Raw genomic sequence first — 57,671 nt, 5'->3', positions numbered from 1 at the left:
GGGATCACCATGGACGTGCTTTTTGTGGGCCTGGGCTCCATCGGTACCCGGCATCTGAACAATCTGCATGAGATCGGCCGGCGGCGGGGCATTCCGGTGCACGCCGACGCGCTGCGCAGCGGCACCCGTCCGCTGCGGGAGGGCGCGGCCCAGCTGCTGCGGAATCAGTACACCAGCGTGGAACAGCTGCCCCCCCGGTACGACGCCATCTTCATCACCAACCCCACCAGCATGCACCGGGATACCCTGGCCGCGCTGCGGGGCCGGGCGGAGACGCTGTTTATCGAAAAGCCCATCTTTGACGACCCGGACGCGGATCTGGCCGCTCTGGGCCTGGCCGACGACCAGGGCCAGAAAGCCTACGTGGCCGCTCCCATGCGCTGGTGCGGCACCATGCTGGCGTTAAAGGAAAAGCTGCCCGGCCTGCGGCCCTACTCCGCCCGGGTGATCTGCTCTTCCTACCTGCCGGACTGGCGGCCCGGGGTGGATTACCGCACCGTTTACTCCGCCCACCGGGACCTGGGCGGCGGGGTGACCATCGATCTGATCCACGAGTGGGATTATCTGGTGGAATTGTTCGGCATGCCGCTGGAAAGCTATAACCTGCGGGGCACCTACTCGGATCTGGAGATTGATTCGGACGATCTGTCGGTCTACATCGCCCGGTACCCCAGCCTGCTGGCGGAGGTGCATCTGGACTACTTCGGCCGCACCTATCGCCGGACCATCGAGCTGTTTTGCCAGGACGGCACCGTCACCGCGGATTTCGGCGCGGGCACCCTGACCCTGGCCGACGGCACGGTGGAGCGGTACGAGGAACCGGTCAATGAGCGGTATCTGCGGGAGATGGACTATTTTGTTACCTATGCCCTCACCGGCACGGGGCCCAGCGTCAACACCCCGGCCACCGCGCTGCAGGTGCTGCGGCTCACATTAGGCAAGGCGTAAGGCCTTTCAGGAGGAATCGTTATGGAAAAGCTTCTCATCACCATCTGCGGCCGGGCGGGCAGCAAGGGGTTCAGGAATAAAAACCTGAAAACCTTCTGCGGCCTGCCGCTGGTGTACTACACCCTCAGCGCGGCCCAGATGTTCCTGGCCGCGAACCCGCAGGTCAAGGCGGACATCTGCCTGAACACCGACAGCGAGGATCTGGCCCGTCTGGTGGCGGACAAGTATCCGGAGGTGGTCTACCTGCCCCGGGGCGAGGCCCTGGGCGGGGACACAGTGCCCAAGATGGCCGTTTTCCAGGACAGCCTGGCCCGGATGGAGCAGGCCCGGGGCGAAGCCTACGACTTCGTGATGGATCTGGATATCACCAGCCCCCTGCGCACCGCGAAGGACGTGGAGAGTGCCTACCGGCTGAAAGCCAGCCGGGCGGATCTGGATCTGGTGTTCAGCGTGACCGACAGCCGCCGCAACCCCTGCTTCAACATGGTGCGGGACTGCGGCGACCATGTGGAAAAGGGCATCGACAACGCCACCTACACCGCCCGCCAGCAGGCCCCGGTGTTCTATGACGTGAACGCCAGCATCTATGTGTTCAGCCGGGATTTCCTGGCCGGCAACACCACCGGCATCCTGTGGGACGGCAAGATCGGCGCTTCCCTCATGAAGGATACCGGCGTGCTGGATATCGACAGCGAGGAGGATTTTGTGCTGATGGAGGTCATTGCCCGCCATCTGTACGACACCCTGCCGGAATTTGCCGCCGTGCGGGAGAACATCCGCCGGTGAGCGCCGCGCCGATGAACCCCCGGCAGCTGGAAACCCCGCCCCCCGCCGCCGGCGAGGAACTGATGAACCTGGTGATGCGGGCGGGTAAGCTGCTGCTGGAAAACGGGGCCGAGGTGTTCCGGGTGCAGCAGACCATGGACATCATCGCCCGCAGCTACGGCGGGCAGGATGTAAATATCTACGTGCTCACCAACGGGCTGTACTGCTCGATGGAGGGCCAGCGCACCCGGGTGGCCTATGTGCCCGAAGCCACCACCCACCTGGGCCGTGTGGCCGAGATCAACGATTTGTCCCGCCGGATCGCCGCCGGCAAGGTGCCGCTGGCCGAGGCCAGCACCCGCCTGGAGGAGATTGCCGCCCTGCCGCCCACCCCCGCTTGGGGCCAGGTGGCCGCCTGCGCGGGTGGTTCGGCCTGCTTTGCCATCCTGTTCGGCGGTGTGTGGGCCGACGTGGGCTGGATGCTGCTGATCGGGGTGGTGCTGCAGCTGTTCCTGTTCGGGGCGGCCCGGCTGCGCCTCAACAAGATCTTTACCAAGCTCGTGGGGGCCGGGCTGGTAGCCGCTTTGGCGGTGGCCCTGCCCTGCCGGGGGATGGATCAGGTCATCATCGGCTGCCTGATGCCCCTGACCCCCGGTATCGCCCTGACCATGTCCATCCGGGACTTTATCAACGGGGATTATCTCTCCGGCACCATCCGCCTGATCGACGCGCTGCTCATCGCGGGCTCCATTGCCTGCGGCGTGGGTCTTGTGCTGGTGGGGGCCGGCAGTCTGCTGGGGGTGGTGTTTCCGTGAGCGTGCCTGAACTGCTGCGCCAGCTGCTCATCTCCGCGGGCGGCACCTGGGCCTTTGCCATCCTGTTCCACGTGCCCCGCCGTTCCTGGTGGGCCTGCGCGGTCACCGGCGGGGTGGGCTGGCTGGTCTACTGCCTGTGCGTGGCCGCCGGGGCCAGCACCGTCACCGCCAGCCTGATCGCGGTGCTGCCGCTGGCCGCCCTTTGCCGGGTGTTTGCCATCGGGCTGCGGATGCCCATTACGGTGTTCCTGTTCAGCGGCATTTTCCCGCTGGTGCCCGGCGCGGCCATCTACTATACCGCCTATTACTTCATCCGGGGCAACAACGACCTGTTTGTACAAAAAGGCGCCGAGGCCATCAAGATCGCGGTGGCCATGGCGCTGGGCATCGCCTTTGTGCTCAGCATCCCGCTGCCCCGCCGCCACCGCAAATCCGAATAACAAGGAGGAATCTCCCATGCCCGATACCGTTCTTGTAGGAAGCACCGGCTTTGTGGGGGGGAACCTGCTGGCCGCCTATCCCTTTGATGCGGCCTACCATTCCACCGACGTGCAGAACGGCTTCGGCCGCGACAACGGCCTGGTGGTCTACGCCGGGGTGCCCGCCGCCATGTACCTGGCCAACGCCGACCCTGCCGCCGACCTGGCGGTGATGGCCGCCGCCCGGGAAAACCTGCGCCGTCTGGCCCCGAAAAAGGTGGTGCTGATCTCCTCCATCTGCGTGTTTGCGGACAGCCGGGGCAAAACCGAGGCCGACGAGCCCACCCCCGAGGGGCTGGCCCCCTACGGCGCCAACCGCCTGCAGCTGGAACGCTGGGTGCGCGAGGACTGGCCGGACGCCCTGATCGTCCGCCTGCCCGCCCTCTACGGCAAGGGGCTGAAGAAGAATTTCCTCTATGACCTGCACACCATCACCCCCGCCCTGCTGCGCCCGGACAAGTACCAGCAGCTGGCCGCGGAGAGCGAGCTGGTGCGCATCGGCTACGAGGACGCGGGCAACGGCTTTTACAAGCTGAGCGGCAAGGCCGACCCGGCCGCGCTGCGGGCCTGGTTTGCCGCCGCGCCCTTCAACGCCCTGGCCTTTACCGACAGCCGCTCGGTCTACCAGTTCTACGACCTGGCCCGGCTGTGGCGCGATATCCGGACAGCCCTGGACGCGGATCTGCGGGTGCTGCATCTGGCCACCCCGCCCTTGAGTGCCGCCCGGGTCTATGAGGCCTTTACCGGCAAAACCTTTACAAACCACCTGCCGGGCGCCCCCTTTGATTACGACCTGCGCACCCGCCACGCCGCGCTGCTGGGCGGGGCCGGGGAGTATTTGTGCACTGAGCCGGAGTGCCTGACTGCTGTCTGTGATTTCTTAAAAAACTGGAACTGAACAAAAAGCCGCCGCCCGTACCGGGACGGCGGCTTTTTATAGGTAAAAATTCTCAGGGCCGGAGAATTCCGGCCCTGATTTCCGGGGTCTGGGGGGACGTTGTCCCCCCCAGATTGGCAAATCCTGCTTTGGCCGGGCAAATTGCTTTTTTATTTCACGCCGTGTATAATGTATTCTGTATCACTATGTGCCCGGCGCGCCCGGGCGGAAGGAGCGTTTGCGCATGGGCTTCAAACTGGCGGCTTCCAACATCGGCTGGACGGCGGCGCAGGACGAAACGGTCTGGCAGTGGATGAAAGATCTGGGCTACTCCGGGCTGGAGATCGCCCCTACCCGCCTTTTCCCCGACGCACCCTATGAATGCTGCAACGGCGCGGCCCTGTTTGCCGGGGTCATGTACCAGCGGTACGGGTTTTCTGTGGTCAGTATGCAGAGCATCTGGTACGGCCGGACCGGCAACATCTTTGTGCCCGAAGAAGCGGCCGAACTGGAAGAATACACCCTGGCCGCGCTGGAGTTTGCCCGCAGCTGCCGCTGCGAAAATCTGGTGTTCGGCTGTCCCCGCAACCGCAACCGTCCCGAGGGGGCGAGTGAGCAGGCAGCGGAAGAATTTTTCCGCCGCCTGGGCCCCGAAGCGGCCCGCCGGGGCGCGGTGATCGCCCTGGAACCCAACCCTCCTATTTATAATACCAACTACCTGAACACCACCCGGCAGGCGCTGGATCTGGTCAAAAAGCTGGCAACGCCGGGCCTTGCGGTCAACCTGGATGTGGGCGCCATGATCGCCAACGGCGAGCGCCCCTCCGACTATGCCAACGAGATGAAATACGTGAGCCACGTGCACATCAGCGAACCGGGCCTGGCCCCCATTGAGCGCCGCAGTCTGCACAAGGAACTGGCCCTGACCCTGGGCGCAGTGGGCTGGAAAGGCTGGGTGTCCCTGGAGATGAAAGCGTGCGACCCGGACGCACTGCGCCGCAGCCTGGAATACGTGGCGGAGGTGTTCGCATGACCGAAACCATCACCGGCCTGACCGGTGTGCCGGATTATACCCGCACCCGGTTTGCCGAAAAACACAGCGACTACTGTCTGCTGATTCCGATTATTAACGAGGGCGGCCGCATCCTGGCCGAACTGGACCGTGCCGCCAAGGCCGGTATCCCGGAAGTATGCGACATCATCCTGTGCGACGGCGGCTCCACCGACGGCAGCATGGACCCGGCGGGGCTGATCGCCCGGCGGGTGAATACTCTGCTGGTCAAGACCGGCCCGGGCCGCCAGGGCGCCCAGCTGCGCATGGGCCTGTGGGAGGCGCTGCAGCGGGGCTACAAGGGTATCCTGACCATCGACGGCAACAATAAAGACAGCATCGAAAGCGTGCCCCTGTTTATTCAGAAGCTGGAACAGGGCTACGACCTGGTGCAGGGCAGCCGGTTCGTCAAGGGCGGCCGGGCGGTCAACACCCCGCTCTCCCGCTGGCTGGCGGTGCGGTTCATTCACGCGCCCCTCATCAGCCTGGGGGCGCGCCACTGGTTCACCGATACCACCAACGCCTACCGGGCCTACAGCTGCGCCTACCTGACCCATCCGGCGGTGCAGCCCTTCCGGGACGTGTTTGCCGGGTACGAGCTGCTGGCCTACCTGAGCATCCGGGCCACCCGCCTGGGGCTCAAAGCCTGCGAGGTACCGGTGGAGCGCGCCTACCCCAAAGCCGAGCCCACCCCCACCAAGATCAAGGGGATGCGGGGCAACGCCAACCTGCTGCAGATCCTGTTCGCCGCCCTGGCGGGCCGGTACGATCCCTGACGGGGTATCCTAATTACAAACGGGAGGTCTTGTATGACCTGGGATAAAATCATTGTGGGCGCGGGGCTGTACGGGCTCTACGCCGCCGAGCAATGCGGCGCCCGCGGCCAGCGGGTGCTGGTGCTGGAAAAGGACCCCGGCCCCTTCATGCGGGCCACCTATATCAACCAGGCCCGGGTGCATATGGGCTATCACTACCCCCGCAGTTACTCCACCGCTATCAAGAGCGCCGGGTATTTCGAGCGGTTCTGTCGTGACTACGGCTTCTGTCTGCTTACCGAGTTTGACCAGGTCTACGCCACCAGTGCCCACTTCTCCTGGACCAACGCCGAGCAGTTCCGCAAATTCTGCGCCGCCGCCCATATCCGCTGCGACGACGTGTCCCCGGAAAAATACTTCAACCCCGGCCAGTGCGACGGGGCGTTCCTGACCACCGAATACACCTACGACGCCCAGATCCTGAAGAAGCATTTCCTCGAAAAGCTGGCTGCCCTGCCTAACGTGACCATCGCCTACTCCCACAAACCGGAATCGGTGCAGCGGACGGGCAGCGTCTGGCAGGTCAGGGCGGGGGACATCACCGCCGAAGCGCCGTTTTTGCTCAACGCCACCTACGCGGGTGTCAACGAGCTGCACGCCATGCTGGGCCTTGAGCCCTTTGCCATCAAATACGAGCTGTGCGAGATCATCCTCTGCACCGTGGACGAGCGGCTGAAAAACACCGGCGTCACCGTGATGGACGGGCCCTTCTTCTCCCTGATGCCCTTTGGCCGTACCGGACTGCACAGTTTGACCAGCGTCACCTTTACCCCCCACGTGACCAGCTACGATTCGCTGCCCACCTTCGCCTGTCAGGCGCGCAGCGGCGGATGCTGCCGCCCGGGGGACCTGGCCAACTGCGACAGCTGCCCCGCCCGGCCGGAAAGCGCCTGGCCCATGATGAGCCAGCTGGCCCGCAAGTACCTGCGCGAGGAATACGGCTTTGCCTATTCCCACAGCCTGTTCAGCATGAAGCCGATCTTAAAGGCCAGCGAGATCGACGACTCCCGCCCCACGGTCATCCGGCAGTATACCGGCGACCCGGCGTTTGTGAGCGTGCTCAGCGGCAAGATCAATACCGTATACGATTTGGACGAGGTGCTGCGCTATGGCGAAGAATAAAGAGAGCAATTTTCTCAGCGCGGTGGTCTACCTGCCCGAGGGCAGCGCCGACCGGGCCGTGCCGTTTCTCCGGATGCTGCACGGCCAGCTGGAGGAGCATTTCAAACAGTACGAGATCATCTGCGTGGACGACCGCTGCACCGACGGCACCGCCGAAACGGTGCGCCGCTGGGCGGCGGAAAACCTGGACAAGCCCCTGACCGTCCTGCACATGAGTCTGCGCCAGGGCCGGGAGCTGTGCATGAACGCCGGCCTGGACGCGGCCATCGGGGATTTCGTCTACGAGTTCGACACCCTGCAGACCCCCTACGCCCCGGAGATGATCTGGCAGGCCTACGAGAAAGCGCTGGAGGGCAACGACATCGTCACCGTGGGCCCGGAAAAGACCCGGGCGTTCAGTCACCTGTTCTACCGCATCTTCAACCGGTTCAGCCGTTCGGCCTATCCTTTGACCACCGACGCTTTCCGGCTGGTCAGCCGCCGGGCCATCAACCGGGTGCACGCGGTCAGCGAACACCTGCCCTACCGCAAGGCGGCCTACGCCGCCAGCGGGCTGCGGGTGGCGGCGCTCACCTTCTCCGGGCGGCTGGCCGCCGAGGACGGCGAGCGTCTGGACCTGGCCGCCGACAGCCTGGCCCTCTACACCGCCGCGGGCTACAAGCTGAGCCTGACAGTCACGGTGGGTATGCTGCTGCTCACCCTGGCCGAACTGGTCTACACCCTGGCGGTGGCCCTTACCGGCCGCCCCATCGAGGGCTGGACCACCACCATGTTTGTGCTTACGGTGGGATTCTCCGGGGTGTTCCTGGTGCTCACCCTGGTCATCAAGTATCTGAGCCTGCTGGTGGATCTGGTGTTCCGGCGGCAGAAATACCTGGTGGAATCCATCGAAAAACTGCAAAAGTGAGGAAACAGAATGGTTGCGCAGCAGATCCTATCGCCGGAACAAGCCCTGGCTGACCTGAAAAGGCGGATTAAGGTACAGTGGACCTGGGCATTCGGGGGAACGGCGATCACGGGCTTGCTGGTTCATCTGTATCGCATGGTGAACTTCCTGCAGGTAGACGACACCCCTTATTATGTTTACAGCGCCCAAGACAGTACATTCCTGGGCCGTTGGCTGCTTCAGTGGGCGGGCGCCATCAGTTCTTACATGGAACTGCCCGCCCTGAACGCCTTGCTGGCAATCGGCTATCTGGGGCTGTTTGCTGTGGTTCTGGTGGAATTGCTGCAGATTGAAACGCCGTTTCTGTGCGGGCTGATCGGCGGCTGCCTGGCTGTGCTGCCGGCATTTTCCACCACACTGCTCTTTGCTTATGCGGCGGATCCGTATATGCTGGCGTTGCTGCTGGCCGGTGCGGCGGTACTTGCTGCGCGGCGCTGGGAATCCTGGCGGGGAATTGCGGCCGGCGCAGTGATGCTCTGCCTGTCTATGGCGATTTATCAGGCCTATCTCGATGTGGCCGTGCTGCTTTGCCTGCTGGTCTGCTTTAAGGCGGTTTTGCAGGATGGCCCCCGCAAGATGCTGCCGGTCGCGGGCCGGATGGCGGGCATGGGGGTTATTGGGGTGGCCGGCTACATGCTCAGCGCAAAGCTGGCGCTTGCCTTGCAGGGAATTGAGGCAAGCGACTACGGCGGATTTGCAAGCATGGGAAGCCTCGACCCGGTGGGAAGCCTGCAGGTAGTAAAAGAGATCTATCTTGGGTTCGCGGCACATTTTTCTGGATAAGCTGTTCTATGCCACAAACCTGTTCTGGCAGCTGCTGGGATGGGCGATTCTGGGCCTGATGGGCCTGATGGCGGTTGCTCTGCTGGCAGCAGGGATCCGCGAACAGGGGATGCGTGCGGCAGAGAGAAAAGCAGTTCCCTATTGGCTGCTGGGCGGCGTCATTCTGCTCCTGCTGCCCGCCGGCGCTACAACACTGGCTATACCTCAGCCCAATACATTCCCCTACAATTCCCTGAATGGTTTTGCCAATGGATTGTTTGTGATAATTCCGCTTGTGTTTGCTGATTGGCTGCGTTCTTCCCTGCGTACCTGGGTGCAGGGGGTCAGATGGGCAACTTTGGCGGCAGTGCTTCTTATGAGCTGGCAATTTGTACTGGTGGCAAATCAGGCTGCCCGGTTGCTGGAGATGATTGAGCAGCGGGATCTGGCAAACACCAACCGGATTCTTTCCCGTTTGGAAATGCAGGAAGGATATTCCATCAACAGCACGGTTTTCTTTGCGGGCAAGTCGGTGCCTGTCGCCAGTGAAAGCCCGCTGATGCAGTACGGGGACAGGCTGCGTCTCAATATACGCGGCCTGCATACGGATTCTCTCCTGTATGGAGATTTTGCCTACAGAGTGTTCATGAACGACAATTTCGGTACGAATTTCTCCGCGGCCAGTACCGATACCCAAAACAGCATATTGGCCAGTGCAGAATACGCGGCCATGAAACCCTGGCCGGATGAAAGCCGTATACGATGGATAGGGGACGTACTGGCGGTACGCCTGGCCGAATAAATCAGATAATAAGGAAAACACCATGAAATTTCGCAAGTCTTTCGGGGCAAAACAAGGGGATATGGGGCCGGTGCTGTTCTGGGTGCTGGTTGTGGTGCTCATCGCCGGGCGTCTGGTGCTGGCCTCCTGCCAGGACGTGTACGTCTGGATCGACGGCGCGCCGCTGGACGACGAGCTGATGTTCCGGGCCGCCCAGAGCATTACCGCCGGCAACTGGCTGGGGGCCTACGATTACCTGACCCTGTCCAAACAGATGTTCTTCGCGGTGTGGCTGGCCTTTCTCCACCTGCTGGGGGTGCCCTACCTGATGGGCGGGCAGCTGCTTATGTGCGGCGCGGCGCTGGCGGCGGCCTTTGCCCTGGCCCCGGTGCTGCCCCGCCGCTGGATGCGGCTGGCGGTGTTCGGCCTGCTGGCCTACAGCCCCGCCGCCGCGGCCAGTTTTACCCTGCGGGTATACCGGGACAACATCTTCCCGGCCCTGTGCCTGTACGCCTTTGCCGGGTTCATCGGGGTGGCGCTGCGCTGCGCCGGGCCGGTGCGCCGCCAGCTGGGCTGGCTGGCGATGGCGGGCCTTGGCATGGGTCTTGCCTGGATCACCCGGGAGGATGGCATGTGGCTGCTGCCCTTTGCGGTGGTGGCCGTCATTGCCACCGCCGTGGCGGTGCTGCGGCTGCCCGGCCTTGCCCGCCGCGGCGGGCGGGTGGCGGTGCTGGCTGTGCCCTTTGCCCTCACCGCGGTGTGCGTCAACCTGATCTGCCTGCTGAACTGGCAGCACTATGGGCTCTGGGCCACCAGCGACTTTTCCACCGGAGCCTTTGCCGAAGCTTTCGGCGCCATGACCCGGGTCACCCACGAGGACTGGGACCCGCTGGTGGCGGTGCCCGCCGACGTGCGGGAAAAGCTCTATGACCAGGTGCCCGAACTGGCCCAGCTGGAATACTGGCTGGAAGAGGACGAGAAGTTCCGGGATGCCTGGATCGGCCGCCCGGACGGGGATTACCAGACCGGCGGCTTCTACTGGGCGCTGCGCCGCGCCGCCCAGTACGAGGGCTGGTACGAAACGCCCCAGACTGCCGCCGAGCACTGGCAGGCGGTAGCCGACCAGATCAACGAACTGTGCGACAGCGGCCAGCTGCCCTGTGACCTGCCCCGCCGGTCCTCCACCACCGCCCCCATCCGGGCGGAGTATGTGGCCCCGGTGCTGGCGGAGGGCCTGCACAGCTTCTGGTACGCGGCCACCTTCCAGGACTGCGCCCCCTACTACGCCGACCAGCGCAGCCTGGGCCAGCCGGAAGACCTGGCGGTGTATCACGAATATCTGGGCTGCACCACCAACGACGCGGCCCAGGCGGGCACCGACCTGCCCTACTACCACCCGCTGCGGATGCTGGTCTACAAGGCCTTTGAGGCGTTGCGGCTGCTCTACGCCGTGGCCCTGCCGCTGGCGCTGGCGGCGGCCCTGGCCCGGCAGCTGTACCTGGGCTGGGGGATGCTGCGCCGCCGCTCGGCGGACGGGCTGCTGCTCTGGCTGGCGCTGGCCGGGGTGCTGGCCATGGCGCTGCTGCGCTGCTTTATGATCGCCTTTGTGGAGGTATCCAGCTTCAACATCGGCACCTATGTGATGTATCTGTCCACCGTGCACCCGCTGCTGCTGCTCTACGCGGCGGGCGGGCTGCTCACCCGAAAGGAGGCCGCCGCATGCAGGTCGTGATCGTGGGGGCCGGCGCCGCCGGTCTCATGGCCGCCGGGGCTGCCGTGCGGGCCGGGTGCCGGGTCACCGTGCTGGAACATATGCCCGAACCCGCCAAAAAGATTCTGGTCACCGGCAAGGGCCGGTGCAACCTGACCAACAACTGCGACAACGAGGAATTTCTGCGCAACGTGCGCACCAATCCCCGGTTTTTGTATTCCTGCCTGCGGGCTTTCGGCACCGCCGATGCCATGGCCTTTTTTGAGGATCTGGGCGTGCCGCTGAAAACCGAGCGGGGCCGCCGGGTCTTCCCGGAAAGCGACAAGGCCTCCGAGGTGCGCTACGCTCTGCTGCGCTGGGCCGAGGGCGCAAAGCTCGTCCGGGCCGAGGCCCGGGAACTGCTGCTGGAGGACGGCCGCTGCACCGGCGTGCGGGCGGATACCGGCGATTTTGCCGCCGACGCGGTGCTCATCGCCACCGGCGGGGTGTCCTACCCGGCCACCGGCTCCACCGGGGACGGCTACAAGCTGGCCGCCCAGGCGGGCCACACCATCGTGGACCCGGTGCCCAGCCTGGTAAGCCTGGTGGAGGCGGGCGGCCTCTGCCGCCAGATGACCGGCCTGTCCCTGCGCAACGTGGAGCTGAGCCTGCTGGAGGACGGCAAGGAGATTTTCCGGGAGCGGGGCGAGATGCTCTTTACCCACTTCGGTATCTCGGGGCCGCTGACCCTGAGCGCCTCGGCCCATATCCGGGATATGCGCGCCCACAAATACGAGGCGTCCATCGATCTGAAACCCGCGCTGGACGAGGCCGCTCTCTACAAACGGATCACCGGCGATTTTGCCAAACTGGCCAACAAGGACGCGGTAAACGCCCTGGATCTGCTGCTGCCCGCCAAGATGCGACCGGTGGCCTGCGAGCGGTGGGGTGTGCCCGCCGACCGGAAAGCCAACCAGATCACCCGGGAAGAAAAACAGGCCTTGGTGAAGCTGCTCAAGGACTGGCGGGTGCCCATCCGCAGCCGGGGCGACCTGGAACACGCCGTCATCACCAGCGGCGGGGTGGACGTGCGGCAGGTGAACCCCCGCACCATGGAATCCCGGCTGTGCCCGGGGCTGTATTTCGCCGGGGAGGTGCTGGACGTGGACGCCTACACCGGCGGCTACAACCTGCAGATCGCCTGGAGCACCGCCCAGGCGGCCGCCCGGGCCCTGGCCGAACAGGCCGGCGCGTGAATTGGAATTGCAAACCAAAGAAAAGAGGATGTACAAGATGATCAGTGTTGCCATCGACGGCCCGTCCGGGGCCGGCAAGTCCACGCTGGCCCGGCGGCTGGCCGCCGAGCTGGGCTATGTGTATGTGGATACCGGGGCCATGTACCGGGCCATCGGGCTGTACGGCCTGCGGGCCGGGGCCGACCTGAAGGATGAGGCCCAGATGACCGCCCTGCTGCCCGCCATCAAGCTGGAACTGCGCTACGCGGACGGCGCGCAGCATATCCTGCTGAATGGGGAGGATGTGTCTGAGGCCATCCGGGCCGAGCAGGTGGGCATGGCCGCCAGCAGCGTGTCGGCCCATCCGGCGGTGCGGGCGTTCCTGCTGGAGACCCAGCGGGGCCTGGCCCGGCAGAGCAACGTGCTCATGGACGGGCGGGACATCGGCACCGTGGTGCTGCCCGACGCCACCCTGAAAATCTTCCTGACCGCCAGCCCGGAAGCCCGGGCCCGCCGCCGCCAGGCCGAACTGGCCGCCAAGGGTGTGGACGCGGACTACGACACCGTGCTGCGGGATATCCGCACCCGGGATGATCAGGATACCCACCGGGCCGCCGCCCCGCTGCGGCAGGCCGAGGACGCGGTGCTGGTGGATACCAGCGAGCTGGATTTTGAGCAGAGCTTTGCCGCTTTGCGCAAGCTGGTGGAGCAAGCCGCCGCAAAGGAGGGCTGAAAAGGTGCTGTACGCGGTAATCGTGGCGGCCGCCTGGGTGATCTGGCACCTGGGGTTCCGCATCCGGGTCTACGGGCGGGAATACCTGCCCAAGGACAAGGGGTTCGTACTGGCCCCGAACCATATCTCTGCCATCGACCCGGTGTTCGTGGTGCTGGCCCGGTTCTGGGGCCGGCGGATGCTGGTGCTGGGCAAGGAAGAGATCTTCCAGGTCAACGGCTTTTTCACCTGGTTTTTGAAGTATGTAGGGGTCGTGGCCGTGCATCGGGGCAAGGGGGACACCCAGGTCATTGACGAGGCCATCCAGGAGGTCAAGAACGGCCGGGGCATGCTGATCTTCCCGGAGGGCACCCGCAGCCATACCGGCGAGCCCGGCAAGGTCAAGAGCGGGGCTTTCGTGGTGGCCAGCGCCGCCAATGCGGACATGATCCCCTGCCGCATCATCTATTCCACCGGGCACATGCGGCTGTTCTGCCGGGTGCGGGTCTGTTTCGGGCCGCCCATCCCTGCCGAGCAGCTCTACCTGGGGGAGCATCGCTCCGCCGCCCGCCTACGGGAGTGCAAGCAGATGCTGCTGGACGCCTGGCAGCAGCTGTATGACCAGCATCATTTTTAAAGGAGACGCGGTATGGAGATCCTGAAAGCCAAAACCGCCGGGTTCTGCTTTGGGGTGGACCGGGCGGTGCGCATGACCTACGACCTGGCCGACGGGGGCCATAAGGTGGCCACCCTGGGCCCGCTGATCCACAACCCCCAGTGCGTGGCCGACCTGGCCGGACGCGGGGTGATCACGGTGGACACCCCGGACCAGGTGCCGGAGGGCTACGAGGTGGTGATCCGCAGCCACGGGGTGCCCCGGGATGTGTACGACCAGCTGGCGCAGCGAAACCTGGTGGTGCACGACGCCACCTGCCCCTTTGTGGCCAAGATCCACCGCATTGCCCGCCGCGCCGAAGAGGAGGGCAAATGCCTGCTGGTGGCCGGCGACAAGAACCATCCCGAGGTGCAGGGCATCGTGGGCCACACCCGCGGCGAGGTGTTCGTATTTGCGGATCTTGCCGAATTGCAGGCCTGGGATGGGCCAAAAATGACGAAAAATGGGCTGTTTGTTGTTGCACAAACCACATTTCAAGTTACAAAATGGTTAGAATGTGCGGAGTTTCTAAAAAAAGTCTATACAAACGCCGAGCTTTTTGATACAATATGTAGTGCGACGTGGACGAGGCAACAGGAGGCGGAAGGCCTCAGCCAACGATGCGACCTGATGGTTGTCATCGGGGGTCATCATTCTTCCAACACCCAGAAGCTGGTGAAAGTAGCCGCCAGGCACACGCGGGCCGTCTCGGTAGAAACCGCGGACGAGCTTCGGCCGGAGTGGTTTTCCGGCGTGCGCCGGGTGGGGGTCACCGCCGGGGCTTCCACGCCATCGTCTATAATTGAGGAGGTACTTAACCGTATGAGCGAAGAAATCCGTGACGAGATGAGTTTTGCCGAGATGCTGGAAGCGTCCGAGGCAAAACCGGTGTTTGCCGGCAAAGTTGTCAAGGGCATCGTGACCAGCGTCAAGCCCAATGAGATCGAGGTGGACATCGGCACTAAGCACACCGGCTATGTGAAGCTGAGCGAGATGACCGACGATCCCTCTGCCCGTGCTGAGGATCTGGTCAAGGTCGGCGACGAGCTGGACCTGGTGGTGGAGAAGACCAACGACCAGGAAGGTTCTGTCTATCTCTCCAAGAAGAAGCTGGAGAGCCGCAAGGGCCTGGAAGAGATTGCCAAGGCCGCTGAGGAAGGCACCGTCATGGAAGGCGTCGTTACCGAAGCCAACAAGGGCGGCGTCGTTGTTCTGGTCAAGGGCGTGAAGGTCTTCGTGCCCCGCAGCCAGGCTACCATGCGCCGTGATGAGGATTACACCCAGCTGGTGAAGCAGAACGTCAAGCTGGTGATCACCGAGTGTGCCGGCCGCAAGATCGTGGGCAGCATCAACAAGGTCACCGCCGAGGCCAATGCCGCCAAGCGTGAGGCCTTCTGGGCCAACGTGGAAGTGGGCCAGACCTACACCGGCGTGGTCAAGAGCCTGACCAGCTACGGCGCCTTCGTGGACGTGGGCGGCGTGGACGGCCTGTGCCACATCAGCGAGCTGAGCTGGAACCGCATCAAGCACCCCAGCGAAGTGGTCAGCGTGGGCGACACCATCGAGGTGTACGTGAAGGATCTGGACCGCGAGAACAAGAAGGTTTCCCTGGGCTACAAGAAGGCCGAGGACAACCCCTGGGAGAAGCTGCGCAACGAGTATCCCATCGGCAGCGTCTTCACCGCTCCCGTGGTCAGCATCACCAAGTTCGGCGCTTTCGTCCGCATCCTGCCCGGTGTGGATGGCCTGGTGCACATCAGCGAGATCTCCAACGAGCGTGTTGAGAAGGTCGGCGACGTGCTGAAGGTTGGCGACGAGGTCAACGTGAAGCTGCTGGATGTGGACTTCGACAAGAAGCGCATCAGCCTGTCCATGAAGGCTCTGCTGAACAACGACGAGGAGTAATCCTGCGCCGCAGCAAGCAGACACAGCAAGGCAATCAAAGCGCCCGGCCAAACGGCCGGGCGCTTTTCTTTTGTCGCTTCCGGCAATCCCTGCCACTTGTCACCCCTTTTCGGGCGTGGTATACTGGTATCCAGACAAATCCAGTATGGAGGTGCTGCCATGCAGAAACTCTGGGCCCTGGGCTGCCGGCTTTTCCGGCAGTATGAAGAGGCCATCGTCTATCTGATCTTCGGGGTGCTGGCCACCGCGGTCAACATCCTGGTCTACGGCATCTGTGCCGGCCCGCTTGCCATGAACACCTTCTGGTCCACCTCGGTGGCCTGGGTCATCTCGGTGCTGTTCGCCTACGGCACCAACCGCACCTGGGTGTTCAAAAGCAAAAGCCGGGGCGCTGCCGCCTGGAAGGAGTTCGGCCTGTTTGTGGGCTGCCGCATCTTTACCTACTTCACCGATGTGGCCTTCATGTGGGTGGCCGTGGACCTGTACGGCGCGCGTTTCGTGCCGGTCAAGTATATGCTTCTGTGGGAACTGGCCGCCAAGTTCGCCAGCAACGTGATCGTGGTGGTCCTGAATTATATCTTCTCCAAACTCATCATCTTCAAGAAGAAAAAGTCCTGAAACGGAGGTACAGCTATGCAGAAGAAGAACAAAGGATTTGCGTTTCGTCTGGTGGGCCTGATCCTGGGGATCGTGGGCATCAGCGTGTCGGCGGTGGCGGTGGTCTTTTCCGCCATCGGGCTGTACCAGGCCCGCCGCTGCAAAAAGTGCAGGATCGACACCGGCGTATAAACCAACATCCGGCGAGGGGGCGCGTTTGAGGCCGCAGGCTTTGAACGCGCCCCCGTTTTGTTCCGGCATACCCCGGCCCGGCTTTCCATATGCTGGAACAGGGCCGCGTTTCCCGATACCGGCGGCCCCGGGGAGGAATACTGGAATGTGGACGCCGCTTGCCATGACGATTCTGGCCGGGCTTTCCACCGGCGTGGGCGGGCTGATCCCGCTGCTTGTGCCCCCCTCCGACCGGCTTATGGCCGGCTCCATGGGCTTTGCGGGCGGGGTGATGCTCACGGTATCCCTGGCGGATCTGCTGCCCGGGGCGCTGGCCGTTTACCGGCAAAGCCTGCCGCCCCTGCCCGCCGCCCTGGCCCTGGTCAGCCTGCTCTGCATGGGGATGGGGCTGGCCGCCCTGATGGGCCGCCTGCTGCCGGACGCCCCTGCCCGCACCGGTCAGCCGGACAGCCGGGCCGCCGCGCTGCGGGGCGCCATGGCTGCCGGGCTGGCCCTGGTGCTGCATAACCTTCCGGAGGGCCTGCTCACCCTCTTTGCCGGGGTGGCCGACCCCAAACTGGGGGCCCGCATGGCGCTGGCCATCGCCCTGCACAACCTGCCCGAGGGGGTGGCAGTGGCGGCCCCGCTCTACTGCGCCACCGGCAAACGCTGCCGCTCCGCTTTGGCCGCCCTGGCCAGCGGCCTGGCCGAACCGGTGGGCGCCCTGCTGGCTTTCGGGGTGCTGTACGGGCGGCTCAGCCCGGGCTTTCTCAACGGGATGCTGGTGCTGGTGGCGGGGGTCATGTGCTGGGTCAGCACCGCCGAACTGATCCCCGGCGGCCTGGGCGTACACCGGGGCGCGGCGGTGGGCGGTATGGCCGGCGGCGTCTGCCTGATGCTGGCGGGAATTGCTTGTTTAGGCTGAAGGTGGTATAATAATCCCTGTGTAACCTGCTTCGCGGCCGCCTGTGCGCAGCCGCGGAACACGCGAAAGGGGGCGGCGGCTTATGCGGCGCGGACTATGGAAAATCTGCCTGGCGGCTTTGGCCTGCCTGCTGACGGGCTGCAGCCTGACCAGCACCCCCTCGGTGGAAGAGCTGCTGCGTGCGCCGCAGCTCTCCGGCCAGCACAGCCAGGTGCAGAAAGCGCTGGACAGCTACCTGGGCGAGAGCGCCCAACTGAAATACCCCACCAGCGGCCAGGGGCTTTCCCCCTTTGTGTTCGGCGATCTGGACGGGGACGGCGTGGAGGACGCGGCGGTGCTCTATACCAGCACCGCCAAGGGCCAGAACGTCCATGTGGCGATTCTGGAACAGACCGACTCCGGCTGGACGGTCACCCAGGAACAGGAGGGCCTGTCCACCGAGGTGGACAGCGTAAGCCTGGCCAGCCTGCAGGAGGGCAGCAGCGCCCAGCAGCTGGTGGTGGGCTACGCCAGCCCCCAGGGCGACCAGTACCTGGCAGTGTATGCGTATCAGGACAGTACCCTCAGCTGTGTGCTGCAGGAGGCCTACTCCCGGTATCTGGTAGCGGACATCACCGGCCGCGGGGTGGAGGATCTGGTGGTGGTGGCCCCGGTGGCCGAGGGCGGCCTGCGGCTCAAGCTGCTTACCGCCGGGCCGAACGGCTTCACCATCGGGCAGGAGCTGCTCACCGATTCCCGCTTTGTGGACTGTGCGTCCCTGCAGATCAGCCGCGGGTCGGACGGCGGGCATTACCTGGTGATGGACGGGCTGATCGGCTCCTCCGGGTCCTATATGGCCAGCTGCCTGTTCCGGTGCGACGCGGCAGGCCGCCAGCTGGAACCGGTGCCCGAACCGGGCGGGGTGGATCTGTACACCGCCAGCCTGCGCTACTACGGCAGCCTGTACAGCATGGATATCAACAACGACGGTATGGTGGAGATCCCCACCCAGGTGCAGGACGATTCGCTGGGCATCACCAGCCTGGTGCAGGAGCACCGGCTCAGTTTTGTGGCCTGGAACAGCTATACCAGCCAGCGCAGCCGGCAGGTGAGTTTCGGCGTGCTGGATGAGGAATACGGCTATTATCTGCCGGTGCCTTTCAGTCTGCGGGGGCAGATTTCCCTGTGTGACAGCGGCACCGACGGCTGGGAGATCCGGGATCTCACCGGCGATACCCTGTATCTGCGGGTGCGGGTGGCGCCCCTGACCACCAGCCTGGTGGGCTATACCCGCATCGCCACCGTGGGCTCCCAGCAGGTGGGGGCACGTCTGGGGCCGGACAGCCAGGTGTTCAGCCTGGAAAGCCTGGCCAAACGCACCCTGGTGCTGTAAGCACCGGTTTTCTGGTAAATCGCGCCGCCTGCGGGCGGCGAAGGAGGTCCAAACCCTATGAAACGTGTACTGGTAGTGGAAGACGAAACCAGCATCCGGGAGCTGATCGCCCTCAACCTGCGCATGGCGGGGTACGAGGTGCTGGAAGCCCCCACCGCCGAGCGCGGGCTGGAACTGCTCAGCGCCCAGCGCTGCGACGCGGCGGTGCTGGACGTGATGCTGCCCGGCATGAACGGGTTTTCCCTGTGTGAGACCATCCGCCGGGACGACTCCGCCATCGGCATCATCATCCTGAGCGCCAAGGGCCTGGAATCGGACAAGATCCGGGGCCTGTCCATCGGCGCCGACGACTACATGACCAAACCGTTCAGCGTGTCCGAACTGCTGGCCCGCATTGAGGCGCTCTGCCGCCGGGTGGCCCGCACCGGGGGCGACGCCGCGGCGGCCCCGCCGGATACCCGGCTGGTCAGCGGCAGCTTTGTGCTGGACGAAAAAGCCCGCATCCTGTACAAGGACGGCGAACCCATCGACCTGACCCAGGTGGAGTTCCAGATCATGGAACTGTTTTTCCAGAACCCCGGCACCGCCCTGGTGCGGGAAAAGATTCTGGAAGGGGTCTGGGGCGAAAATTACTACGGCGACGTGAAAATCGTGGACGTGAACATCCGCCGCCTGCGCATGAAGATCGAGGACGAGCCCTCCCAGCCCAAGCACATCCTTACTGTCTGGGGCTACGGCTACCGCTGGAACGGCTGACCGCGTCCCGCTGAACCTTTGCCGGAAAGGAGGCTGCCATGAACAGTATCACAAAACGCTGGCTCACCGGCAGCCTTCTGATCACCCTGATCGCGCTGATCCTGGCCGAGGCGGTTTTCCTGGTGGCCAACCGCCAGAGCTACTACAGCGGGGTGGAACAGGCGATTCTCAGCCGGTTTTCCAGCATTTCCGGCCAGCTGAAGATGAACGTGGGCCCCACCGCCGCCGCCACCGCCCAGGCCCGCAGCCTGGCGCTGCGCCGGATGGTGGAGCAGTTCGACGCCAAGGACAAATTTGAATTCATGCTGCTGGACGCGGACGGCGGGCTGATCGCCACCTCCAGCGGCTACCTGCCCGCCGACGGGGAAGGGGATTGGAGCGCAGAACTGGACGCCGCCGTGGAGGCGGGCGGTACCGCCCGGCGCATCTATACCTCCGCCGCCGGGGAACGGGTGCTGGCCATCACCATGCTCACCCCCTACGCCGCCGAGGACGTGGCCGCGCTGCGCATGTCCACCAGTCTGGAACTGGTAGACGATGCTCTGTCCCAGAACGCGGTGATCAGCCTGGCGCTGATCGCCGTGATCCTGGGCTTCAGCCTCTGGTCGGGGCTGTTCTTTGTGCGCTCCATCGTCAACCCGCTGGGCCAGGTGGAGAACATCGCCGCCCGCATAGCCCGGGGCGATCTGAGCGCCCGCCTGCCCGAAACGGACAATAAAAACGACGAGATCGGCCGCCTGTGCACCACCATCAACCAGATGGCGGAGGATCTGAGCAAGACCGAAAAGCTGAAAAACGACTTTATCTCTTCGGTAAGCCATGAACTGCGCACCCCGCTTACCAGCATCCGGGGCTGGGTGGAGACCATCGCCCAGATCCGGGACCCGGAGGACGAAAACTACCGCAAGGGCATCGCCATCATCGGCCGGGAGACCGACCGCCTCTACGACATGGTGGAGGAACTGCTGGACTTTTCCCGGATGCAGAACGGCATCAAGATGGAACTGACCCCCCTGGACCTGGTGGCGGAACTGACCGACGCGGCCCTCTTTGTGGAGGCCCGCATCAAGCAGGAAGGGCTGCGGCTGGTCTATGAGGAACCCGACCTGCCCCTGCCCATCCTGGGCGACGCGGGGCGGCTGCGTCAGGTGTTCATCAACGTGCTGGACAACGCCATCAAGTATTCCTCGCCGGGCGGGGCCATCACCCTGGACCTGCTGGACGACGGGGAAAACGCCTATGTGATCATCCGGGACGAGGGCCGGGGCATCGCGCCGGACGATCTGGAAAACGTCAAACTGAAATTCTTCAAGGGCAAGGGCGCGGTGCGCGGCAGCGGCATCGGCCTGGCGGTGGTGGATGAGATCATCACCGCCATGGACGGCGCGGTGGACATTACCTCCGAGCTGGGCAAAGGCACCGCCGTCAAGATCCGCCTGCCCCTGTACATCCCCGGCCGGGCCCGTCCCGACCCCTGAACCCTGCCTTATCGCGGCCTGCGCCGGGCCGATAATTCTGCGGCGCACCGGCGGCCTTTCCGGCCGCCCCGAAAGGAGAACCCATGCCAACCCAACATACCCCCAAAGAACGCTTTAAAACCAGCGTGGGCGGCCAGGCCCTCATGGAGGGCATCATGATGCGCGGCCCCGAAAAAATCTGTGTGGCCGTGCGCAAGCCCGACGGCGAGATCGACCTGAGCTACGACACCGTGCGCCATCACGCCTGGGCCCGCATCCCCTTTGTACGCGGGGTGCTGGCCATGGTGGAGAACATGGTGCTGGGCTACCGGTACCTAATGCATTCCGCCGAACTGAGCATGACCGAGGAGGAACAGGAAGCGGAAAAATCCCGCTTTGACGCCTGGCTGGAAGCCCACGCCGGGGAAAAGCTCCAGTCGGTGATCATGGCGCTGGCGGCGCTGGCCGGCGGCGGCCTGGCCATTCTGCTGTTTCTGGTGCTGCCCACCCTGCTCACCGGCCTGCTGACCAAAGTGCTGCCGGTGGACGGCTTCCGCGCTTTGCTGGAAGGCATCTTCAAGATGATCATCTTCCTGAGCTATATGTATCTGTGCAGCCGTATGAAGGAGATCCACCGGCTGTTCCAGTACCACGGGGCCGAGCACAAGACCATCGCCTGCTACGAGGCCGGTCTGCCCCTGACGGTGGAGAACATCCGCCCCTGCCGCCGGTTCCATCCCCGCTGCGGCACCAGCTTTATCTTCCTGGTCATCCTGATCAGCATTCTGGTCTCCAGCGTGCTGCCCTGGCCCAGCACCGCCCTGCGGGTGGTGTACAAGCTGCTGCTGCTGCCGGTGGTCATGGGCATCAGCTACGAGCTTATCAAGCTGGCCGGCCGGTACGACAACCTGTTCACCCGTATCATCAGCGCGCCGGGGCTGTGGCTCCAGCGGCTGACCACCTTTGAGCCGGACGATTCCATGATCGAGGTGGCCATCGCTGCCGTGACCCCCGTTCTGCCGGACAAGCCGGAGGACGGTCTGTGGTAACCGCCGGGCTGCCTTTGCGGCTGGCCCGTGCCCGGCTGACCGGCCGCCTGCGGGACGCCGGATGCCCCGATCCGTCCTTTGACGCGGCCTGGCTGCTGCGCTATGTCACCGGCCGGGATCCCCGGCTGGACGATACCCCCCTCTCGGAAAGCGAAGCCGCCCGGCTGGAAGACCTGGCCCGGCAGCGGGCCGGGCGTATACCGCTGCAGTATCTGGCCGGGCGCTGGCCCTTTCTGGATATGGAGCTGGCGGTGGGGCCGGGGGTGCTGATCCCCCGGGCGGATACCGAGGTGGTCTGCGAAGCCGCCGCCGCCCGGGTGCGGGACCTGCCCGCCCCCCGGGTGCTGGATCTCTGCGCCGGTACCGGCGCGCTGGGGCTGGGGGTGCGCAGCCTGGTGCCCGCCGCCCACGTCACCCTGCTGGAAAAAAGCTCCGAGGCCTTTGTCTATCTGCAGCGCAACTGCACCGAACAGGCCGCCGCCCGCCCGGGCCCGGCCCCCGTGCCGGTGCAGGGGGATATCTTCACCTGGCAGGACACCCTGTCCGCCGGGCAGCTGGATCTGATCGTTTCCAACCCGCCCTACCTGACCGGGGAAGAGATGGACGCCCTCCAGCCGGAGGTGACCTTTGAGCCTGCCATGGCGCTGGCCGCCGGGACCGACGGGCTGGACTTCTACCGCCACATCGCCGCCGCCTACCGGGAACCCTTGCGCCCCGGCGGCTGGCTGGTGCTGGAGATCGGCTGGCAGCAGGAACAGGCCGTCCGCGGGCTGCTGGCCGCCCAGGGCTGGACGAACATCGGCAGCGGGCAGGACTACGGCGGCAATCCCCGAGTGGTCTGGGCACAAAAATTGTAAATTTACAACAACTTTTAGTTGTAATTTGCCCGCAAATCGGGTATACTATAGGCATGGGCCGCGTTGGCGGCTTTATCGAACCAATTCCCGCCCCCGGGCGGAGCTAAAGGAGCTGCAGGATATATGGCTGAAAAGAAAAACGCCGCTTCGCCGGAAAAGAAGCAGGGCAGTGATAAAAAGGCCGCGCTGGAAACCGCGCTGGCCCAGATTGAAAAACAGTTCGGCAAGGGCGCCGTCATGAAGCTGGGGGCCAACGTGGCCATGCAGGTGGATGCCATCTCCACCGGCAGCCTGTCCCTGGATCTGGCGCTGGGCGTGGGCGGTGTGCCCCGCGGCCGTGTGATCGAGATCTTCGGGCCGGAGTCCAGCGGTAAAACCACCCTGGCCCTGCATGTGCTGGCCGAGGCCCAGAAGGCCGGCGGCGAGGTGGCCTTCATCGACGTGGAGCACGCCCTGGATCCGGTCTATGCCCGGGCGCTGGGTGTGGACATCGACAGTCTGCTGGTCAGCCAGCCGGACACCGGCGAGCAGGCCCTGGAAATCTGCGAGGCGCTGGTGCGCTCCGGCGCCATCGACGCCATCGTCATCGACTCGGTGGCCGCCATGGTGCCCCGCGCCGAGATCGAGGGCGAGATGGGCGATTCCCACGTGGGCCTGCAGGCCCGCCTGATGAGCCAGGCGCTGCGCAAACTCACCGGCGTCATCGGCAAAACCAACACCGTGGCCATCTTCATCAACCAGCTGCGTGAAAAGGTGGGCGTGGTCTACGGCAACCCGGAGGTCACCGCCGGCGGCCGCGCGCTGAAATACTACTCCAGCGTGCGGATCGACGTGCGCCGCATCGAGGGCCTGAAGGATGCCAGCGGCCAGTTCATCGGCAACCGCACCCGGGCCAAGGTGGTCAAGAACAAGGTGGCCCCCCCGTTCAAGGAGGCCGAGTTCGACATCATGTTCGGCGAGGGCATCTCCAAAACCGGCGAGGTGCTGGACCTGGCCGTGCGGCTGGGCGTGATCCAGAAGAGCGGCGCCTGGTTCAGCTACGGCGATACCCGTCTGGGTCAGGGCCGCGACAACGTGAAGATCTACCTGAAAGAGCACCCCGACTTCATGGCCGAGGTGGAGAGCATCGTGCGCGCCAACGCCGACAAGCTGCTGGCCGCCGGCAAAAAGGGCAAGGTGGAACCGGTAACGGTGCCCGCGCCCGCCGCCTCCGCCAAGCTGCCCTCCGACGCGGTGGCCCGCGCCAAGGAAGCCGATCTGGACATCATGGTGGAGGACTAAATGCGCATCACCGCCATCCAGACCACCCGGAAAGGCCGGTTTGCCCTGTTCGGGGAGGAGGGCTTTCTCTTCTCGCTGGACAGCGAGACCTTTTTCACCCGCCATATTGAGGAGGGGGACTGCTTCACCCCCGAGGAACTGGACGAACTGCGGGCGGCCAGCGATACCCGCAAGGCCTGCGACAAGGCGCTGCGCTGTCTGTCGGTGCGGCTGTGGGCGGCGGGGGAGCTGTACCAGCGTCTCTGCCGGGATTTTGACGAGCACTCCGCCGCGGCGGCGGTGGCCAAGATGCAGCAGCTGGATCTGCTGGACGACGCCTCCTTTGCCCGCCAGAAAGCGGCCTGGATGGCCCGCCGCAACAAAAGCCCCCGGGACATCCGGATGCAGCTGGCCCGCTGCGGGGTGGACGAGGGCGTGATCGAGGACACGCTGGCGGAGCTGTTCGCGGAGGACGGGGAGGAACTGTCCCCCGCCCGGCAGGCGATTCTCCGCCTGCTGGAACGCCCCTACGGCGCCCGCCTGGCCGCCGGCGAGACCGACAAGGTCAAGGCCGCCCTGGCCCGCCGGGGCTTTACCCATGAGGATATCCGGGCGGCGCTGGCCGCCTGGCAGGAACAGCGGGAGGAATAACCCCGCATCAAACAAGCACGATCCGATGCCGCACGGCCCGCAGGGGTGGTGCGGTGTCGCTGTACAGGGAGGTACCTATGAAAATTGCCGTGATCTCGCTGGGCTGCCCGAAAAATCAGGTGGACGCGGATGTATTCTGCCACAGCCTGCTGCGGGCGGGCCACACCACCGTGGCCGAACCCCGGGAAGCCGACGCGGTCATCATCAACACCTGCGGCTTTATCGAAAGCGCCAAGGCGGAAGCCATCGAAACCATCCTGACCGTCTGCGCCTACAAGGAGGAAAACCCGAACCTGAAGGTGATCGTCACCGGCTGCCTGGCCGAGCGGTACCGTCAGCAGATCCGGGAGGAAATGCCCGAGGTGGACGCGGTGGTGGGCATCGGCTCCAACGCGGCGCTGCCCGCCATTCTGGAGCGGGTGGCCGGCGGCGAAACGGTGGAGAGCTACGGCCCCAAGACCGCTCTGGCTTTGGGCGGCGCCCGGGTGATCTCCACCCCCCGGCACTTCGCCTATCTGAAGATCGCCGAGGGCTGCAACAACCGCTGCCATTACTGCGCCATCCCCATGATCCGGGGCCCGCTGCGCAGCCGTCCGCTGGAGGACTGCCTGGCCGAGGCCCGCTGGCTGGCCGAGGAAGGGGTCAAGGAACTGATCGTGGTAGCCCAGGACCCCACCGCCTACGGGGACGACCAGGGCAAAAACCAGATCTGCGAGCTGCTGCGGGGGCTGAACGCCATCGAGGGGCTGGTCTGGATCCGGTTGCTCTATGCCTATCCGGAGCGCATCACCGATGAATTCATCGAAACGCTGGCCTCCTGCGACAAGGTGGTCAAGTATCTGGATCTGCCCATCCAGCACTGCAACGACGAGATTCTGAAAGGCATGAACCGCAAGGGCGGCCGGGCCGCTGTGGACAGCGCCATCGCCCGGCTGCGGGCGGCCATCCCGGATATCGTGCTGCGCACCACCCTGATCGCGGGCTTCCCCGGCGAGAGCGAGGAACAGTTTGAGGAACTGTGCCAGTTTGTGCACGATGTGCGGTTCGACCGGCTGGGCTGCTTTGCCTACAGCGCCGAGGAGAACACCGTGGCCGCCACCATGCCCGGCCAGATCGAGGAAGAGGAAAAACAGCGCCGGGCCGACCGGATCATGGACCTGCAAAGCCGCATCATGGGCGAAAAGCAGGCCGCCCGGGTGGGCCAGACGGTGCGGGTGATCTGCGACGGGGTGGATGAGGAAACCGGCCTGTACCTCTGCCGCAGCGCCGCCGACGCCCCCGAGATCGACGGAAATGTCTGCGTTTCCAGCGAAATGCCCCTTTACCCCGGCGAATTTTATGATATACTCATAGAAGAAAGCGATCTGTACGACCTGTACGGCGTGCCGGTCGAATCCGCCGAGTAAATTCTACCCGCCCGGGCTTTCCCGGGCGGTTTTCGTCATAAGGAGCGTTTCCCATGAATCTTCCCAATAAACTGACCCTGGTGCGTATTCTGCTGGTTCCCGTCTTTATGCTGTTTGCCGGCGGGGTTCTGCTGGCCTATCAGCCCGCGGGATATTTCCTGGCGGGGGCGGTGTTCGCGGTGGCCAGTTTCACCGACTTTCTGGACGGCTACCTGGCCCGCCGCTGGCACCTGGTCACCGATTTCGGCAAATTTGCCGACCCGCTGGCCGATAAGCTGCTCACCACCACCGCCTTTCTGTACATGATGAAGGACGGGGTCTGCAGCCCGGTGGTGCTCACCCTGATCCTGGCCCGGGAATTCGCCGTGTCCGGCGTGCGGATGGTGGCGGCCAGCGCCCCCGGCGGCAAGGTCATCGCCGCCAACTGGTGGGGCAAGATCAAAACCGTGCTGCAGATGGTCACCATCCTGGTCTACTACTTCGGCCTGGGGACCTTGAGCCTGGGCGGCAGTATGGCCGCCAACCAGGCGTTTTACTGGGTCTCCAAGGGGCTGTGCTGGCTGGTGGCGCTGGTCACGGTGCTCAGCGGCGCGCAGTACATCTGGCAGAACCGCCAGTTCATCAACACGGCCAAATAACACCGGGCGCTTGACTTGCCCGGCTGCGGCCCGTATAATGGGAATACACAGAACAAATGCGTCTGGATCGGGCAGAGTACCCGGCAAGCAACCAACAGAGAGAGGGGGCCATGGGCTGCAAGCCCCCTCGGGGCAGGCTGCCGCGGGAAGTGCGCCCGAGAGCACGGAGGGTGAACGGCCGGTTTCGGCCCGGTAGCCCTCTGCGGATCGCCCCGTTACCGGCGGCAATGAGTAAACAATGCGGAGTGGAACCGCGGCTTTTCGCCGCCTCCGTCTGCCCGAAAGGGCGGACGGGGGCGGCGTTTTGTTTTGGCGGTCCGCCCCGGCTGAATGAAAAAGGAGCGTGCAGAACGTGAAGATCTTCAACACCCTCACCCGCACCAAGGAGGAGTTTGTCCCCCAGACCCCCGGCGAATACCGGATCTATGTGTGCGGCCCCACCGTCTACAACTACATCCACATCGGCAACGCCCGGCCGCTGATCGTCTTTGACACCCTGCGCCGGTACCTGGAATACCGGGGCAACAAGGTGCTGTATGTGTCCAACATCACCGACATCGACGACAAGCTGATCAAGAAGGGCCAGGAGGAGGGCACCTCCATGCAGGAGGTGGCCCGCCGCTTTGAGGCCGAGTACAAAAAGGACGCCGCCGGGCTGAACGCCCTGCCTCCCACCGTGCAGCCCCGCGCCACCGAGCACATCGACCAGATCCTGGACATCGTGGCCGATATCATCGACAAGGGCTACGGCTATGTGGCCCGCAACGGGGATGTGTACTTCCGGGCCCGCAAGTTCAAGGAGTACGGCAAGCTCAGCCACCTGAACCTGGAGGATCTGGAAAGCGGCAACCGGGAACTGCGCAGCCAGATGGACGACGACCTGAAAGAGGATCCGGCGGACTTTGCCATCTGGAAAGCCGCCAAGCCCGGCGAGCCCGCCTGGCCCAGCCCCTACGGCCCGGGCCGTCCCGGCTGGCATATCGAGTGCAGCGCCATGGCCCGCACCCATCTGGGCAAGACCATCGACCTGCACTGCGGCGGCCAGGACCTGATCTTCCCCCATCATGAAAACGAGATCGCCCAGTCCGAGTGCGCCAACGGCTGCGAGTTCAGCCGCTACTGGATGCACAACGGCTTCTTGAACATCGACAACCGCAAGATGAGCAAGAGCGCGGGCAACTTCTTCACCGTGCGGGAGATCGCCGACAAGTACGGCTACGAGCCCATCCGGTACTTTATGCTCAGCGCCGGCTACCGCATGCCGCTGAACTACACCGTGGAGCTGATCGAAAGCTGCAAGAGCAGCCTGGAACGCCTGTACACCTGCCGGGATAACCTGGACTTTGCCATCAAGAACGCCCCGGCCGAGGGGGAGGAGACCCTGAAAGAAAAGGCCGCCGCCGTGCGGGAGAAGTTCGATACCGCCATGGACGACGACCTGAACACCCCCGACGCGCTGGCCGCCCTGTTCGACTTTGTGCGCCAGATCAACACCCTGGCCCCCGCCGCCTCCAAGGGCGCGCTGGAGGAAGCCGCCAAGGCCTTTGATGAGCTGACCGGCGTGCTGGGCCTTTTGTACAACCGTAAGAAAGAGGACGAGGTGCCCGCCGAGGTCACCGCCCTGGTGGAGCAGCGTGCCGCCGCCAAGAAGGCGAAGGACTGGGCTACCGCCGACGCCCTGCGGGCACAGATCACCGCCCTTGGCTGGGTGGTGGAGGATACCCCCCAGGGCCCCAAGGTCACCCGGGCCTGAGCAACGGTGTGCGTCACAGACACACAGATGAAGAAATTTCACACAGTAACGTGAAAAAATCCCGTGGAAATGCTGATTGACAACTGCCTGTCCATCGGCGTATACTACACGCATAAACAGCAAGGGCGCTGAGGGGCCGACCTCAGCGCCCCTGCTGTTTTCTTTTTCCGGGCCGCGGAGCCCGGGCCTCGTTCGGCCCGAGGCGCTGGATGCACAAAGCCGCCCTTACCCCTTGGGGCGGCGTGCATCCCCGATCAGGACCCGCGCGGAGGGGCGCGGCGGCAGGCAAGCGCCGCCCGAACAGCCGCATCTGCGGGGCATAACGAGGGAGGAAATGTGTATGTACAACTCTGCGGACGTATTGTGGACCCTGTGGGGCGCGGCCATGGTATTTTTTATGCAGGCGGGTTTTTCGCTCTGTGAAGCGGGCCTGACCCGTGCCAAGAATACCGGCAATATTCTGATGAAGAACCTGATGGATTTTTGTATCGGTACCCCGCTGTACTGGCTGGTGGGCTTTGGCCTGATGTTCGGCGGCGCGGGCGCTTTTATCGGCCGGCTGGACCCGCTGATCCGGGGCAGCTATGATTTCGGCACCCTGCCGCTGTGGTGCTATGTGATTTTCCAGACCGTGTTCTGCGCCACCGCCGCCACCATCGTGTCCGGCTCAATGGCGGAACGCACCAACTTCAAGGCCTATTGCCTGTACAGCGCGCTGATTTCGATGGTGGTCTATCCCATTTCCGGCCACTGGATCTGGGGCGGCGGCTGGCTTTCCAGCCTGGGCTTCCATGACTTTGCGGGCAGCACCGCGGTGCATATGGTGGGCGGCATCACCGCCTGCATCGGCGCCGCCATGCTGGGCCCCCGGATCGGCAAATACACCAAGGACGGCAAGCCCCGGGCCATTCCCGGCCATAACCTGACCGCACTGGCCACCGGTGTGTTTATCCTGTGGTTCTGCTGGTTCGGTTTCAACGGCGCCAGCACCGTAAGCCTTTCCAGCGACGAAAGCATGCTCAGCGCCTCGCTGGTATTCATGAACACCAACATGGCCGCGGCGGTTGCCACCTGCGCCACCATGCTCTTTACCTGGATTCGGTATAAGAAGCCGGACGTCTCCATGGCCTTCAACGGCACCCTGGCGGGGCTGGTGGCCATTACCGCCGGCTGCGACATGGTCAGCCCGGTGGGCGCGTTCTTCATTGGCCTGATGGCCGGTATCCTGGTGGTGCTGGCGGTGGAGTTCTTTGACAAGGTAGCCAAAATTGACGATCCCGTGGGCGCGGTGTCGGTACACGGTGTCTGCGGCGCCTTCGGTACCATCTGCGTGGGCCTGTTTGCCACCGACGGCGGCCTGTTCTACGGCGGCGGGGTCCGGTTCCTGCTGGTTCAGCTGGCGGGCGTAGTGTCGGTGGCCGTGTGGGTGCTGGTGACCATGACCATCATCTTCAAGGTGATCGATAATCTGGTGGGCCTGCGGGTTCCCGCCGAGGTGGAGATCGACGGTCTGGATATCCATGAACACGGCCTGGCCAGCGCCTACTCCGGCTTTGCCATCACCGATGTGTCCGCTGCGCTGGACGTGAACGAAAACACCGATCTGGGCGAGGACGATTACGAAAAGGCCGGCGAGCACCGGCAGACAGCCGCGGTGCCGGTGGTGCGCACCGAACCCGCCGACCCGGCTGCTTCGTCCGGCATGTACAAGGTGACCATCATTGCCCGGCTGTCCCGCTTTGATGAACTGAAAACCGCCATGAACCAGCTGGGCGTCACCGGCATGACCGTGACCCAGGTCATGGGCTGCGGCATCCAGCGGGGTGTGGGCGAGTACTACCGGGGCGTGGAGATGGACGCCACCCTGCTGCCCAAGATCAAGGTGGAGATCGTGGTCAGCAGCATCCCGGTGGACGCCGTGATCGAAACGGCCAAGAAAGCCCTTTACACCGGCCACGTGGGCGACGGCAAGATCTTTGTCTACGGGGTGCAGCGGGTGGTCAAGGTCCGCACCGGCGAAGAGGATTTTGCCGCGCTGCAGGACGTGGAATAATCGGTTTGTTTTCAACAGAATAAAACTTCTTGTCCGGGCGGACGGTTCCCTTTGCGGAAACCGTCCGCTTTTTGTGTCCGCATGCAATAGCCTGCCGGGCCGGTTCGTATCCATACAGGAAAAGTTTCACAGCCTTTTCGCCGGGATGCGGGCCGTTTCGCCTGTACCCGGCAGGGGATTTGTGGTATACTTGTCCCAGTTGTGCGGACTGTGAGGTGCATCATGGAACAACGCAAATCCAACATTTTCTGGCCGCTGGCGGCGGTGCTGGCGGCAGCGGTGCTGGTGCGGGCGGTGCTGGTCGTGCTGACCGAAGGGTACAGCTACGACATGAACTGCTTTACCGCCTGGGCGCTGCGCATGGCCGAAGTAGGGCCGTTTGAATTTTACGCTGCGGATTATTTTGCGGATTATCCCCCTTTGTATATGCTCTGGCTGGGGATACCCGGCCTGCTGATTCGGGCGCTGGGCCTGGATACCGGCGGCGGGGCGGCCCGGCTGCTGCTCTGCGCGCTGCCCATCGCGGCGGACGGGGTGCTGATCTGGCTGGTATACCGGATCGGCAGCGGCTGCCGGTACAATAAGCGGGTGGCGCTGCGGGCCGCGGCGTTTCTGGCGTTCTGCCCGCCGCTGCTGTTTGATACCGCTGTCTGGAAACAGGTGGACGGGTTGTTTGTGCTGCCGCTGGTGCTCTGCTTCTGGCTGCTGAGCCGCCGGCGCCGCCTGCCCGCGGCCCTTGCCTACGGTTTTGCCCTGGCGCTCAAACCCCAGGCGCTGCTGCTGGGCCCGGTGCTGGCGGTATGCTTCTTGCAGCCGGCAGTGATCCCCGCGCCCGGCCAGCCCCGGGATGCCCAGGCCCGGCTGCGGGCTCTGGGCCGCACCGCGCTGGGGGCGGTGATCGCCCTGGCCCCCACCGTGCTGGCGGGGCTTGCCTGCGGCAAAAGCCCGGTCTGGCTGGTGCAGAAATATTTCGGCACCTCTCAGAGCTACCCCTATGCCACCGTCAACGGCTTTAACCTGTGGGCGGCGCTGGGCGGCAACTGGGTGGATCAGACCGCCCGCCTGGGTCCGCTTACCTGGCAGCAGTGGGGCACCCTGGGGATTGTACTGGCCACCCTGGGCCTGTGCTGGCTGGGCTGGCAGGCAGCCCGGCGGGGCCATTTCTGCCCGCTGACCCTGGCTGCGGTGTATGCGGCGGCCATCTTTACCGTGTCCCACCGGATGCATGAGCGGTACCTGATCCCGGCGGTGCTGCTGGCCATCGCCGCCAGCGCCAAATGGGGCGACCGTCGGCTGCTGGGGGCGGCGGCGGGCCTGTCGCTGACCAGCCTGCTGAATCTGGCCATTGTCTATTCCAGCGTGGGCACCAGCGACGAATTCCTGTCCAGCGCCCAGGCGGTGCTGCTGGTGCGGTTTGCCGGCCTGGCCGAAACCGTCTGCTTCGTACTGCTGGCCCTGGAGGCCGGGCGGCTGCTGCTTACCGGCCGGGTCTGCCAGATTCATATGCGGCCCCGGCGGGAGGTCTGGGCCGCCCCGGCCCCCCAGCCTGTCTGGGCCAAATGGGAATGGGCCGCTTTAGGCGGGCTCACCCTGGCCGCGCTGGTGCTGGGCCTTGTGTATCTGGGCGACACCACCGCCCCGGAAAACCCGCTGGATGCCTCCGGCACCACCGTTACCGAAACGGTCACAGTGGAGGGGCAGGCATCCCAGATTTGGCTGTATGCGGGCATCTCCACCGGCGGTAACCTGACGGTGACCGACTCTTCCGGTCAGGTGCTGGTGCAGCAGGAGCTGGGCCACGGTACCACCTTCAAGTGGAACGCCTATACCGCATCGGCCACCGGAGAGGTGACCGTGACGGTGGAAAACGGCGCGATCATGGAGATCGCTTTCCGGGATGCCGACGGCGCGCTGCTGCCGGTGAGCGGCGGCGGTGCCCTGTGCGACGAGCAGGCGCTGGTGCCGGATAGCATCAGCCAGCTGAACAGCATGTACTTTGACGAGATCTACCACGGCCGCACCGGTTACGAGATGCTGCACAAGATGAGCGTCTACGAAACCACCCACCCGCCCCTGGGCAAGGTGTTCATCATGCTGGGCATCGCGGTGTTCGGGATGAACGGCTTCGGCTGGCGGGTGGCCGGGGCGCTGTTCGGCGCGGCGATGGTGCCGCTGTTCTATCTGCTGGGCCGCCGGCTGACCCGCCGGCCCTGGCTGGCCCTGGTGGGGGCGGCGCTCTTCGGGCTGGACTTCATGCGGTTCACCCAAAGCCGCATCGCCACCATCGACGTGTATGTGACCTTCTTTATCCTGCTGGGCGCCTATTTTATGCTCTGGTACGCCCAGACGGTGCTGCAGAAAGGGGTGCGGGCGGCAATCCTGCCCATGGCCCTGTGCGGTGTGGCGTTCGGCCTGGGCTGCGCCAGCAAATGGACCGGCATCTACGCCGGGGCCGGGCTGGCGGTGGTCTACTTCTGGGTATTGTATGCCCGCTGGCGGCAGCAGCAGCCGGATTTTGGCCGGGAGGCCGCGCTGGCCATCGGCGGCGGTGTGGTATTCTTCGTGGCGGTGCCGCTGGTCATCTACCTGGCCAGCTACCTGCCCTACGTGTGGCGGGATCCCTCCTTCGGCCTGGCCGACTGGTGGGAGTGCCAGATGTCCATGTTCCGGTACCACAGCCAGCTGGTGGCCACCCATTCCTTTGAATCCCGCTGGTACACCTGGCCGCTGATGCTGCGCCCGGTGTGGTACTATATGGGCAGCGGCCTGCCCCAAGGCACCTACGCCAGCATTGCGGTGCTGGGCAATCCGGTGGTCTGGTGGGGCGGCCTGGCCGCGCTGCTGGCGGTGGGCCGCCGCATCCTCTGCGGCAAGGGCAGCCGCCGCGGCGCCTTTGTGGGGGTGTTGTTCCTGGCCCAGCTGCTGCCCTGGGTGCTGGTTACCCGGTGTACCTTCCTGTATCACTACTTCCCCAGCCTGGGCTTTACGCTGCTGGCGCTGCTGCTCTGGCTGGCCCGGCTGGAACGCCGCCGCCCGCAGCTGGCCCGCGGGCTGGCCGTGGCAATGGTGGCCCTGGCTGCCGTGCTGTTTGTCTGGTTCTATCCCGCGCTGGCAGGCGTGCCGGTCAGCGAGGGCTGGGCCCGCAGCCTGCTCTGGATGCCCAGCTGGGGCTTCTATATCCTGCCGTAAAATAAAATACCGGCCGCCGCGCCCGGGATGCTCTCCCTGGCGCGGCGGCCGGTTTGTTTTTCTTACAGACGGATGTGACGGGGGGTGCCGTTCACAAAGATGGGGGACAGCTCGCCCTGGATCAGCGGGCGGGCATACTGTTCAAAGGCTTCGTTTACATGGGTGCCGTCGGCAGCGATCCAGTCGGCGGGTACCGTCTTTTCCAGGTTGGCCACCTGCTCGATCTCCACGGTGCCGGTCACGCACTGGTAGGGCACGTCGCTCAGCCGGCGCAGGGTCACCATCCGGCCGGTCAGGCCGCCCCGGGCCGCCTCCACCGCCGCGGCGCCTACCCGGTAGGCCTCGTCAATGTCGGTGCGGCTGGCCAGATGGCTGGCGCACCGCTGCAGGGTGGACAGCTCAATGGCGCGGCTCTTGCAGCCCAGGTTGCTCTGGATCAGATCGCTCAGGTACCGGCTGGTACCGGACAGCATGCTCTTGTGACCGAACGCGTCCAGCTGCCCGCCGCCGGACACCAGGTCGCACAGGAACACCCCGTCCCGGGTGCGCACGCCCTCGCTGGCGGCGATGATCACATTCGGCTTGCTGCGCTGCAGCGTGTCCACCTTGCGCAGGAAAGTCTCCGGCGAGAAGGGCACCTCCGGCAGCAGGATCATGTCCGGGCCGTCACAGTCCGGCCCGCAGGCCAGGCAGGCCGCGCCCGCCAGCCAGCCGGCGTGGCGGCCCATGATCTCGGCTACCGTCACGCTGCGCAGGTCGTATACCGAGGAGTCGCAGATGACCTCCTTCATGATGGTGGCGATATACTTGGCCGCGCTGCCGTAGCCGGGGGTATGGTCGGTGAGCATCAGGTCGTTGTCGATGGTCTTGGGCACCCCGATAAACCGGATCGAGCTGCCGGTCGCCCGGCCCCAGGCACTCAGGCGGGCGATGGTATCCATGCTGTCGTTGCCGCCGATGTAGAAGACCGCCCGGATATCATACCGTTCAAACAGGGCGAACAGGGTGCGGTAGGGGCCCTCGTCCTGGGCGGGGTCGGGCAGCTTGTAGCGGCAGCTTCCCAGATAGCTGGAGGGGGTGCGCAGCATCAGTTCCACGTCCAGCTTGTCCCCCAGCAGTTTGTCCAGCTCCACCAGGTTGCCCTGCAGAAAGCCCTGGATGCCGTACTTCATGCCGTAGATACGCGGCGCACCCAGCGACCGCGCGGCCTCGTACACGCCGGCCAGGCTGGCGTTGATTACCGCGGTCGGCCCGCCGGACTGGCCCACCAGAACGTTCCCGATCCCGTTCGTCATCATATCGTTACCCACTTTCCCTTTCGGATGTTATATAATACAGACAGAAGGCCCGCCTGACGCGGACCTGCCCTTTATTGTATCGGATTTTCGGCCGGGACGCAATATCCCGCCGCCCGGCCGCGTATTTTGAGTAGAAAGACCAAAAAAGAAGGAGGGAATCTCATGAAACGCACGATTTTGACAATGCTGGCCCTGCTGCTGGCCTGCGCGCTGCTGGCCGGCTGCGGCGCTTCGTCTTCCATGAACACCGCGGTGGGCGGCGGAGCGGCGGCTGCCGCGCCCCAGGAAAACTACGATATGGCCATGGAGGAGAGCGGCGTAACCAGCGGGGAAACCGGTACGCTGCTGCCCGAAGCGGGCGGCCGCAAGCTGGTGTACACCGCCACGCTGGACCTGGAAACCAAAACCTACACGGACGCCCGCACAGCCCTGCTGGACGCGCTGGACAAGGCAGGCGGCTATGTGGAGAGCAACGAGGAGGGCGGCAGCGCCGAGCGGGGCAGCCGCTGGTCCCGCCTGACCCTGCGGGTACCGGCCGACCGGTATGCGGATTTCCTCAATGAGGCTTCCGGCGTGGGCAACCTGGTGAACAAGCAGGAGCAAATGGAGGACATCACCGCTTCCTACGTGGATGTGCAGGCCCGGCTGGAAAGCCTGGAGACCCAGCGCACCCGCCTGACCGAACTGATGGCCCAGGCCGAGAACCTGACCGACCTGCTGCAGATCCAGCAGCAGCTGAGCGATGTGGAGTACCAGATCGAAAGCTACACCGCCCAGATGCGTGCCATGGACGACCAGGTGGACTACTGCACCGTGGAGGTCTACCTGAACGAGGTGGATTCCCTGACCATCGTGGAGCCCACCTTTGGTGAGCGAATTGGTGAGGCCTTTGCCAACAGCTGGGTGGACTTTGGCGAGTTCTGCCAGGATCTGGCGGTGTTCCTGGTCTACCGGCTGCCGGCGCTGCTGGTGCTGGCGGTGATCCTGGTGATCGTGCTGCTGATCGCCCGCCGCAGCCGCAAGCGCATCCGCGCCACCGCGGCCGCCCGGCCGGTGCCGCCCGTCCAGCCTGGCGCTGCGGGCGCGGACTACGGCCCGCTGTACGCAAAGCCCGAATCCGACAAGCCGGAAAAACCGGAATCCTGATCCTACACAGTAAGGCGGCGGCCCCTGGGGGGGGCCGCCGCCTTGATTTTGTGACAAAAATCGAAAAATGTATTGACAAGTACACTTGGCAATGGTATCCTGATACCACACAAAAGCCAGTGGTTTGGTCCAGGAGGTGTACCCATGCAGAAGGAAGAAATTCTGGAAAGAGCCCGGCAGGAAGGCGTACTGGGCATCGACGAAGAAACCCGGGTCATGCGGGACAAAGGGCGGCTGTTCGGCAAAACGCTGTTCTGCGGGGTGTTCCTGGTTATCGCGCTGCTGGCGTTTGCCGCCGGCCGGGAGATCGATTACGGCGTCCGCGCCATGTTTCTGGCCTATCTCACCGGGGAATGCTACGCGGCGTGGCGGTTCAAGCGCAGCCGGTTGCAGCTGTTCCTGGCGGCGGCGGCCGGATTTGTCACCGTGCTGGCATTGGTGGAGGTCGCCTGCCGTATGCTGGGCGTGGCATTGTGAACGAGGCGCTCGTTCTGAAAAACCGCCTGCGGGAGGCCCGCAGTGAAAAGGGCCTGTCCCAGGCGGCACTGGCGGAATTGGTGGGCGTTTCCCGCAACACGATCAGTTCCCTGGAGACGGGGCAGTTCAGCCCCAGCGCTAAGCTGGCGCTGATTCTCTGTATCGCGTTGGACAAAAAATTTGAAGAACTGTTCTACTTTGACTGACCGGTATGTGCCGGGAGAGGGAGGCATCATGACACGAATCCTGTTTGTCTGCCTGGGCAACATCTGCCGCAGCCCTATGGCGGAATATGTGATGAAGCAGATGGTGAACGACGCGGGGCTGGCCCAGGCGGTCACGGTGGCCAGCGCGGCCACCAGCCGGGAGGAGGAGGGCAACGACGTCTATCCGCCCGCCCGGCGCACCCTGCTGGCCCATGGGGTGCCCTGCCCGCCCCGGACGGCTACCCCGCTGACCCGGCAGGACTATGCCGCCTGGGACCGGATCATCGGTATGGAGGCCCGCAACCTGGCCGATATGCGGCGGATTTTCGGCGGTGACCCGGAGGGTAAGCTGCAGTTGCTGCTGCACTACGCCGGGGAGGAACGGGGCATCGCGGACCCCTGGTACACCGGCGATTTTGAGGCCACCTACGCGGATGTGTGCGCGGGCTGTGCCGGCTTGCTGGAAACCCTGAAACAGAAATAAATGAAACGCGCCGCCCGGGCCAGCCGGGCGGCGCGTTTTCTGTGTCAGGATTTGCGGCCCATCCGGGCACTGATCAGCAGGGTGAAGCCCTCCGAAACGGGAAAGGCCAGCCAGACCCCGGTAACGCCCCACAGCGCGGCCAGCAGCACGGCAAACAGCACGATGCTTACCACCCCGCGGGAGAGGGCGATCACCGCGGATTCCCGGCCCATGCCCACGGCCCCGAAGTATCCGGCCCGCACAATGTTGAAGCAGGCCAGCAGGAACCCGAGAAAATACAGCCGGATGCCCGGCACCGCATAGGCGGCCAGCTGGGCCGAGCCCTCGCTGTTGAACACCGCCACCAGCGGTTCGGCCAGCAGCAGCACCATCGCCACCAGCACCACCGCCAGCGCGGCGGCGATCTGCAGGCAGCGGCGCAGCAGCCAGGCTTCCTCCTCCCGGTTTGCGGCACCGTGGGCGGCGCTGGCCAGCGGCTGCAGCCCCTGAGATACGCCGTTGAACAGGGCGGTGGCCACCAGCGCCACATTGGCGATGACCCCATAGGCGGCCACCGTTACGTTGCCGCCCAGGTTCAGCAGCAGAAAATTGAATACCAGTGTGGTCACCGCGCCGGAGATCTCGCCCACAAAGGCCGCCACACCCAGGCTGCAGCTGGCGGCCAGCCGCCGCAGGGAGGGCACCGCCCAGACAAACCGCACGTTGTTTTTGGGCGAGAGATAATGCACCAGGCAGATCCCCATGCTCACCAGCGGGGACAGGCCGGTAGCCAGCGCCGCGCCCACCATGCCCATCCCCATGGGGAACATGAAGATGTAGTCAAACAGAATGTTGAACAGCCCGCTGGTCAGGGTGGCGGCCATGGCTATGGTGGGGGCGCCGTCGTTGCGCACAAAGGCGGTGCAGGTGTAGTTCAGCATGAAAAACGGCGCACAGCACAGCGCGATCCGCAGATAGCTGCGGCCCACTGCCAGGATGGTGGCGTCCGCCCCCAGCAGCAGCAGTACCCCGTCGGTGGCAAACAGCCCCAGCAGCACAAAGGGCACACTGGCGGCCAGCGCCCCCAGAGCCGAGCCGGAAAAATACCGGTCTTCGTCCCCCCAGCCCACCGCCCGGCTCAGGGAATACCGGGTGGCCGACCCCACCCCGATCATCGACCCGATGGCAAACATCAGCCCGTATACCGGCAGCGCCAGATTCAGCGCGGTGATGCCGTTTGCCCCCTGGGCCACCGAGATAAAAAAGGTGTCGGCCAGCAGATAGCAGGACAGGCCGGTCATGGCGATCAGATTGGACACAATGTAACGCCGCAGCTTGGTTTTCATGGCAACTCCTCCGCAAAAAAAGCAGCATCCCGGTTTACGACTGCAAAGACCTAACGCCGTAAACAGAAATGCTGCCCGCATCGGCCCTACCCGGTGGCAGGGCCTTTATTCAATTCCAGAGCCGAGTATACCATATTGTTTCGCCAAAATGCAAGGGGTCAGCGGTCCCACTTGTCGCACAGGGCGTCGATCTGGTCGGCAAAGCGGGCCAGATCCTTGTTGGCGCCGCCCTCGTTGCGCTCGATCACCGCCAGCAGGCGCTTGCCCGCGTTCAGCAGCCGCTGGAACACAGGGCTCGTCTTGCGGGCGGCGGCCGGCTTCTTGATGCGGGCGCTGTTGCCCGGATCCAGGCACCGGCCGGTAAGCAGGTCGTACTCCGCCCCGTTGAAAGGCGCTTCAGCCCGCAGGCCCAGTTCCCGGGTCAGCAGCCCGGCAAACTCATCACAGACCGCGTCGTCGCCATGCACCACAAACACCTGGCGGGGCGGCGGCTGGATGCCCTTGGCCCAGCGCAGCAGGCCGCTCTGATCCGCGTGGCCGCTTACGCCGGCCAGCACCTGGATCTTGGCCCGCACCTGCACCGGCTCACCAAACAGTTTGACCTCCTTGACGCCCTCCACCAGGGCCCGGCCCAGGGTTCCCTCCGACTGGTAGCCTACAAACAGGATGGTGCTTTCCGGCCGCCACAGGTTGTGTTTCAGGTGGTGGCGGATACGTCCGGCCTCGCACATGCCGCTGGCGGACAAAATTACGTGGCTGCCCTGCAGCATGTTGATGGCCTGGGATTCTTCTTTCTTGACCGACAGGTGCAGCCCTTCAAACTGCAGCGGGTTGATCCCCTTTTCCAGCAGGGCCCGGGCCTCGTCGTCTACGCACTCCCACAGGTTTTCCCGGAATACGTGGGTGGCCTCCACCGCCAGGGGGCTGTCCAGCCAGACCTCAAAGTTGGGGAACCGGGGGGCCAGGTTCTGCTCCTTGATCTGGCGGAAGAAATAGAGCATCTCCTGGGTGCGGCCCACCGCAAAGCAGGGGATGACCAGGTTGCCGCCCCGGGCAAAGGTGTCCTCCACCAGCGCGGCCAGTTCCTTGGCGTAATCCGGCCGGGATTTGTTGTGGTTGCGGTCGCCGTAGGTGCTCTCCATTACCAGGATGTCCGCCCCCGGCGGGGACTTGGGATCCCGCAGGATGGGCTGATTCAGGTTGCCCACGTCGCCGGAAAAGACGATTTTCTCCTCGCTGCCGTTCTCGGCGGCCCAGATCTCGATGCAGGCGGAGCCAAGCAGATGCCCCACGTCGGTAAACCGCACCCGGATGCCGGGCAGAATCTCCCGCTTTTCCCCGTAGGGTACCGGCACGAACTGCTTCATCACCGCCAGCGCGTCGGCCACCGTGTACAGCGGCTCGTACGGCTCGCCGCCGCTGCGGGCGGCTTTGCGGTTGCGCCACTCGGCTTCACTCTCCTGAATGTGGCCGGAATCCTGCAGCATAATGGCGCACAGGTCGGCGGTGGCGTCGGTGCACCAGACCGGCGCGGCAAAACCCTGCTTGTACAGCAGCGGGATCCGCCCGGAATGGTCGATATGGGCGTGGGTCAGCAGCAGGCCGTCCAGCTGGCCGGGCGGCAGATCCATCGGCTGATTTTCATACAGGTCGGGGCCCTGCTCCATGCCGCAGTCGATCAGCAGCCGGTGCCCGGCCGCCTCCAGCAGAAAGCAGCTGCCCGTCACTTCGTGCGCGGCGCCCAGAAAGGTCAGTTTCATAGGGTTCGCCTCCTTTGCAGCAATGCGGCCGTTACCCGGCCGCTTCTTAGCTTTATTATACGCGATTTGCAGCAGTATGTGGTAAACTTTTTATAAATAAACAGAAAAATTGTTGCTTTTATGCTGCGGCAATACAAAAGCGGGCCGGATTCTTCCGGCCCGCTGACGGGGACTGCTATCAGCCAATCAATTCATGGTGCCCTCGGCACGCTCAAACAAATGCTCCACCGCCCGGGCCAGCGGCTGGTTTTCCTCCCGCTGCAGCTGGGGGTCGGCCCGCAGAATTGCGCCGGCCTCCTCCTGTGCCGCGTACAAAGCGCGGGTGTCGGTCATCAGGTCGGCAATCTGCAGCACCGGCAGCCCGTGCTGGCGGCTGCCGAAGAAATCCCCCGGCCCCCGATGCTCCAGATCGTATTTGGCGATCGCAAACCCGTCGCTGGTGCTGCACAGAAACCGCAGACGTTCCCGCACCGACTCCGAATCATGGTCGCTGATCAGGATGCAGCAGCTTTCCGCCGCGCCCCGGCCCACGCGGCCCCGCAGCTGGTGCAGCGCGCTCAGGCCGTACCGCTCGGCGTTTTCAATCACCATCACCGTGGCGTTGGGCACGTCCACCCCCACCTCGATCACGGTGGTGCTTACCAGCACGTCCAGTTCCCCGGCCTTGAAAGCGTCCATCACCGCTGCCTTTTCTTTGGGCTTCATCCGCCCGTGCAGCAGACCGATCCGCCGTCCCGGCAGCAGCGGCGCCGCCACCTTGTCCCGGTAATCCGCCGCCGCCTGCATCTCCTCGCCGGAGTTTTCCCCCTGCTCGATCAGCGGGCACACCACATACACCTGGTGCCCGGCCTCGATCTGCTTGTTTAAAAAACCGTACATATCACGGCGTTTTATACTGGTTGTATAATACGTCTTGACCGGTTTGCGGCCCGGGGGCAGTTCATCCAGGATGGAGATGTCCAGATCTCCGTAGATCAGCAGCCCCAGCGTGCGGGGAATGGGGGTGGCGCTCATCACCAGCAGATGGGGGCTGTCCGCCTTGGCGGCCAGCAGGCCCCGCTGCCGCACCCCGAACCGGTGCTGCTCGTCCACAATGGCCAGCCCCAGCCGGGCAAATTCCACCCCGGCCCCGATCACCGCGTGGGTGCCCACCACCAGATCCGCCTGGCCCTCGGCAATGGCTTTCAGGGTCTGGCGGCGGGGGGCGGCCTTCATTCCGCCGGTAAGCAGCGCCACCTGTACCCCCAGCGGCCCCAGCATCGCCTGCAGGCTGCGGGCGTGCTGGGCGGCCAGAATCTCGGTGGGGGCCATCAGGGCGCTCTGCCAGCCGCTGCGGGCGGCAATGTATACCGCCGCCGCCGCCACCAGCGTTTTGCCGCTGCCCACGTCCCCCTGCAGCAGCCGGTTCATGGGGGCGGGGCCCCGCAGGTCGGCCGCGATCTCGCCCGCGGCCCGGCGCTGGGCCCCGGTGGGGGCAAAGGGCAGCGACCGCCACAGCGGTTCCAGGTCCACCCGGCCCATGCGGGCGCCGGTCTGGCCCGCGCCCCGGCTCTTCATCAGGTTGACCCCCAGCTGCAAGGTCAGCAGTTCTTCAAAGATCAGCCGCCGCCGGGCCCCCGCCGCCTCCTCCGCCGAGCGGGGCCGGTGGATGGCCCGCACCGCCTCGGCCCGGCCAGGCAGCCGGTATTTGGTCAGCAGGGCAGGGGGCAGGGGTTCCTCCAGCTGCCCCACGGCCTCCAGCGCCGCCGTCACCGCCTGGCTGATCCGCCAGCTGGGCAGCCCCTCGGTCTGGGGATACACCGGCTCCAGCGGGGCTTTGGTCACCTGCGCCTGGGTGCGCACCAGCGGGTTGGCCATCTCCCGGCGGGTCAGGGTGCCGGTCACCCGGCCCTGAAACCAGTATTCCTGCCCCACCTCCAGCTTGTCGGCGGCGTAGGGGTTGTTGAACCAGGCCAGGCTCAGCGCCGCGTCCCCGTCCCCGGCCTGCACCCGCTGCAGGGTACGCCCGCCGGGCAGACGGCGCATCGGCTCCTTGGCGTAGACAAAGGCCCGCACCACCGTCTCGGTATCAAAGGGTGCGGCGGCCACCCCGCCCGCGTTGGAGTAGTCGATGTACCGGCGGGGATAGTGGGCCAGCAGGTCGGCCACCGTCCGGATGCCCAGCCGGGCAAACCGCTCGGCGGTGCGGGGGCCTACATTCTTCAGATACTGCACCGGCGTATCCAGCTGCATGGCCTGTGCCTCCTTTCGGGAAAATTCGTGCAAAAGCAAAAGGCGCGGGAGAGGAAACCCCTCTCCCGCGCGGCAGGAATCCGGCTTTCCGCCTTATTCCACGCTGATCATATAGTAGTAGACCGGCTGGCCGCCGCTGATGTGGGTGACCTCGATGTCGCCGCCTACCTTGGCGCGTACCAGCTCGGTGGTGCGCTCGGCCTCTTCCTCGCTCACATCGCAGCCGCTGATCACGGTGATGAAGCTGGTATCCCGCTTGGCCATGCTGCGGGCCAGACGGTAGGTGATCTTGGTGATGTCGCTGCCGGTGTTCACGATCTTGCCGTTCTCCAGGGCCATGATCTCGCCCTTCTTGATCTTCTTGCCGTCAAACTCGCTGTCGCGGGCGGCAAAGGTCACAAGACCGGTGCTCACCTTGTCGGCCGCCTGCATCATGTTGATGGTGTTGGCATCCACGGTGGCGTCGGGGTCAAAGTTCAGCATGGCGGTGATGCCCTGGGGAATGGTGCGGGTGGGCAGCACCACGATCCGCCGGTCAGCGATCTTCTGGGCCATCTCGGCGGCCATGATGATGTTCTTGTTGTTGGGCAGAACAAATACGGTCTGGGCGGGCACGCTCTGCACCGCGGCCACGATGTCCTCGGTGGCCGGGTTCATGGTCTGGCCGCCGGACACAATGGCGTCCACGCCCAGGTCGGCAAACACCGCCCGCAGGCCCTCGCCCGCGGCCACGGCCACAAAGCCGTAGGCACGCTCCGGGTCAACCGCCGCGTAGGGGAACTCGCTGGCGGGGGCCGCCTCGGCCTTCTTCTGCTTCTCCAGGCCCTTGCCCTGCTTCTGGCGGGCCAGGAACTGCTCGTGCATGTTCTCGATCTTGAAGCCGGTCAGATACCCGTACTGGATCGCATGGCTCAGGATCTTGCCCGGGTCAGCGGTGTGCACATGGCAGTTGATGACCTCGTCGTCCTCGATCACCACCACGCTGTCGCCGTTGGATTCCAGGAAAGCGCGCAGCTTCTCGGTGCTGCAGTCCTCGTTCTTGTTCACCAGGAACTGGGTGCAGTAGCCGTTCTTGATGTCTTCCACCTTCATCAGGTCGTCGGTGAACACGCCCTTGCCGGCGGCATTGCTGCCCGCGGCCTTGGCGGGGGCTTCGGCGCCGGCGACGATCTCACCGCCGTGGAACACCTGCTGCATACCCGCGAAGATGATCACCAGGCCCTGGCCGCCCGCGTCCACCACGCCGGCCTTTTTCAGCACCGGCAGCTGGTTGGGGGTGTTGTCCAGGGCTTCCTGCGCGGCGGTCATGACCCGGTCCCACAGCTCGTTCACATCGGTCAGGCCGCTGGCAGCCGCCTGTTCGCCGGCCACGCGGGCCACGGTGAGCATGGTGCCCTCGGTGGGCTTCATCACGGCCTTGTAGGCAGCCTCCACGCCCTTCTGCAGCGCGGCGGTCAGGTCGGCGGCATCGGCGGTCTTCTTGCCGTCCAGCGCCTTGGAGAAGCCGCGGAACAGCAGGCTGGTGATAACGCCGCTGTTGCCGCGGGCGCCGCGCAGCATGGCGCTGGCGGCAGCCTTGGAAGCCTCGGCCACGGTGCAGTCGTCATCCAGGGCGTTCAGCTCGGGCACGGCGGCCCCCACGGTCATGCTCATGTTGGTGCCGGTGTCGCCGTCCGGCACCGGGAAGACGTTCAGTTCGTCCACGCGGGTGCGCTGGTTGGCGATGTTGTTGGCGCCGGAAAGGATCGCGTCGCGCAGGATCTTACCAGTAATCATAATTCAAAACACCTCAAATACGATTATCACTTGTAACCCGGGCCGCCGGGCGGGGTAGGTACGGGCGGACGGTCATTCAGCGGAGAGGATGTCCTCCACCCGCACGTCGATGCGGCAGACCTTCAGGCCGGTGGCATGCTCCACCTCATCCTTGACCTTATGGGTGATGGCCCGCACGATGGTGGCGATGTTGAGCCCATAGCTCACCTTAATGCGCAGCTGAATGGCCAGCTGGCCGTCCCGCTGCTCCACGTGCACGCCCTTTTCGGCATGGGTCCCGCCGAGCACCAGGCCCTTGAGCTGCTGGGCCGTGGTGTCGTCGCCCATGGCGGTCACCCCGTAGCAGCGTTTGGCCACCTCGGCCACAAGCTGATTGAAGTACTCGCCGGTGATGCTCACGGCGCCCTGAGGGGTATAGCTGGTGATCATCTTGTCATCGCTCCTTTACGCAGATTCGTCGGCCTTATGCGACCGCAAGGTTTGCCAGGGAATAAAACACGCCGCTTACCGAGGCGCTTACGCCGGTCACGTCCCGGCTGCACACCACGGTGCCGTTCTGCCATACCAGCGGCACCAGGGGCATCAGAGCCGCAAAGGTCTGTTCCAAAGTGCCGGCGGCGGCCGTGTCCAGACGGAATGCGTCCCGGGCGGCCAGCAGCTCCTCACTCTGGGCCAGGCCCATGCTCAGGGCCCCACCGGTGAGAAACGGCGTTATATCCATATTATTATACAACTTTACTTCCCCGATGTACAGTTCAAATTGACCGCTCAGCACCTGTTCCTTGTACTGGTCAAAATTGTCCTGTTCCACGATCTGTACATACACGCCTGCTTCGCCCCACTGCTGGCGCAGCAGGTTGGCCGCGTACCGCTTGTACACGCTGCCGGTGTACACCAGCAGCTGCACCTCCAGCCGGGCGCCGGAGGCGTCGGCATAGTAGCCGGTCATCGGGTCCAGCGTGTAGCCCAGCGCCGCCATCAGGGCGGGCAGTTCGGCGGTGTCGGCGTCGGCGCTGATCACCTGCGCGTCCCGCACGCAGGGGTAGAAGCTGTTCACAATGCCGGTGGCAGGATACGCGCGGGAATAAAAACTCTCCTGGGCCAGTTTGCGCCGGTCGGTCATGCGGCTCAGGGCTACCCGGCCGGTGGCGGTGGCCAGCAGGGGCTTTTCGCTGGTGCTGTTCACACCCAGGTAGATCAGTTCATTGGTGCGATAGAAACTCTGCTGGCTGGTCATGCTGCCGGCGGCGTCACTGTCGCTGATGGCGTCGTACAGGTTCACCGAACCCTGGGAGAAGCTGCTGACCAGCTCGTCATAGCCGGACACCGGCCACAGCCGGATCTCGGCAGGGCCTTCCCCCGCGCCGAAGGGCGCCCGCGGGTTGGCCACCAGCTGATCGGCCCCGTCGCCGTAGGTGTAGCGGCCGCTGGCGGTGGGGGCGGACAGGCCGGTCTCCCCGGCTTTCATCACCGGGATGTCGCACAGGTAGGCAAACAGGCTGTCCGGCGCGGCCAGATCCAGCACCACCGTATCGTTTTGCAGCCGCATGCCGGTCACATTGGCAAACCGCCCGCCGTACATGGCGCTGGCCTGGGCCGCCTGCAGGCTGGCCAGCAGGTCCTCGGCCGTGACGGGGGAACCGTCCGCGAAGGTGCAGCCGCTCCGGGGGGTGATGATCACCTGATTGCCGGTGCTCACGATGTTCTGGGCCAGGCGGTACTCCAGATCTATCTCGGGGGTGATCTCTACCAGATTTTCAAATACCAGCCCGGCGTTCTGGGCCACCAGCGAGGAGTTGACCAGATAGGGGTTGAATCCGTCGGCCTCGGTATAGCCGATGCAGAGCACTCCGTCGGAGGTGCTGCCGCCGGCCGGCACCTGGATGGTGGCCATCCCGCCGGAAGAGGAGGCGTCGCTGCCGTCCGGCGCGGAATCGGCAGCGCATCCCGCCAGCAGCAGGACACCGGCCGCCAGGGCCAGCGCGCGGCGGAGAACAGAATGCATGGGTGTTCACTTCCTTTTGCGCGGCCCGCGCGGGCCGCAGAACTGGGGGAACGGCGCACCGTTCCCGGCTCTTTATTATACCACAGCCCGGCGTGCTTTGAAAAGCGGCGGGAATGCGGCCTTTGGGCATCTGCCCGGCATCCGCGGGACGCATCGTAACAAATGTACAAAAAAATCATCATCAACGGAATTTAGACATACCTTTTTCATAAAGAGGCGGTATAATAAAATTACAAAATGATTGCAAAATCACCGACCCTCAATCCTACTATAAGCGAGGCATCGATATGAATCTGTTGTTCTTCCTTACCCCCAAGCAGGATGTGGCCTTCATCTATGACGACTTCACCCTGCGCCAGACCCTGGAGAAGATGGAGTACCACCGGTATTCCTCCATCCCGGTGCTTACCCGGCGGGGCGAGTACGCGGGCACCATCACCGAGGGCGATCTGCTCTGGTACATCAAAAACCATATGGACCTGTCCTGTGAGCGGGCGGAGGACGTGCCGGTATCGGCGGTACCCCGCAAGCGGGACTATCTGCCGGTTCCGGTGACCACCACCATGGACGAACTGGTGGCCGCCGCCATGACCCAGAATTTTGTGCCGGTGGTGGACGACAAGAAAAGCTTTATCGGCCTGGTCAAGCGCAACAGCATCATCCAGTATTGCTACGACCGGGTGTGCGGCGCTTCCCGGGATGTGCGTGCTTCCCGGGGCGAAAAGGTACGGGCCTGATCCTCGGGTTTTTCGTGGTTGTTTTGCGGGCCGTCCCGGGCGGCCCGCTGTCTTTCTGTTTGGGTTGATAGTCCTGATTATCGTACTATGCTTTTGCTATACTGAGGATGGAAAGAGGGAGAACACCCTTTCCTAAACCTGAAAACAGCCGGGCGGCAGACGCCTGGTGCAAAAGAAAGGCGGCGTACGGTATGGATTGCGTGATTCGGCAGGTAGCGGGGCATGTGGAGGTATACAGCCACAGCGGCGTGTTTCTGTTCTCGGCGGACTCCACCCGGGAGGCCATGCAGGAACTGCGGGAAGAGTGGGCATAAAGCCCCTTTGCAGATAGAACGAAAAAGGCCCGGCTGCGCAGAGACGCAGCCGGGCCTTTATGCTGAAAAAATCAGGCAAACTCGTAGTAAAATGTGCCCAGCACACCGTGGTAATGGGCTTTCCAGGGCTTGTTGCGGCCAAAATAGTGCACGATCACCGTGTGGCGGCGCACCCAGTCCAGATCCCGCTTTTCGTTGCCGGGGGTGGCGTTGTACAGCCGCAGGGTGCGGTCGCTCAGGTTGTACACCAGACTGTCCAGCAGCTTGACCCGGTCCCCGTACAGGGCGGTCAGGATGTCCTGATCCGGCAGCACAAGCCGGTCGTACATCTCGTTGGCGTACCGGCGGATCTGCTCCATGGAGACGACCCGGCGCAGCGCGGCCAGGTCCATCATCAGTACCCCGCTGTTGATATAGGGCACACCCTCCCCGGCGCCCAGACGCAGCTGGTTCACCCGGGTCAGCAGCTTCCGGGTATTGGTGCAGGCCATGAAACAGGCCCCGTCAAAGGACGCATTGTACAGTGGGCCCAGCGGGTTGATCACCACCGTGTCCACATCCAGATAGAGGATGCGGTCCAGCTCCGGCGGCAGCAGCAGCGGCGCGGCCAGCCGGTAGTAGATCTGCCGGGGATACCGCTTGAATTCGGGGAACCCGTCAAACAGACGCTCGTCCACCGGCAGAAACCGCAGTTCCAGCCGGGGACCAAACTGCGCCTCCAGGGTACGGCAGGCGGCAGGGGACAGGCCGGAGTGCAGGATATAGGCGGTATACCGGTCTGCTCCGCCGTTTTTCAGGATGGAGCGCAGGCAGCTGCCCAGCAGCGGCACAAAGGATGGCGTGATGGAAAACAACAGATTCATGGCAAGGCTCCCTTTCACGGGCCGGGACCGGCGGCCCGGCGGTTGATTCCGTTAAACAGGATACCATACAATTGTGAACGAATCTTCACCAACCGGGACGAAAAATCATGCGGTTGTGCTGTCCGGCACGGAAGCGGGGGCGTGCAGTTCCCCCGCCAGGGCAAAGCCCTGCCGGGCGGCAACCACGGCGATCAGCTCGTTGATCACGGCAGCGGCCGCGATGGTGCCCTGCAGGATGCGGGCGCAGTCCGGCGCGGGGCCCTGCAGCACCGACACCGCCACGCCGGTGAATACCAGCGATACCCCGGAATGGGGCAGCAGGGTCAGGCCCAGATACCGGCGCACCGTGGCGGGGGCGTGGGTGGCCCGGGCCCCCACATAGGCCCCGGTGTACTTGCCCACCGCCCGGGCCAGGATATACAGGGCGGTAAAGACGCCGGCCCCCAGCACCAGATGGTAGTCCAGCGGGGCGCCCAGGTTCAGGATCACCACGATCATGCCCACACCCAGCACCGGCTGGAAGGTCTGCATGATGCTGTCCAGACGTTCCTCGTCCACCAGGTTGGCAAACACGGCCGAGAACGCCATACCCATGAGCATGAAGTTCAGCCCGGGCACCAGACGGGAAGCCGCCATGCCCAGCGCCGCGGTGCAGAGGATGCCGCCCAGCACCAGCGCCAGGGTGGCGCCGCGGCCCCGGGGCTTTTTCAGCAGCAGGCCGGCGGGCCAGCCCACCAGGGCCCCCAGCGCCAGCGGCAGCAGAATGATCAGCGGGATGATCCACACCGGCAGGCTGCCCTGTGCCAGATGGCCGGAGACCGCCGCCATTACCGAGAAGAACACCACGCAGCCCACAATGTCGTCCAGAGCGGCCATGGGCAGCAGGGTATCGGTCACCGGGCCGTGGGTGTCAAACTCCCGCACAATGGAGAGGGCGGGCGCTGGAGCAGTGGCCAGGGCGATGCCGCCGAACACAAAGGCCAGATAGACGGGAATCCCCTGCCAGGCAAACACCAGCCCGAACACCAGCGATACCACCGCAAAGGTGCCCATGGACTGGGTGAGGGTGGTGATCAGGATCGACCGGCCGGAACGGCGCAGCTTGCTGCCCACCAGTTCGGTGCCGATCATCAGGCCCACCGCGCACTCCAGCAGATGCACCAGGGTATTGTACCAGCCGGCATCCAGCACGGCGTCGCTCATCAGGGCCAGCCCGTGGGGGCCAAGCGCCATACCGGCGATAAGCCAGCCCAGAATAGCGGGCAGTTTCAGTTTGGACACCAGCTGCCCGGCGCACCAGGCCAGCGCCAGGGTCAGCAAAAATCGCAGAATCAGCATGAGGGGTCACTCTCCTTTTACTGTATCGGCCGGATCCTGAACGGCCACTCCGTACAGCATCAGATCCAGCAGCGGCGACAGCTTGGCTTCGTGGTCGGCAATCAGCGCGCCCAGATCGCCGGTGTCGCCCGCCCGGTCCTGATACAGCCGGTTGTACATCTCGGTCACGGCGGTAAAATACCGCAGCGCCGTTTTCCGGGTTACCCCCGGGCGCAAGGGCAGCCGGTCCAGCGTTTCGGCGTACAGCTGTGCCGAAAGCGCGTCAAATTCCTGCCGGGCCTGCCGCAGCGGTGCGGCCAGATGGGCCGGCGGCTGAAACAGATTGGCAAAAAACAGCCGACCCAGCGCCGGTTCCCGGTCGAAAAATTCCTGCCGGGCCGCCAGCAGAGCCGCCATCCGCCTCCGCGGTTCCGCGTCCGGATAGGTCTGTGCCGCCAGATGGGCGGTCAGCTTGTCAAAACACAGCTGCACACAGGCAAGATACAGCGCGTCCTTGCCGTCAAAGTTGTGATACAAAAGCCCTTTGGACACACCGCCTGCTGCGCACACGGCATTCAGCGAAGCCCCGGCGTAGCCCTTTTCTCCAAACTCCGCCACCGCGGTTTCCAGAATACGCTGGCGGGTGCGGCGGGTCTTTTCCTCCTGCTTCATAGTTGCCTCCTAAAATGGACTGTATGGTCTATTATAGCAAAACAGACTGAATAGTCTATAAATAATCTGTGAATTTTTGGTGCAAAAAAACGCGTCCCTGCCGGTTCTGGCAGAAACGCGTGCGGATAAAACGATAGGGCGGGCTCAGCGGCCCTCTTCGGCCAGCAGGGCGCCCAGATCCTCAAACAGATCGTGGGGCAGCATGGCGTACTGGCTGCGGCGTGCGGCGCACCGGTCGGCAGCCGCGCCGTGCAGCCACACCGCACACACCGCCGCGGCCATGGGATCGTCCGGCTTCTGGGCCAGCAGCGCGGTGAGCAGCCCGGCCAGAATATCCCCGCTGCCGCCCCGGGAAAGCCCCGCGTTGCCGGTGGTGTTCTTGTATACCTGGCCGTCCGGCCCGGCCACCAGGGTGCGGTGGCCTTTCAGCACCACCACGCAGCCGTTGGCCCGGGCATAGCCTGCGGCAATGCCCTCCCGGCCGGCCTCCACCTCGGCCACCGTCAGCCCGCACAGCCGGGCCATCTCCCCGGGATGGGGGGTGATCACCAGCGGCGCGTTCACCGGCCGGGGCAGCGCGTCCATGGCGGCGGCCGCGTTCAGCCCGTCCGCGTCCAGCACCACCCCGCAGCCTGCCCCGGGGGCCAGCAGATCCACCAGGGCGGCGGTGTCTTCGGTATTGCCCATCCCCGGCCCCAGCAGCAGCGCGTCGCAGCCCCGGCTGGCTTCCAGAATGCGCTTGCCCGCCGTGCGGCTGATGCCGCCGTGCTGGGCCTCCTGGGGGCAGGGCAGGCAGATACATTCCGGCAGACGGGGGATCACCCCGGCCAGCACCGCCTCGGTCGAAGCCAGGGTCACCAGCCCGGCGCCGCCCCGCAGCAAGCCTTCCGCCGCCAGGGCCGCCGCGCCCCGGTACCGGGCACAGCCGGCCACCGCCAGCGCCTTGCCGTAGCTGCCCTTGTGGGTCTCCTGCCGGCGCGGGGGCAGCAGTTCCAGCACCGTTTCCCGTGTGATCGCCTGTGCCATAGCTCGCTCCTCCTTACAAAACGGCGGCGGAACAGTCAGAACCGCTCCGCCGCCTGTTGGTTTATTCGCCGAAATCCTGTGCGGCCTTGCGCATCATCTGCCGGATGGGCAGCTGGTAGGGGCAGCGGGTCTCGCAGACGCCGCACTCCACGCAGTCGCTGGCCTTGTGGGGCAGCCCTGCGTACCGGCTGCGGGCCCAGTCGCCCAGGCCGTACCGGTTCAGATACCCCGCAAACAGGAACACGTTGGGGATGGAGATACCCACCGTGCAGGGGGCGCAGTAGTTGCAGCGGCGGCAGAAGTTGGTGCCCAGCTCCTTGCGGATGGCGTCCATCTTCGCGGTTTCCTCCGCCGACAGGGCAGACCGGTCCTCGCAGGCGGCCAGGTTCTGGGTCAGTTCCGCCGGGTCGGCCATGCCGGGGATCACCACCGACACGTTGGGATTGGCCAGGATGAACCGCAGCGCCAGGGTGGCGTCCTCAATGGCGCCGCCGGCCAGCGGCTTCATGGCGATAAAGCCCACCCCTTTTTCGGCGGCCCGGGCGATCAGTTCCTCACCCTGGGTCTCCACAATGTTGTAGGGGAACATAATGGTCTCGATCTCTTCATGCTCCAGGGCGGCGGCGAACACTTCCTTGGAGTGGGCGGTCAGGCCGATGTGGCCCACCTTGCCCTCCGCCTTGGCGGCCAGCAGGGCCTCCATGGCGCCGCCCGGGCCGAACACCGTGTCCATGTCCGCCAGGGAGGGATTGTGGATCTGGTACAGTTCCACATGATCGGTGCGCAGGTTGCCCAGGCTGATGGCAATGTCCTTTTCCATGGCTTCCCGGGTGCGTGCCATGGACTTGGTGGCCAGCACAAACCGGTCCCGGATGCCTTCCAGAGCGCCGCCCAGCCATTCCTCGCTGACGGTATAGCCCCGGGCGGTGTCGATGTAGTTGACGCCCGCGTCCGCCACCTGGCGGATCAGGGCCTTGGTGCTTTCGGCGTCAATGCGCTGGATGGGGATGCCGCCGAACCCCATGCGGCTGATCTTCAGGCCGGTGCGGCCCAGTGTGATATACTCCATATCGTCCACTCCTTTTCTATCGGGTTCAGGCGGCCGGAGCCACCGTTTCCTTTACATTCAGCAGCAGGTAATAGATAATCGACCCCCGCCGGCCAAAGCCTGCCTCGATCTTGTACAGATACTGCCCCGCTTCCGCCGGGGCAATCAGGCTGTCCGGGTATTCGTCCGCCAGGGTCACAAAGGCGGAAAAATCGCTCTGGTCCGACCGGCTTACCTGCAGCGTGTCCGCGTTGAGGGAAAAGTCGATCTCCAGCTTGGCCCGGGGCGGCACGTCCACCGGGTAGGTGCGGCTCAGAATATCGCCGGTGCTCCACACCGGGGTGTTGATCTCGGTGGCGGTAAAGAAATTCCACTCATAGCCGGCCCGGAATACCATCTCCGGCGACAGCACCACCCCTTCGGTGGTGATCTGGATGGAGGGCAGGGCGGTCTCCGGGTCCTTTACGTCCAGGTTTTCCTTGATAAACAGGGTAATGGCGGCAGCGGCAGCCAGGGCCAGCACCCCCACCACCAGCTTGCGCAGTATGATTTTGAAGGTATAATGCACGGTGCAGCCTCCTTGTAAAGCGCCGGGTTGCGGCGCGGAATGATCCAGCTTTCATTATATACGATTGCCGCGCAAAAATCCAGCGCGGTGGACAGGCCGGCTGGTATGTGGTACACTGAATCCGCACGGCCTGCCCGGCCGTGCATACCATGTGAAAGGGGGCGCGCCCATGGAGGAGCGTACACGTCTGACCCGCCGGGATTCGGTGCTGGTGGGGCTGACCCTGTTTTCAATGTTTTTCGGGGCGGGCAACCTGATTTTTCCGCCCTGGCTGGGCGCCCAGGCCGGGCGGCTGACCCTGCCCGCGCTGGCGGGCTTTGCCCTCAGCGCCATCGGCCTGCCGGTGCTGGGGGTGGCGGCGGTGGCCATGGCGGGCGGTCTGTCGGTGCTGGCCGGCCGGGTCGGCCGCCGGTTCGCGGTGGGCTTTACGCTGTTGTCCTACCTGGCCATCGGGCCCTGCCTGGCCATTCCCCGCACCGCCTCCACCTCCTTTGAGATGGCGGTGCGTCCCTTTGCGGGCGGCGGGGCCTGGCTGCGGGCGGGCTATTCGCTGGTGTTCTTCGTGGTGGCGGCGGCCATTGCCCTGCGGCCGGAAAAACTCTCCGGCATTCTGGGCCGGATCACCGGCCCGCTGCTGCTGGCCTTGCTGGCGGCCATCACGGCGGCCTGCCTGCTGCATCCGCCCGCTTCGCCCGGCATGGCGCTGGGCGCCTGGGCCGACCAGCCCCTGGCAGAGGGGTTCCGCAACGGATACCAGACCATGGACCTGATTGCGGCGCTGAACTTTGGCATCGTAATTGCCGCCAACCTGCGCAGCCGGGGCGTACAGGACGAGGCCGGGCTGGTGCGGGGCACCATGCGGGCCGGCTGGATCGCAGGGCTGATCCTGCTGGCGGTCTACGGTTCGCTGGCGGCGGTGGGCGCGCTGGCCGGGCCCGCTTTCCCCAATGCGGCCAACGGGGCCGGGGTGCTCACCGGGCTGGCCGGGCAGCTGTTCGGCACCGCGGGCGGTGTGGTGATGGGATCGGTGTTCCTGATCGCCTGCCTGAATACCTGCATCGGCCTGCTCAGCTGCTGCGGGGCCTATTTTCATGAACTCTGCCCCCGGGTGAGCCTGCGGGGCTGGGTGTGGCTGTTCGCGGCGGCCAGCTTTGTACTCTCCATTGCCGGGCTGGATGCGATCCTTACCGTTTCCGCCCCGGTTCTGGAGGCCATCTACCCGGTGGCCATTGTGCTGGTTGCCCTGGGCCTGTGCCACCGGTGGGCCGCCCGCGCACCGCTGTGCTATCCGGTCTGCGTGGCGGTCACCGGGGTGTTCAGCGTGCTGCTGGCGCTGGAAAGCGGCGCGGGGATCACCATTCCGGGCCTGCACGCGCTGCCTTTGTACGGCGCGGGGCTGGGCTGGCTGGTGCCGGCGCTGCTGGGGGCGGCGGCGGGAACCGCGGCAAGTTTTGTACCCCGCAAACGGAATTGAGGAAAGGAACCTGACCTATGAAAAAGATACTGGCTGAATTCAAAACCTTTGTGCTGCGCGGCAACGTGCTGGATCTGGCGGTCGGCGTGATTATCGGCGGCGCGTTCCAGAAAATCGTCAACTCGCTGGTCAACGACATCATCATGCCGGTCATCACCCTGATCACCGGCGGGGTGGACTTTACCAGCCACTTCCTGGCGCTGGACGGCGGCCAGTACGCCGACCTGGCGGCGGCGCAGGCTGCCGGCACGCCGGTGCTGTGCTACGGCGCATTCATCACCCAGGTGATCGATTTTCTGCTGATGGCGGCGGTGATCTTTGCGCTGGTCAAGGGGATGAACACCCTGGCCGCCCGCACCCTCAAACGCAAGGAAAAGGAGGCGGCCGTCACCCAGAAGACCTGCCCCTACTGCCTGAGCAAGATCCCCCTGAAAGCCACCCGGTGCCCCTGCTGCACCAGCCATCTGGAGGAGTAAGCAAAACCGAAAGCCGCCCCGCGGGGCGGCTTTTTCTGTTGGGGCGGGATAAATTCCGGGGACGATTCTGCCAACGGAAAAGGGTTATATTTTCCTGTGAAAATATGTGCGGGCAGGCCGATAAACATCTTTTTGACAATGCCGGAAGTATTTGCCGTGTTAGCGGCTGTTTTTTCGGCGGAATGCCGGATTGACAGGAATACTGCGAACGGCTACCATATTAAACCGTTCGGACAATATAACGTGTTATAAAAGGCGCGGTTCCCCGCGCAGCAAGGAGAAAGATAAAGAGAATATTGGCTTTGCTGCTGCTGGCAGCACTTGTTTTCACGGTGTTCCTGCCGCCGGTTCTGGCGGATGCCCAGCCTGTCCCGGCGGACAAAAGCTGGGACCTGGCCGCGGGCAGCGCCGTGCTGCCCACCCTGGAAGGGGAATCGGGCGAATACCAGGGCATTGTCATTGATGCCATGGCGGGCAAGTTTGCCCCCCGCGCCGGGGACACCCAGATCAACGCCGGCACGGTGCTTACCATTCCGGTCAGCGCCAGCCCGGCGGGGGCGACCCTGACCGTTGTGCTGTCCGGCGGTTCGGCCACCCTTGCGGTGGACGGGCAGGCGTATGCCAGCGTCAGCGGCCGGGTGGAGATCCCCCTGACTGCCGGGGCCGACGGCAGCTGCCGGGTGGAATTTACCACCCAGGCCTATGTAAAGGCCATCGCGCTGGCCTACTCCCAGCCGGAACCGGCCTACCCGGGCGAGCCCGGCGAAGTGGCCGCCGAGGATACCGCCTGGAACCTGGCCGCCGGCCCGGATGCGCTGCCCGCGATACAGAATGGCCGGGGCGAGTTTGCGGGTGTGCTGGTGGACGCCAGCGCCGCCGGCAGCAAGTTTGCCCCCCGCGCCACCGATACCCAGATCAATGCGGGCAGCGTGCTGTATATCCCGGTGGCGGCCCATGAGCTGGGCGCGACCCTGACCGTGACCCTCTCCGGCGGTACCGCCAGCCTGACGGTGGACGGCACCGCCTACAACGGTGTGAACGGCAGCCTGTCCGTTGCCCTGCCCGCCGGGGAGACCAGCCGCTATTGCCAGGTGACCTTTACCGCGCAGGCCTACCTGTCCGGGCTGGCCCTGACCTATTCCCAGCCGGAGGCCCCCTACCCGGGGGAGCCCGGCGAAGTGGCCGCCAAGGACGCTGTCTGGGATCTGTCCCAGGGCGGCGAGACCATCCAGGGCGTCCGGGGCGAGTATAACGGCCTGCTGGTGGATGCCACCAGCGGCAAGTTTGCGCCCCGGGACGGGGATGTGCAGATCAACGGCGGCACCGTGCTGTACATTCCGGTGGCCGCGGAGGACGGCCAGGGGGCCAGCCTGACCCTCTCCGGCAACAACTACAACAACCTGACCGTGACCCTGGACGGGGCCGAGATCAGCGTGGGCAAGGAGGTCGCCCTGCCCCAGACCGGAACCGCCCGCTATGCAAAGGTAGCGTTTGAGGGCACGGGCAGCTGCTACCTGTCCGCCGTCACGGTGGACTATTTGAGCGACAGCGTCTGCGTACCCCACATTGTCACGGTTGGCGCGGGCCAGACCTACGCCACCATCCAGGCAGCCCTGGACGCCAACGACTCCAGCGCCGAACAGCCGCTGGTGCTGCTGATCGCCCCCGGCACCTACAACGAAAAGGTCACGGTGAACAAGCCCTGGGTCTCCTTCCAGCCGCTCTACAAGGACGGCGGCGAGGTACGCATCCAGGCGGGGTATTATTCCTCCAATACCTTTGACGAAAACGGCAACTTTGTGCCCCAGGACGAATGGGACGTGGGCACCGACCAGAGCGGCACCGTGCTGCTCACCAGCGCCGCCACCGGCTTCAGCGCCAGCGGCATCACCTTTGTGAACACCTACAACCTGACCGACCATACCGCCGCAGGGGAGCAGACCCCCGCCGTGGCTTTCGGCTCGGCGGCGGACAAGGTCTATCTGACCGGATGCCGGTTCCTGGGCCGGCAGGACACCCTGTACCTGCACGGCGCGGGCAGTCGGGTGAAACTGGAAAACTGCTACATCGAGGGCACCGTGGACTTTGTCTTTGGCGACGCGGACGCCTGGTTTGAAAACTGCCAGCTGTTCATGGCCTGTTATCCGGGCAAGAACAACGGGTATTTCACCGCCCCCAACACCAAAAAAGGCAATACCGGCCTGGTGTTCCACAACTGCACCCTGACCGCCGACGGGCAGTACGCTGACGGCGGCAAGGTCAGCCTGGGCCGCCCCTGGCAGACCGAGATCTACAACGAGACCGAGCGGGGCCAGGACGGCAGCAGCTATGTGGTGACGACCGACCCGGACCGGAAGAATCCCGGTTACGAAAACACCGCCTCCGCCGCGACCTTTATCGAATGCACCATGCCCGACACCCTGCTGGACAGCCGCTGGAGCTGCTGGACCCGCAAGGACAAGAACGGCGATACGGTGGATGTGACCTGCCACGCGGATGTGCGTTTTGCCGAGGTGAACAGCCGCAAGGCGGACGGCACCCTGGCCGAAATCCGGGAACTGCATCTGGGCACCATGACCGTGGCGGACGACAGCGCGGCCCTGCTGCAGCAGCTGCTGGCCGCTATGGGCATCGGCGAGGGTATCGGCAACTGGCAGCCCCAGTTCACCGACCACTCTCAGACAAAACCGGTGGAGCCTCAGCCCACCCCGGGTACCGGCAGCGGTACGGTGACCCCGCCTGTTGCCACCCCGGTTCCCGCCCCGACCGCTACCC

Annotated in this window: 53 protein-coding genes; 40 read left to right on the top strand and 13 right to left on the bottom strand. The window is 64.7% G+C overall.

What is annotated here, in order from left to right; genetic code table 11:
• The first annotated feature begins 9 nt into the window (after nt 1–9).
• From B5E65_RS06915 to B5E65_RS06770, 31 genes are all read left to right on the top strand, one after another.
• Nucleotides 10–948 carry a Gfo/Idh/MocA family protein gene (locus B5E65_RS06915; RefSeq protein ID WP_087171044.1) on the top strand — a complete coding sequence of 313 codons (939 nt, stop codon included), beginning with the start codon at nt 10–12 and terminating at the stop codon, nt 946–948.
• Between the two features lie 21 nt (nt 949–969).
• Entirely contained in the window at nt 970–1,734 is a 765-nt protein-coding gene (locus tag B5E65_RS06910) for an acylneuraminate cytidylyltransferase family protein (protein ID WP_087171043.1), read from the top strand.
• Nucleotides 1,731–2,528 carry a threonine/serine exporter family protein gene (locus tag B5E65_RS06905; protein WP_242957502.1) on the top strand — a complete coding sequence of 266 codons (798 nt, stop codon included), beginning with the start codon at nt 1,731–1,733 and terminating at the stop codon, nt 2,526–2,528. The genes B5E65_RS06910 and B5E65_RS06905 overlap by 4 nt, the downstream gene beginning before the upstream one ends.
• Nucleotides 2,525–2,968, top strand: a complete 444-nt coding sequence (locus B5E65_RS06900; RefSeq protein ID WP_087171041.1) for a threonine/serine exporter family protein — start codon at nt 2,525–2,527, stop codon at nt 2,966–2,968. The genes B5E65_RS06905 and B5E65_RS06900 overlap by 4 nt, the downstream gene beginning before the upstream one ends.
• A gap of 16 nt (nt 2,969–2,984) precedes the next feature.
• The gene (locus B5E65_RS06895; RefSeq protein ID WP_087171040.1) at nt 2,985–3,905 is read left to right on the top strand and encodes a sugar nucleotide-binding protein; all 921 of its coding nucleotides are present in this window, start codon (nt 2,985–2,987) and stop codon (nt 3,903–3,905) included.
• 223 nt (nt 3,906–4,128) lie between these two features.
• Complete coding sequence (locus B5E65_RS06890; RefSeq protein WP_087171039.1) at nt 4,129–4,917, top strand: sugar phosphate isomerase/epimerase family protein; 789 nt, start codon at nt 4,129–4,131, stop codon at nt 4,915–4,917.
• On the top strand, nt 4,914–5,711 hold the full coding sequence (locus tag B5E65_RS06885) for a glycosyltransferase family 2 protein (RefSeq protein ID WP_087171038.1): 798 nt from the start codon (nt 4,914–4,916) through the stop codon (nt 5,709–5,711). The genes B5E65_RS06890 and B5E65_RS06885 overlap by 4 nt, the downstream gene beginning before the upstream one ends.
• A 33-nt stretch (nt 5,712–5,744) precedes the next feature.
• Nucleotides 5,745–6,872: an FAD-dependent oxidoreductase gene (locus B5E65_RS06880; protein ID WP_087171037.1), complete on the top strand. Its 1,128-nt coding sequence runs from the start codon at nt 5,745–5,747 to the stop codon at nt 6,870–6,872.
• The gene (locus tag B5E65_RS06875) at nt 6,859–7,779 is read left to right on the top strand and encodes a glycosyltransferase (RefSeq protein ID WP_087171036.1); all 921 of its coding nucleotides are present in this window, start codon (nt 6,859–6,861) and stop codon (nt 7,777–7,779) included. Before B5E65_RS06880 ends, B5E65_RS06875 begins: the two co-directional genes overlap by 14 nt.
• A gap of 9 nt (nt 7,780–7,788) precedes the next feature.
• Complete coding sequence (locus B5E65_RS06870; RefSeq protein WP_087171035.1) at nt 7,789–8,601, top strand: glucosyltransferase domain-containing protein; 813 nt, start codon at nt 7,789–7,791, stop codon at nt 8,599–8,601.
• Between the two features lie 58 nt (nt 8,602–8,659).
• A complete protein-coding gene (locus B5E65_RS06865; RefSeq protein ID WP_143402983.1) occupies nt 8,660–9,382 on the top strand; it encodes a hypothetical protein in 723 nt (240 codons plus the stop codon).
• Nucleotides 9,383–9,404: 22 nt separating this feature from the next.
• Nucleotides 9,405–11,093 carry a hypothetical protein gene (locus B5E65_RS06860; protein ID WP_087171033.1) on the top strand — a complete coding sequence of 563 codons (1,689 nt, stop codon included), beginning with the start codon at nt 9,405–9,407 and terminating at the stop codon, nt 11,091–11,093.
• Nucleotides 11,081–12,307, top strand: a complete 1,227-nt coding sequence (locus B5E65_RS06855; protein ID WP_087171032.1) for a BaiN/RdsA family NAD(P)/FAD-dependent oxidoreductase — start codon at nt 11,081–11,083, stop codon at nt 12,305–12,307. Before B5E65_RS06860 ends, B5E65_RS06855 begins: the two co-directional genes overlap by 13 nt.
• A 37-nt stretch (nt 12,308–12,344) precedes the next feature.
• On the top strand, nt 12,345–13,019 hold the full coding sequence (cmk, locus tag B5E65_RS06850; protein WP_087171143.1) for a (d)CMP kinase: 675 nt from the start codon (nt 12,345–12,347) through the stop codon (nt 13,017–13,019).
• A 4-nt stretch (nt 13,020–13,023) separates the two neighbouring features.
• On the top strand, nt 13,024–13,635 hold the full coding sequence (locus tag B5E65_RS06845) for a lysophospholipid acyltransferase family protein (protein WP_087171031.1): 612 nt from the start codon (nt 13,024–13,026) through the stop codon (nt 13,633–13,635).
• Between the two features lie 12 nt (nt 13,636–13,647).
• On the top strand, nt 13,648–15,558 hold the full coding sequence (locus tag B5E65_RS06840) for a bifunctional 4-hydroxy-3-methylbut-2-enyl diphosphate reductase/30S ribosomal protein S1 (protein ID WP_087171030.1): 1,911 nt from the start codon (nt 13,648–13,650) through the stop codon (nt 15,556–15,558).
• A 159-nt stretch (nt 15,559–15,717) separates the two neighbouring features.
• Nucleotides 15,718–16,176, top strand: a complete 459-nt coding sequence (locus B5E65_RS06835; protein WP_087171029.1) for a GtrA family protein — start codon at nt 15,718–15,720, stop codon at nt 16,174–16,176.
• Between the two features lie 15 nt (nt 16,177–16,191).
• A complete protein-coding gene (locus tag B5E65_RS16320; RefSeq protein ID WP_164488804.1) occupies nt 16,192–16,347 on the top strand; it encodes a hypothetical protein in 156 nt (51 codons plus the stop codon).
• Between the two features lie 145 nt (nt 16,348–16,492).
• The gene (locus B5E65_RS06830) at nt 16,493–17,251 is read left to right on the top strand and encodes a ZIP family metal transporter (RefSeq protein ID WP_087171028.1); all 759 of its coding nucleotides are present in this window, start codon (nt 16,493–16,495) and stop codon (nt 17,249–17,251) included.
• Nucleotides 17,252–17,333: 82 nt separating this feature from the next.
• Nucleotides 17,334–18,623 carry a hypothetical protein gene (locus B5E65_RS06825; protein ID WP_087171027.1) on the top strand — a complete coding sequence of 430 codons (1,290 nt, stop codon included), beginning with the start codon at nt 17,334–17,336 and terminating at the stop codon, nt 18,621–18,623.
• Nucleotides 18,624–18,680: 57 nt separating this feature from the next.
• On the top strand, nt 18,681–19,379 hold the full coding sequence (locus B5E65_RS06820) for a response regulator transcription factor (protein ID WP_087171026.1): 699 nt from the start codon (nt 18,681–18,683) through the stop codon (nt 19,377–19,379).
• 38 nt (nt 19,380–19,417) lie between these two features.
• Complete coding sequence (locus B5E65_RS06815; RefSeq protein ID WP_087171025.1) at nt 19,418–20,857, top strand: sensor histidine kinase; 1,440 nt, start codon at nt 19,418–19,420, stop codon at nt 20,855–20,857.
• Between the two features lie 83 nt (nt 20,858–20,940).
• Nucleotides 20,941–21,885 (top strand): DUF1385 domain-containing protein, encoded by a 945-nt coding sequence (locus B5E65_RS06810; RefSeq protein WP_087171024.1) that lies wholly within the window; start codon nt 20,941–20,943, stop codon nt 21,883–21,885.
• On the top strand, nt 21,879–22,742 hold the full coding sequence (prmC, locus tag B5E65_RS06805) for a peptide chain release factor N(5)-glutamine methyltransferase (RefSeq protein ID WP_087171023.1): 864 nt from the start codon (nt 21,879–21,881) through the stop codon (nt 22,740–22,742). Before B5E65_RS06810 ends, prmC begins: the two co-directional genes overlap by 7 nt.
• Before the next feature lie 123 nt (nt 22,743–22,865).
• On the top strand, nt 22,866–24,023 hold the full coding sequence (gene recA, locus B5E65_RS06800; protein ID WP_087171022.1) for a recombinase RecA: 1,158 nt from the start codon (nt 22,866–22,868) through the stop codon (nt 24,021–24,023).
• Nucleotides 24,024–24,653, top strand: coding sequence for a regulatory protein RecX (locus B5E65_RS06795; protein WP_087171021.1), 630 nt, complete (start codon nt 24,024–24,026; stop codon nt 24,651–24,653).
• Between the two features lie 77 nt (nt 24,654–24,730).
• Nucleotides 24,731–26,059: a 30S ribosomal protein S12 methylthiotransferase RimO gene (gene rimO, locus B5E65_RS06790; RefSeq protein ID WP_087171020.1), complete on the top strand. Its 1,329-nt coding sequence runs from the start codon at nt 24,731–24,733 to the stop codon at nt 26,057–26,059.
• A gap of 53 nt (nt 26,060–26,112) precedes the next feature.
• Nucleotides 26,113–26,697, top strand: a complete 585-nt coding sequence (gene pgsA / locus B5E65_RS06785; protein WP_087171019.1) for a CDP-diacylglycerol--glycerol-3-phosphate 3-phosphatidyltransferase — start codon at nt 26,113–26,115, stop codon at nt 26,695–26,697.
• Between the two features lie 352 nt (nt 26,698–27,049).
• On the top strand, nt 27,050–28,450 hold the full coding sequence (cysS, locus tag B5E65_RS06780; RefSeq protein ID WP_087171018.1) for a cysteine--tRNA ligase: 1,401 nt from the start codon (nt 27,050–27,052) through the stop codon (nt 28,448–28,450).
• Between the two features lie 340 nt (nt 28,451–28,790).
• Nucleotides 28,791–30,503, top strand: a complete 1,713-nt coding sequence (locus B5E65_RS06775) for an ammonium transporter (RefSeq protein WP_087171017.1) — start codon at nt 28,791–28,793, stop codon at nt 30,501–30,503.
• Between the two features lie 222 nt (nt 30,504–30,725).
• The gene (locus B5E65_RS06770) at nt 30,726–33,692 is read left to right on the top strand and encodes a phospholipid carrier-dependent glycosyltransferase (RefSeq protein WP_087171016.1); all 2,967 of its coding nucleotides are present in this window, start codon (nt 30,726–30,728) and stop codon (nt 33,690–33,692) included.
• 62 nt (nt 33,693–33,754) lie between these two features.
• Here the strand turns inward: B5E65_RS06770 and B5E65_RS06765 are convergent, their stop codons facing one another.
• On the bottom strand, nt 33,755–34,990 hold the full coding sequence (locus tag B5E65_RS06765) for a 6-phosphofructokinase (protein ID WP_242957501.1): 1,236 nt from the start codon (nt 34,988–34,990) through the stop codon (nt 33,755–33,757).
• Nucleotides 34,991–35,152: 162 nt separating this feature from the next.
• On the opposite strand from B5E65_RS06765, the gene B5E65_RS06760 reads away from it, so the two are divergent.
• The 4 genes from B5E65_RS06760 to B5E65_RS06745 all read left to right on the top strand — a co-directional run bounded on the left by B5E65_RS06760 (nt 35,153) and on the right by B5E65_RS06745 (nt 37,303).
• Nucleotides 35,153–36,136: a DUF4349 domain-containing protein gene (locus B5E65_RS06760; RefSeq protein ID WP_087171015.1), complete on the top strand. Its 984-nt coding sequence runs from the start codon at nt 35,153–35,155 to the stop codon at nt 36,134–36,136.
• Between the two features lie 144 nt (nt 36,137–36,280).
• Nucleotides 36,281–36,613, top strand: coding sequence for a DUF6442 family protein (locus B5E65_RS06755; RefSeq protein WP_087171014.1), 333 nt, complete (start codon nt 36,281–36,283; stop codon nt 36,611–36,613).
• Nucleotides 36,610–36,819, top strand: a complete 210-nt coding sequence (locus tag B5E65_RS06750; protein WP_087171013.1) for a helix-turn-helix transcriptional regulator — start codon at nt 36,610–36,612, stop codon at nt 36,817–36,819. The genes B5E65_RS06755 and B5E65_RS06750 overlap by 4 nt, the downstream gene beginning before the upstream one ends.
• A 28-nt stretch (nt 36,820–36,847) precedes the next feature.
• Nucleotides 36,848–37,303, top strand: a complete 456-nt coding sequence (locus B5E65_RS06745; protein WP_087171012.1) for a low molecular weight protein-tyrosine-phosphatase — start codon at nt 36,848–36,850, stop codon at nt 37,301–37,303.
• Nucleotides 37,304–37,347: 44 nt separating this feature from the next.
• On the opposite strand, the gene B5E65_RS06740 is transcribed toward B5E65_RS06745, so the two are convergent.
• The 6 genes from B5E65_RS06740 to B5E65_RS06715 form a co-directional block, all read right to left on the bottom strand.
• A complete protein-coding gene (locus tag B5E65_RS06740; protein WP_087171011.1) occupies nt 37,348–38,628 on the bottom strand; it encodes an MATE family efflux transporter in 1,281 nt (426 codons plus the stop codon).
• Between the two features lie 158 nt (nt 38,629–38,786).
• The gene (locus B5E65_RS06735) at nt 38,787–40,388 is read right to left on the bottom strand and encodes an MBL fold metallo-hydrolase RNA specificity domain-containing protein (protein ID WP_087171010.1); all 1,602 of its coding nucleotides are present in this window, start codon (nt 40,386–40,388) and stop codon (nt 38,787–38,789) included.
• A 186-nt stretch (nt 40,389–40,574) separates the two neighbouring features.
• Nucleotides 40,575–42,653 carry an ATP-dependent DNA helicase RecG gene (recG, locus tag B5E65_RS06730; RefSeq protein WP_275532863.1) on the bottom strand — a complete coding sequence of 693 codons (2,079 nt, stop codon included), beginning with the start codon at nt 42,651–42,653 and terminating at the stop codon, nt 40,575–40,577.
• Between the two features lie 60 nt (nt 42,654–42,713).
• Nucleotides 42,714–44,396, bottom strand: a complete 1,683-nt coding sequence (locus B5E65_RS06725; protein WP_087171008.1) for a DAK2 domain-containing protein — start codon at nt 44,394–44,396, stop codon at nt 42,714–42,716.
• Between the two features lie 72 nt (nt 44,397–44,468).
• Entirely contained in the window at nt 44,469–44,825 is a 357-nt protein-coding gene (locus B5E65_RS06720; RefSeq protein ID WP_087171007.1) for an Asp23/Gls24 family envelope stress response protein, read from the bottom strand.
• A gap of 34 nt (nt 44,826–44,859) precedes the next feature.
• Nucleotides 44,860–46,401, bottom strand: a complete 1,542-nt coding sequence (locus B5E65_RS06715) for an ABC transporter substrate-binding protein (RefSeq protein ID WP_087171006.1) — start codon at nt 46,399–46,401, stop codon at nt 44,860–44,862.
• 287 nt (nt 46,402–46,688) lie between these two features.
• Between B5E65_RS06715 and B5E65_RS06710 the strand changes: the two genes are divergently transcribed.
• On the top strand, nt 46,689–47,138 hold the full coding sequence (locus B5E65_RS06710) for a CBS domain-containing protein (protein WP_087171005.1): 450 nt from the start codon (nt 46,689–46,691) through the stop codon (nt 47,136–47,138).
• A gap of 191 nt (nt 47,139–47,329) precedes the next feature.
• Nucleotides 47,330–47,452, top strand: a complete 123-nt coding sequence (locus B5E65_RS16710) for a hypothetical protein (protein ID WP_275532862.1) — start codon at nt 47,330–47,332, stop codon at nt 47,450–47,452.
• Between the two features lie 71 nt (nt 47,453–47,523).
• Here the strand turns inward: B5E65_RS16710 and B5E65_RS06705 are convergent, their stop codons facing one another.
• The 6 genes from B5E65_RS06705 to B5E65_RS06680 all read right to left on the bottom strand — a co-directional run bounded on the left by B5E65_RS06705 (nt 47,524) and on the right by B5E65_RS06680 (nt 52,946).
• The gene (locus B5E65_RS06705; RefSeq protein ID WP_087171004.1) at nt 47,524–48,315 is read right to left on the bottom strand and encodes a glycosyltransferase family 8 protein; all 792 of its coding nucleotides are present in this window, start codon (nt 48,313–48,315) and stop codon (nt 47,524–47,526) included.
• A gap of 105 nt (nt 48,316–48,420) precedes the next feature.
• Nucleotides 48,421–49,653: a cation:proton antiporter gene (locus B5E65_RS06700; protein WP_087171003.1), complete on the bottom strand. Its 1,233-nt coding sequence runs from the start codon at nt 49,651–49,653 to the stop codon at nt 48,421–48,423.
• A 6-nt stretch (nt 49,654–49,659) separates the two neighbouring features.
• On the bottom strand, nt 49,660–50,304 hold the full coding sequence (locus tag B5E65_RS06695; protein WP_087171002.1) for a TetR/AcrR family transcriptional regulator: 645 nt from the start codon (nt 50,302–50,304) through the stop codon (nt 49,660–49,662).
• A 144-nt stretch (nt 50,305–50,448) separates the two neighbouring features.
• The gene (locus B5E65_RS06690) at nt 50,449–51,330 is read right to left on the bottom strand and encodes an NAD(P)H-hydrate dehydratase (RefSeq protein ID WP_087171001.1); all 882 of its coding nucleotides are present in this window, start codon (nt 51,328–51,330) and stop codon (nt 50,449–50,451) included.
• A 61-nt stretch (nt 51,331–51,391) separates the two neighbouring features.
• A complete protein-coding gene (locus tag B5E65_RS06685) occupies nt 51,392–52,399 on the bottom strand; it encodes an aldo/keto reductase (RefSeq protein ID WP_087171000.1) in 1,008 nt (335 codons plus the stop codon).
• A 25-nt stretch (nt 52,400–52,424) separates the two neighbouring features.
• Nucleotides 52,425–52,946, bottom strand: coding sequence for a hypothetical protein (locus tag B5E65_RS06680; RefSeq protein ID WP_087170999.1), 522 nt, complete (start codon nt 52,944–52,946; stop codon nt 52,425–52,427).
• A 169-nt stretch (nt 52,947–53,115) separates the two neighbouring features.
• On the opposite strand from B5E65_RS06680, the gene brnQ reads away from it, so the two are divergent.
• The 3 genes from brnQ to B5E65_RS06665 all read left to right on the top strand — a co-directional run.
• A complete protein-coding gene (gene brnQ / locus B5E65_RS06675; RefSeq protein ID WP_087170998.1) occupies nt 53,116–54,420 on the top strand; it encodes a branched-chain amino acid transport system II carrier protein in 1,305 nt (434 codons plus the stop codon).
• 26 nt (nt 54,421–54,446) lie between these two features.
• Nucleotides 54,447–54,896, top strand: coding sequence for a large conductance mechanosensitive channel protein MscL (mscL, locus tag B5E65_RS06670; RefSeq protein WP_242957505.1), 450 nt, complete (start codon nt 54,447–54,449; stop codon nt 54,894–54,896).
• Between the two features lie 302 nt (nt 54,897–55,198).
• Nucleotides 55,199–57,671 (top strand): pectinesterase family protein (locus B5E65_RS06665; protein WP_087170996.1); only part of this gene is annotated, 2,473 nt, incomplete at its 3' end.

Source organism: Gemmiger sp. An120 (genome assembly GCF_002160955.1).
Lineage (GTDB): Bacteria > Bacillota > Clostridia > Oscillospirales > Ruminococcaceae > Gemmiger_A > Gemmiger_A avium.
Note: the sequence above shows the minus strand (reverse complement) of the source record. Positions and strands in the feature narration are given on the sequence as shown.

Bases quoted from the DNA above. Each gene is read 5' to 3' on its own strand.
- B5E65_RS06915 (WP_087171044.1), top strand. From the start codon at position 10: ATGGACGTGCTTTTTGTGGGCCTGGGCTCCATCGGTACCCGGCATCTG.
- B5E65_RS06910 (WP_087171043.1), top strand. From the start codon at position 970: ATGGAAAAGCTTCTCATCACCATCTGCGGCCGGGCGGGCAGCAAGGGG.
- B5E65_RS06895 (WP_087171040.1), top strand. From the start codon at position 2,985: ATGCCCGATACCGTTCTTGTAGGAAGCACCGGCTTTGTGGGGGGGAAC.
- B5E65_RS06890 (WP_087171039.1), top strand. From the start codon at position 4,129: ATGGGCTTCAAACTGGCGGCTTCCAACATCGGCTGGACGGCGGCGCAG.
- B5E65_RS06885 (WP_087171038.1), top strand. From the start codon at position 4,914: ATGACCGAAACCATCACCGGCCTGACCGGTGTGCCGGATTATACCCGC.
- B5E65_RS06880 (WP_087171037.1), top strand. From the start codon at position 5,745: ATGACCTGGGATAAAATCATTGTGGGCGCGGGGCTGTACGGGCTCTAC.
- B5E65_RS06875 (WP_087171036.1), top strand. From the start codon at position 6,859: ATGGCGAAGAATAAAGAGAGCAATTTTCTCAGCGCGGTGGTCTACCTG.
- B5E65_RS06870 (WP_087171035.1), top strand. From the start codon at position 7,789: ATGGTTGCGCAGCAGATCCTATCGCCGGAACAAGCCCTGGCTGACCTG.
- B5E65_RS06865 (WP_143402983.1), top strand. From the start codon at position 8,660: ATGGGCCTGATGGCGGTTGCTCTGCTGGCAGCAGGGATCCGCGAACAG.
- B5E65_RS06860 (WP_087171033.1), top strand. From the start codon at position 9,405: ATGAAATTTCGCAAGTCTTTCGGGGCAAAACAAGGGGATATGGGGCCG.
- B5E65_RS06855 (WP_087171032.1), top strand. From the start codon at position 11,081: ATGCAGGTCGTGATCGTGGGGGCCGGCGCCGCCGGTCTCATGGCCGCC.
- cmk (WP_087171143.1), top strand. From the start codon at position 12,345: ATGATCAGTGTTGCCATCGACGGCCCGTCCGGGGCCGGCAAGTCCACG.
- B5E65_RS06840 (WP_087171030.1), top strand. From the start codon at position 13,648: ATGGAGATCCTGAAAGCCAAAACCGCCGGGTTCTGCTTTGGGGTGGAC.
- B5E65_RS06835 (WP_087171029.1), top strand. From the start codon at position 15,718: ATGCAGAAACTCTGGGCCCTGGGCTGCCGGCTTTTCCGGCAGTATGAA.
- B5E65_RS16320 (WP_164488804.1), top strand. From the start codon at position 16,192: ATGCAGAAGAAGAACAAAGGATTTGCGTTTCGTCTGGTGGGCCTGATC.
- B5E65_RS06830 (WP_087171028.1), top strand. From the start codon at position 16,493: ATGTGGACGCCGCTTGCCATGACGATTCTGGCCGGGCTTTCCACCGGC.
- B5E65_RS06825 (WP_087171027.1), top strand. From the start codon at position 17,334: ATGCGGCGCGGACTATGGAAAATCTGCCTGGCGGCTTTGGCCTGCCTG.
- B5E65_RS06820 (WP_087171026.1), top strand. From the start codon at position 18,681: ATGAAACGTGTACTGGTAGTGGAAGACGAAACCAGCATCCGGGAGCTG.
- B5E65_RS06815 (WP_087171025.1), top strand. From the start codon at position 19,418: ATGAACAGTATCACAAAACGCTGGCTCACCGGCAGCCTTCTGATCACC.
- B5E65_RS06810 (WP_087171024.1), top strand. From the start codon at position 20,941: ATGCCAACCCAACATACCCCCAAAGAACGCTTTAAAACCAGCGTGGGC.
- recA (WP_087171022.1), top strand. From the start codon at position 22,866: ATGGCTGAAAAGAAAAACGCCGCTTCGCCGGAAAAGAAGCAGGGCAGT.
- B5E65_RS06795 (WP_087171021.1), top strand. From the start codon at position 24,024: ATGCGCATCACCGCCATCCAGACCACCCGGAAAGGCCGGTTTGCCCTG.
- rimO (WP_087171020.1), top strand. From the start codon at position 24,731: ATGAAAATTGCCGTGATCTCGCTGGGCTGCCCGAAAAATCAGGTGGAC.
- pgsA (WP_087171019.1), top strand. From the start codon at position 26,113: ATGAATCTTCCCAATAAACTGACCCTGGTGCGTATTCTGCTGGTTCCC.
- B5E65_RS06775 (WP_087171017.1), top strand. From the start codon at position 28,791: ATGTACAACTCTGCGGACGTATTGTGGACCCTGTGGGGCGCGGCCATG.
- B5E65_RS06770 (WP_087171016.1), top strand. From the start codon at position 30,726: ATGGAACAACGCAAATCCAACATTTTCTGGCCGCTGGCGGCGGTGCTG.
- B5E65_RS06765 (WP_242957501.1), bottom strand. From the start codon at position 34,990: ATGATGACGAACGGGATCGGGAACGTTCTGGTGGGCCAGTCCGGCGGG.
- B5E65_RS06760 (WP_087171015.1), top strand. From the start codon at position 35,153: ATGAAACGCACGATTTTGACAATGCTGGCCCTGCTGCTGGCCTGCGCG.
- B5E65_RS06755 (WP_087171014.1), top strand. From the start codon at position 36,281: ATGCAGAAGGAAGAAATTCTGGAAAGAGCCCGGCAGGAAGGCGTACTG.
- B5E65_RS06745 (WP_087171012.1), top strand. From the start codon at position 36,848: ATGACACGAATCCTGTTTGTCTGCCTGGGCAACATCTGCCGCAGCCCT.
- B5E65_RS06740 (WP_087171011.1), bottom strand. From the start codon at position 38,628: ATGAAAACCAAGCTGCGGCGTTACATTGTGTCCAATCTGATCGCCATG.
- B5E65_RS06735 (WP_087171010.1), bottom strand. From the start codon at position 40,388: ATGAAACTGACCTTTCTGGGCGCCGCGCACGAAGTGACGGGCAGCTGC.
- B5E65_RS06725 (WP_087171008.1), bottom strand. From the start codon at position 44,396: ATGATTACTGGTAAGATCCTGCGCGACGCGATCCTTTCCGGCGCCAAC.
- B5E65_RS06720 (WP_087171007.1), bottom strand. From the start codon at position 44,825: ATGATCACCAGCTATACCCCTCAGGGCGCCGTGAGCATCACCGGCGAG.
- B5E65_RS06715 (WP_087171006.1), bottom strand. From the start codon at position 46,401: ATGCATTCTGTTCTCCGCCGCGCGCTGGCCCTGGCGGCCGGTGTCCTG.
- B5E65_RS06710 (WP_087171005.1), top strand. From the start codon at position 46,689: ATGAATCTGTTGTTCTTCCTTACCCCCAAGCAGGATGTGGCCTTCATC.
- B5E65_RS16710 (WP_275532862.1), top strand. From the start codon at position 47,330: ATGGATTGCGTGATTCGGCAGGTAGCGGGGCATGTGGAGGTATACAGC.
- B5E65_RS06705 (WP_087171004.1), bottom strand. From the start codon at position 48,315: ATGAATCTGTTGTTTTCCATCACGCCATCCTTTGTGCCGCTGCTGGGC.
- B5E65_RS06700 (WP_087171003.1), bottom strand. From the start codon at position 49,653: ATGCTGATTCTGCGATTTTTGCTGACCCTGGCGCTGGCCTGGTGCGCC.
- B5E65_RS06695 (WP_087171002.1), bottom strand. From the start codon at position 50,304: ATGAAGCAGGAGGAAAAGACCCGCCGCACCCGCCAGCGTATTCTGGAA.
- B5E65_RS06690 (WP_087171001.1), bottom strand. From the start codon at position 51,330: ATGGCACAGGCGATCACACGGGAAACGGTGCTGGAACTGCTGCCCCCG.
- B5E65_RS06685 (WP_087171000.1), bottom strand. From the start codon at position 52,399: ATGGAGTATATCACACTGGGCCGCACCGGCCTGAAGATCAGCCGCATG.
- brnQ (WP_087170998.1), top strand. From the start codon at position 53,116: ATGGAGGAGCGTACACGTCTGACCCGCCGGGATTCGGTGCTGGTGGGG.